This is a genomic window from Plantactinospora endophytica, assembly GCF_016862915.1.
Classification (GTDB): domain Bacteria; phylum Actinomycetota; class Actinomycetes; order Mycobacteriales; family Micromonosporaceae; genus Plantactinospora; species Plantactinospora endophytica.
Genome location: NZ_BONW01000019.1, coordinates 115,343 through 173,013 on the forward strand (window position 1 = coordinate 115,343; position 57,671 = coordinate 173,013).

At 72.0% G+C, this 57,671-nt stretch carries 45 protein-coding genes, 2 tRNA genes and 2 pseudogenes (2 of these 49 running past the window's edge); 24 read left to right on the top strand and 25 right to left on the bottom strand.

Going from position 1 to position 57,671, the window contains the following annotated elements; all coding sequences use genetic code 11:
- The 8 genes from gyrA to Pen02_RS19930 form a co-directional block, all read left to right on the top strand.
- On the top strand, window positions 1–2,777 hold the 3' portion of the coding sequence (gyrA, locus tag Pen02_RS19900; protein ID WP_203867592.1) for an intein-containing DNA gyrase subunit A. The gene continues 1,009 nt to the left of window position 1, outside the view; the window shows 2,777 of its 3,786 coding nt (coding positions 1,010–3,786); its start codon lies beyond the left edge, outside the window; the stop codon is at window positions 2,775–2,777.
- A gap of 165 nt (window positions 2,778–2,942) precedes the next feature.
- Complete coding sequence (locus Pen02_RS19905) at window positions 2,943–3,860, top strand: DUF3566 domain-containing protein (protein WP_443678484.1); 918 nt, start codon at window positions 2,943–2,945, stop codon at window positions 3,858–3,860.
- Between the two features lie 173 nt (window positions 3,861–4,033).
- Window positions 4,034–4,107: transfer RNA gene (locus Pen02_RS19910), tRNA-Ile, on the top strand.
- 43 nt (window positions 4,108–4,150) lie between these two features.
- Window positions 4,151–4,279: a DLW-39 family protein gene (locus tag Pen02_RS41885; protein ID WP_225945452.1), complete on the top strand. Its 129-nt coding sequence runs from the start codon at window positions 4,151–4,153 to the stop codon at window positions 4,277–4,279.
- Window positions 4,280–4,323: 44 nt separating this feature from the next.
- A tRNA-Ala gene (locus Pen02_RS19915) sits at window positions 4,324–4,396 on the top strand.
- Window positions 4,397–4,596: 200 nt separating this feature from the next.
- A complete protein-coding gene (locus tag Pen02_RS19920; protein WP_203867594.1) occupies window positions 4,597–5,547 on the top strand; it encodes an ATP-binding cassette domain-containing protein in 951 nt (316 codons plus the stop codon).
- Entirely contained in the window at window positions 5,544–6,284 is a 741-nt protein-coding gene (locus Pen02_RS19925) for an ABC transporter permease (protein WP_203867595.1), read from the top strand. Before Pen02_RS19920 ends, Pen02_RS19925 begins: the two co-directional genes overlap by 4 nt.
- Window positions 6,285–6,353: 69 nt before the next feature.
- On the top strand, window positions 6,354–7,190 hold the full coding sequence (locus Pen02_RS19930; protein ID WP_203867596.1) for a DUF4097 family beta strand repeat-containing protein: 837 nt from the start codon (window positions 6,354–6,356) through the stop codon (window positions 7,188–7,190).
- Window positions 7,191–7,193: 3 nt separating this feature from the next.
- Here the strand turns inward: Pen02_RS19930 and Pen02_RS19935 are convergent, their stop codons facing one another.
- The 12 genes and pseudogenes from Pen02_RS19935 to Pen02_RS19990 form a co-directional block, all read right to left on the bottom strand.
- Window positions 7,194–10,436 (bottom strand): AfsR/SARP family transcriptional regulator, encoded by a 3,243-nt coding sequence (locus Pen02_RS19935; RefSeq protein ID WP_203867597.1) that lies wholly within the window; start codon window positions 10,434–10,436, stop codon window positions 7,194–7,196.
- 49 nt (window positions 10,437–10,485) lie between these two features.
- The gene (locus Pen02_RS19940) at window positions 10,486–10,923 is read right to left on the bottom strand and encodes an Rv0361 family membrane protein (RefSeq protein ID WP_203867598.1); all 438 of its coding nucleotides are present in this window, start codon (window positions 10,921–10,923) and stop codon (window positions 10,486–10,488) included.
- A 238-nt stretch (window positions 10,924–11,161) separates the two neighbouring features.
- The gene (locus Pen02_RS19945) at window positions 11,162–11,794 is read right to left on the bottom strand and encodes a maleylpyruvate isomerase family mycothiol-dependent enzyme (protein ID WP_203867599.1); all 633 of its coding nucleotides are present in this window, start codon (window positions 11,792–11,794) and stop codon (window positions 11,162–11,164) included.
- A gap of 105 nt (window positions 11,795–11,899) precedes the next feature.
- A complete protein-coding gene (locus Pen02_RS19950) occupies window positions 11,900–13,153 on the bottom strand; it encodes an RNA polymerase sigma factor (protein WP_203867600.1) in 1,254 nt (417 codons plus the stop codon).
- 48 nt (window positions 13,154–13,201) lie between these two features.
- Window positions 13,202–13,600: a YciI family protein gene (locus Pen02_RS19955; protein ID WP_203867601.1), complete on the bottom strand. Its 399-nt coding sequence runs from the start codon at window positions 13,598–13,600 to the stop codon at window positions 13,202–13,204.
- 1,024 nt (window positions 13,601–14,624) lie between these two features.
- Window positions 14,625–15,488, bottom strand: a pseudogene (locus tag Pen02_RS43015) (serine/threonine-protein kinase); the annotation flags it as partial.
- A gap of 72 nt (window positions 15,489–15,560) precedes the next feature.
- Window positions 15,561–16,538, bottom strand: coding sequence for an aldo/keto reductase (locus tag Pen02_RS19965; protein ID WP_203867603.1), 978 nt, complete (start codon window positions 16,536–16,538; stop codon window positions 15,561–15,563).
- Window positions 16,539–16,641: 103 nt separating this feature from the next.
- A complete protein-coding gene (locus tag Pen02_RS19970; RefSeq protein ID WP_203867604.1) occupies window positions 16,642–17,574 on the bottom strand; it encodes a GlxA family transcriptional regulator in 933 nt (310 codons plus the stop codon).
- The gene (locus Pen02_RS19975) at window positions 17,571–18,233 is read right to left on the bottom strand and encodes a cysteine hydrolase family protein (protein WP_203867605.1); all 663 of its coding nucleotides are present in this window, start codon (window positions 18,231–18,233) and stop codon (window positions 17,571–17,573) included. The genes Pen02_RS19970 and Pen02_RS19975 overlap by 4 nt, the downstream gene beginning before the upstream one ends.
- Before the next feature lie 69 nt (window positions 18,234–18,302).
- On the bottom strand, window positions 18,303–19,571 hold the full coding sequence (locus tag Pen02_RS19980) for an RNA polymerase sigma factor (protein WP_239140991.1): 1,269 nt from the start codon (window positions 19,569–19,571) through the stop codon (window positions 18,303–18,305).
- Window positions 19,572–19,728: 157 nt separating this feature from the next.
- On the bottom strand, window positions 19,729–20,103 hold the full coding sequence (locus tag Pen02_RS19985) for a YciI family protein (RefSeq protein WP_203867606.1): 375 nt from the start codon (window positions 20,101–20,103) through the stop codon (window positions 19,729–19,731).
- A 206-nt stretch (window positions 20,104–20,309) separates the two neighbouring features.
- Window positions 20,310–22,223, bottom strand: a complete 1,914-nt coding sequence (locus tag Pen02_RS19990) for a PPC domain-containing protein (protein WP_203867607.1) — start codon at window positions 22,221–22,223, stop codon at window positions 20,310–20,312.
- Between the two features lie 248 nt (window positions 22,224–22,471).
- Here Pen02_RS19990 and Pen02_RS19995 point away from each other — a divergent pair, with 248 nt between their 5' ends.
- Both Pen02_RS19995 and Pen02_RS20000 read left to right on the top strand, forming a co-directional pair.
- Window positions 22,472–23,020, top strand: coding sequence for a SigE family RNA polymerase sigma factor (locus Pen02_RS19995; RefSeq protein WP_203867608.1), 549 nt, complete (start codon window positions 22,472–22,474; stop codon window positions 23,018–23,020).
- The gene (locus Pen02_RS20000) at window positions 22,992–24,209 is read left to right on the top strand and encodes a TolB-like translocation protein (protein WP_203867609.1); all 1,218 of its coding nucleotides are present in this window, start codon (window positions 22,992–22,994) and stop codon (window positions 24,207–24,209) included. Before Pen02_RS19995 ends, Pen02_RS20000 begins: the two co-directional genes overlap by 29 nt.
- Here the strand turns inward: Pen02_RS20000 and Pen02_RS20005 are convergent.
- Both Pen02_RS20005 and soxR read right to left on the bottom strand, forming a co-directional pair.
- Window positions 24,187–28,749 (bottom strand): cation-translocating P-type ATPase, encoded by a 4,563-nt coding sequence (locus Pen02_RS20005; protein ID WP_203867610.1) that lies wholly within the window; start codon window positions 28,747–28,749, stop codon window positions 24,187–24,189. The genes Pen02_RS20000 and Pen02_RS20005 overlap by 23 nt on opposite strands.
- A 501-nt stretch (window positions 28,750–29,250) precedes the next feature.
- Window positions 29,251–29,688 (bottom strand): annotated as a pseudogene (gene soxR / locus Pen02_RS20010) (redox-sensitive transcriptional activator SoxR); the annotation flags it as partial.
- 102 nt (window positions 29,689–29,790) lie between these two features.
- On the opposite strand from soxR, the gene Pen02_RS20015 reads away from it, so the two are divergent.
- Window positions 29,791–30,342, top strand: coding sequence for an exonuclease (locus Pen02_RS20015; protein WP_239140993.1), 552 nt, complete (start codon window positions 29,791–29,793; stop codon window positions 30,340–30,342).
- A 4-nt stretch (window positions 30,343–30,346) separates the two neighbouring features.
- On the opposite strand, the gene Pen02_RS20020 is transcribed toward Pen02_RS20015, so the two are convergent.
- Entirely contained in the window at window positions 30,347–31,171 is an 825-nt protein-coding gene (locus Pen02_RS20020; RefSeq protein ID WP_203867613.1) for an alpha/beta fold hydrolase, read from the bottom strand.
- Window positions 31,172–31,270: 99 nt separating this feature from the next.
- Here Pen02_RS20020 and Pen02_RS20025 point away from each other — a divergent pair, with 99 nt between their 5' ends.
- Entirely contained in the window at window positions 31,271–31,465 is a 195-nt protein-coding gene (locus Pen02_RS20025) for a hypothetical protein (RefSeq protein ID WP_203867614.1), read from the top strand.
- An 87-nt stretch (window positions 31,466–31,552) separates the two neighbouring features.
- Complete coding sequence (locus Pen02_RS20030) at window positions 31,553–32,104, top strand: YbaK/EbsC family protein (protein WP_203867755.1); 552 nt, start codon at window positions 31,553–31,555, stop codon at window positions 32,102–32,104.
- Between the two features lie 113 nt (window positions 32,105–32,217).
- On the opposite strand, the gene Pen02_RS20035 is transcribed toward Pen02_RS20030, so the two are convergent.
- Window positions 32,218–32,415 carry a hypothetical protein gene (locus tag Pen02_RS20035; RefSeq protein ID WP_203867615.1) on the bottom strand — a complete coding sequence of 66 codons (198 nt, stop codon included), beginning with the start codon at window positions 32,413–32,415 and terminating at the stop codon, window positions 32,218–32,220.
- A gap of 707 nt (window positions 32,416–33,122) precedes the next feature.
- Between Pen02_RS20035 and Pen02_RS20040 the strand changes: the two genes are divergently transcribed.
- Window positions 33,123–34,205 (top strand): helix-turn-helix domain-containing protein, encoded by a 1,083-nt coding sequence (locus tag Pen02_RS20040; RefSeq protein ID WP_203867616.1) that lies wholly within the window; start codon window positions 33,123–33,125, stop codon window positions 34,203–34,205.
- A 127-nt stretch (window positions 34,206–34,332) separates the two neighbouring features.
- Here the strand turns inward: Pen02_RS20040 and Pen02_RS20045 are convergent, their stop codons facing one another.
- Together Pen02_RS20045 and Pen02_RS20050 are read right to left on the bottom strand one after the other, a co-directional pair.
- Window positions 34,333–34,764: a SufE family protein gene (locus Pen02_RS20045; protein WP_203867617.1), complete on the bottom strand. Its 432-nt coding sequence runs from the start codon at window positions 34,762–34,764 to the stop codon at window positions 34,333–34,335.
- Between the two features lie 125 nt (window positions 34,765–34,889).
- Window positions 34,890–35,288, bottom strand: a complete 399-nt coding sequence (locus Pen02_RS20050; protein WP_372445639.1) for a CBS domain-containing protein — start codon at window positions 35,286–35,288, stop codon at window positions 34,890–34,892.
- A 189-nt stretch (window positions 35,289–35,477) separates the two neighbouring features.
- On the opposite strand from Pen02_RS20050, the gene Pen02_RS20055 reads away from it, so the two are divergent.
- Both Pen02_RS20055 and Pen02_RS20060 read left to right on the top strand, forming a co-directional pair.
- Window positions 35,478–36,101, top strand: coding sequence for a dTDP-4-dehydrorhamnose 3,5-epimerase family protein (locus tag Pen02_RS20055; RefSeq protein WP_203867619.1), 624 nt, complete (start codon window positions 35,478–35,480; stop codon window positions 36,099–36,101).
- A 41-nt stretch (window positions 36,102–36,142) separates the two neighbouring features.
- Complete coding sequence (locus Pen02_RS20060; protein WP_203867620.1) at window positions 36,143–37,984, top strand: Hsp70 family protein; 1,842 nt, start codon at window positions 36,143–36,145, stop codon at window positions 37,982–37,984.
- 13 nt (window positions 37,985–37,997) lie between these two features.
- On the opposite strand, the gene Pen02_RS20065 is transcribed toward Pen02_RS20060, so the two are convergent.
- Window positions 37,998–39,749, bottom strand: a complete 1,752-nt coding sequence (locus Pen02_RS20065; RefSeq protein ID WP_203867621.1) for a proline--tRNA ligase — start codon at window positions 39,747–39,749, stop codon at window positions 37,998–38,000.
- A 294-nt stretch (window positions 39,750–40,043) separates the two neighbouring features.
- Here Pen02_RS20065 and Pen02_RS20070 point away from each other — a divergent pair, with 294 nt between their 5' ends.
- Together Pen02_RS20070 and Pen02_RS20075 are read left to right on the top strand one after the other, a co-directional pair.
- Complete coding sequence (locus Pen02_RS20070) at window positions 40,044–40,829, top strand: SGNH/GDSL hydrolase family protein (RefSeq protein WP_203867622.1); 786 nt, start codon at window positions 40,044–40,046, stop codon at window positions 40,827–40,829.
- A gap of 313 nt (window positions 40,830–41,142) precedes the next feature.
- Window positions 41,143–44,028, top strand: a complete 2,886-nt coding sequence (locus tag Pen02_RS20075; RefSeq protein ID WP_203867623.1) for an RHS repeat domain-containing protein — start codon at window positions 41,143–41,145, stop codon at window positions 44,026–44,028.
- A 64-nt stretch (window positions 44,029–44,092) separates the two neighbouring features.
- Here Pen02_RS20075 and Pen02_RS20080 read toward each other — a convergent pair whose 3' ends face one another.
- Entirely contained in the window at window positions 44,093–44,704 is a 612-nt protein-coding gene (locus tag Pen02_RS20080; protein ID WP_203867624.1) for a pentapeptide repeat-containing protein, read from the bottom strand.
- A gap of 63 nt (window positions 44,705–44,767) precedes the next feature.
- On the opposite strand from Pen02_RS20080, the gene Pen02_RS20085 reads away from it, so the two are divergent.
- On the top strand, window positions 44,768–45,676 hold the full coding sequence (locus Pen02_RS20085) for a sulfurtransferase (protein ID WP_203867625.1): 909 nt from the start codon (window positions 44,768–44,770) through the stop codon (window positions 45,674–45,676).
- A gap of 6 nt (window positions 45,677–45,682) precedes the next feature.
- On the opposite strand, the gene Pen02_RS20090 is transcribed toward Pen02_RS20085, so the two are convergent.
- On the bottom strand, window positions 45,683–47,047 hold the full coding sequence (locus Pen02_RS20090) for a YncE family protein (protein ID WP_203867626.1): 1,365 nt from the start codon (window positions 47,045–47,047) through the stop codon (window positions 45,683–45,685).
- A gap of 636 nt (window positions 47,048–47,683) precedes the next feature.
- Here Pen02_RS20090 and Pen02_RS20095 point away from each other — a divergent pair.
- A complete protein-coding gene (locus tag Pen02_RS20095) occupies window positions 47,684–48,496 on the top strand; it encodes a helix-turn-helix domain-containing protein (protein WP_239140995.1) in 813 nt (270 codons plus the stop codon).
- Complete coding sequence (locus tag Pen02_RS20100; RefSeq protein WP_203867627.1) at window positions 48,487–48,675, top strand: DUF397 domain-containing protein; 189 nt, start codon at window positions 48,487–48,489, stop codon at window positions 48,673–48,675. Before Pen02_RS20095 ends, Pen02_RS20100 begins: the two co-directional genes overlap by 10 nt.
- A 45-nt stretch (window positions 48,676–48,720) precedes the next feature.
- On the opposite strand, the gene Pen02_RS20105 is transcribed toward Pen02_RS20100, so the two are convergent.
- The 4 genes from Pen02_RS20105 to Pen02_RS20120 form a co-directional block, all read right to left on the bottom strand.
- Window positions 48,721–49,164, bottom strand: a complete 444-nt coding sequence (locus Pen02_RS20105) for an Imm1 family immunity protein (RefSeq protein WP_203867628.1) — start codon at window positions 49,162–49,164, stop codon at window positions 48,721–48,723.
- A gap of 3 nt (window positions 49,165–49,167) precedes the next feature.
- Window positions 49,168–49,896 carry a DddA-like double-stranded DNA deaminase toxin gene (locus Pen02_RS20110; protein ID WP_203867629.1) on the bottom strand — a complete coding sequence of 243 codons (729 nt, stop codon included), beginning with the start codon at window positions 49,894–49,896 and terminating at the stop codon, window positions 49,168–49,170.
- Window positions 49,893–50,138, bottom strand: a complete 246-nt coding sequence (locus Pen02_RS20115) for a hypothetical protein (protein ID WP_203867630.1) — start codon at window positions 50,136–50,138, stop codon at window positions 49,893–49,895. The genes Pen02_RS20110 and Pen02_RS20115 overlap by 4 nt, the downstream gene beginning before the upstream one ends.
- Window positions 50,139–50,332: 194 nt before the next feature.
- Window positions 50,333–51,625, bottom strand: a complete 1,293-nt coding sequence (locus Pen02_RS20120; protein WP_203867631.1) for an MFS transporter — start codon at window positions 51,623–51,625, stop codon at window positions 50,333–50,335.
- 285 nt (window positions 51,626–51,910) lie between these two features.
- On the opposite strand from Pen02_RS20120, the gene Pen02_RS20125 reads away from it, so the two are divergent.
- The 3 genes in view from Pen02_RS20125 to Pen02_RS20135 are tightly spaced (at most 31 nt apart) and all read left to right on the top strand, a layout consistent with a single transcriptional unit that may run on beyond the window.
- Entirely contained in the window at window positions 51,911–53,062 is a 1,152-nt protein-coding gene (locus Pen02_RS20125) for a flavin-containing monooxygenase (protein WP_239140996.1), read from the top strand.
- A gap of 31 nt (window positions 53,063–53,093) precedes the next feature.
- A complete protein-coding gene (locus tag Pen02_RS20130; protein ID WP_203867632.1) occupies window positions 53,094–54,887 on the top strand; it encodes an HSP90 family protein in 1,794 nt (597 codons plus the stop codon).
- Window position 54,888: 1 nt separating this feature from the next.
- Window positions 54,889–57,671 carry the 5' portion of a hypothetical protein gene (locus tag Pen02_RS20135; RefSeq protein ID WP_203867633.1) on the top strand. 337 nt of this gene lie beyond the right edge of the window, so only the first 2,783 of its 3,120 coding nucleotides appear in the window; its start codon is at window positions 54,889–54,891; the stop codon falls past the right edge of the window.

The following is a 57,671-nucleotide window of genomic DNA, read 5'->3' on the forward strand; positions in this document are numbered from 1 at the left end:
AGCTGATCGGGGCGCGGAGCGCGGCGAAGTTCGTGCCGGAGTTCGTCTGGCAGGGGCCGGCGGCGGTCAAGCGGGCCTTCCTCCAGGCGCTCTTCGAGGGTGACGGCTCGTCGTCGCTGCTGCCCCGCAACACCATGCAGATCTCCTACTCGACCCGCAGCGAGCGGCTGGCCCGCGAGGTTCAGCAGCTGCTGCTGGAGTTCGGCGTCGTCAGCAAGCAGTGCCGGTACGACAGCGGCGAGATCAAGGTCGTGGTGACCAACCGCCGGGACGCGCGGCTCTTCGCGCAGTACGTCGGCTTCCTCGGCCGCAAGCAGGCGAAGCTGGAGTCCGAACTGGCCGCCGTGCCGGCCACTAACAGGGCGCTGTCCAGCGACCACGTGCCGTACGTCGGCGACTTCGTCCGGGAGCACGGCGCGCAGCGCTGGACCGAGCGGGACTGGCTGCGCCGGCACAACGTCGACCGGATCGAGCGCTGGGAGCGGGACCGCGCCGAGATAGTGGCGCGGATCACCGAACGCGAGGTACTGGACGTCGTCGAGCCGCTGGTCGACGGTCGGTTCTACTACGCCGAGGTCGCGGAGGTGACCGACGCGGGAGTTCAGCCGGTCTACAGCCTGCGGGTCGACACCGACGACCACTCGTTCGTCAGCGACGGCTTCGTCAGCCACAACACCGAATGCAAGCTCGACCCGCTGGCGATGGAGATGCTCCGGGACATCGACGAGGACACCGTCGACTTCCAGGACAACTACGACGGCCGGGCCAAGGAGCCGACGATCCTGCCGTCCCGGATCCCGAACCTGTTGGTGAACGGTTCCGAGGGCATCGCGGTCGGCATGGCCACCAAGATCCCGCCGCACAACCTGCGGGAGATCGCCGCCGCCGTGCAGTGGTGCCTGGAGAACCCGGACGCCGACGAGGCCACCACGCTCGACGAGCTGATCGGGATCGTCAAGGGGCCGGACTTCCCGACGCACGGGTTGATCGTGGGTACCACCCCGATCCAGGACGCGTACCGGACCGGGCGGGGCTCGATCCGGATGCGTGCGGTGGTGGACGTCGAGGAGGACAAGAAGGGTCGGACGAGTCTCGTCGTCACCGAGCTGCCGTACCAGGTCAACCCCGACAACCTGGCCGAGCGGATCGCCGAGCTGATCAAGGAGGGCAAGCTCGCCGGGATCGCCGACATCCGGGACGAGTCCTCCGGGCGTACCGGTATGCGGATCGTGCTGGTGCTCAAGCGCGACGCGGTCGCCAAGGTGGTGCTGAACAACCTCTACAAGCACACCCAGCTCCAGGAGACGTTCGGCGCCAACATGCTGGCCCTGGTCGACGGGGTGCCGCGCACGCTCAACCTGGCCCAGTTCATCCGCTACTACGTCGAGCACCAGATCGACGTGATCCGGCGGCGGACGGCGTACCGGTTGCGCAAGGCCGAGGAGCGGGCGCACATCCTGCGCGGTCTGGTCAAGGCGCTGGATGCGCTCGACGACGTCATCGCGCTGATCCGGCGATCGCCGACGGTGGAGGAGGCCCGACAGGGCCTGATCCAACTGCTCGACATCGACGAGGTGCAGGCCACCGCGATCCTGGACATGCAGCTCCGCCGGCTCGCCGCGCTGGAGCGCCAGAAGATCATCGACGAGTTGGCCAAGATCGAGCTGGAGATCGCCGACCTCAAGGACATCCTGGCCAAGCCGGAGCGGCAGCGGAAGATCGTTTCCGAGGAGCTCGGCGAGATCGTCGCCAAGTGGGGCGACGAGCGGCGGACCAAGATCGTGCCCTTCGAGGGCGAGGTCTCGATGGAGGACCTGATCGCCCGCGAGGACGTGGTCGTCACCATCACCCGCACCGGGTACGCCAAGCGGACCAAGGTCGACCTCTACCGCTCGCAGCGCCGGGGCGGCAAGGGGGTCAGTGGTGCCACGCTGCGCCAGGACGATATCGTCAGCAACTTCTTTGTCTGCTCCACGCACGACTGGATGCTCTTCTTCACCAATAAGGGGAGGGTCTACCGGGCCAAGGCGTACGAGTTGCCGGAGGCCAGTAGGGTGGCGAGAGGCCAGCACGTGGCCAATCTGCTTGCCTTCCAGCCGGACGAGCAGATCGCCCAGGTGATCGAGATCCCGGACTACCAGGTCGCGCCGTACCTGGTACTGGCCACCAAGAACGGTCTGGTGAAGAAGACGAGGTTGGAGGAGTTCGATTCCAACCGCTCCGGCGGCATCATCGCGATCAACCTCCGCGACGAGGACGAGCTGGTCGGAGCGGCGCTGGCGGGACCTGGGGACGACCTCCTGCTGGTCTCCAAGAAGGCGCAGGCGATCCGGTTCAACGCCACCGACGAGGCGCTCCGGCCGATGGGGCGGGCCACCTCGGGCGTGATCGGGATGCGGTTCACCGACGACGACGTGCTGTTGGCGATGGAGGTGGTCCGCGAGGGCATGGACCTGGATGTCCTCGTGGCGACGAACGGGGGTTACGCGAAACGTACCCCGATCGAGGAATACCCCGTGCAGGGTAGGGGAGGTAAAGGGGTGCTGACCGCGAAGATCACCGAGCGCCGCGGCGGTCTGGTCGGCGCGGTCGTCATCAGCCCGGACGACGAGCTGTTCGCCATCACCAGCAACGGCGGCGTGATCCGGACTCCCGTGAAGCCTGTACGCCGAACGCGCGACCGGAACACAATGGGTGTCAAACTGATGGACCTACCAGACGGCGTGACTATTGTGGCGATTGCTCGCAATGCCGACGAGCCTGACGAACAGGACTAGTTGATGACGGAGACACAGGCGAAGTCGGGGGCTGCGGGGACCTCGGCCAACCCGGTCGACGAGGAGGCCGCCGCCGGCGGTGCCTCGGCGACCGGCCGCGCGGCAGTCGGCCGCGCGATGGTCAGCGCCGACACGCCGTCCCCCAAGTTCACCCGGGCGCCGGGCATGCCGCCGCCACCCGACCAGCTTCCCGAGGAGCCGGCCGCCCCGTCGGCCGGGGCGGCCGAGGGCGGGAAACCGGCGTCTGCCACGACGGAAGCCGCGACAGCCGCGACGTCTCCGGCGGCGACCGCCGCAGCTTCCAGAGGCAGCGCCGGGGTGAACCGGTCCGATCAGTCGGGTACGAGCGATCCGAACGCGACGACCCGGCTGGAGCAGCCCGGTGAGGCGTTCCGTACCGAGCGGATCTCTGCCCGTACCGAGCGTCCCGGCTCCCCCGGTGTCCCCGCCGGGGCGGAGGCGACGCAGCCGATCTCCGGCGGCGCGCCGCAGGGCGGGTTCCGGCCGGGCCGGCCCGGTGGAGCGGCCCAGACCTCGGCCACCAGCCGGTTCGGGTTCGGCAGCCCCGCCGCACGTACGGCCACCGGTGCACCCGCAGCGGCCGGGGCGGCGACCCCGGGCGCGCCGGCCGGCGGCCCCGGTGCCGTCGGAGCGGCCCGGGTGACCGAGGCCGTTCGCGCCGCCCGCAGTACGGTCAGTTCCGCCGCCTCACGCGGTCCTCGCCGTGCCCGGCTGAACCTCAAGCGGATCGATCCCTGGTCCGTGATGAAGTTCTCGTTCGCGGTCTCGCTGGTGCTCTTCATCGTGGTGATCGTCGCGACCTCCGTGCTCTACCTGGCGCTCGACGCCATGGGCGTCTTCGACAGCGTGAACGGCACGTTGACCGACATGATCAGTGCGAGTGGCGGCCAGGGCGGCGACACCTTCCAGATCACCGCGAAGGGCGTCATCCTCACCTCCGGGCTGATCGGTCTGGTGAACGTGGTGCTGTTCACCGCGCTCGCCACCCTCGGTGCGTTCATCTACAACGTCTGCGCCGACCTGGTCGGCGGCGTCGAGCTGACCCTCGCCGAGCGCGACTGAGCGGTACGACAGCAGCTTCGCCGACGCCGGGGCACCCGCCGCAATGCGGTGGCCCCGGCGTCCGTCGTTCGGGTACGGTCTGCGTCGTACCTGGTCGACGGGCCGGGCTCCGAACCGCCGCCCCCGAGTTGGGATCGGCGCCGGAGGTACGGTAACCTTGCTCGTCGCAACAGGGGGCTATAGCTCAGTCGGTTAGAGCGCAGAGCTGATAACTCTGAGGTCGATGGTTCGATTCCATCTAGCCCCACTTCATACCCGTCCGACGGCTCGTCGAGCGTGAGGATACGTCAATGTTGAAGAAGATCCTGCTCGTTGTCGGCGTGGTGGGCGTCGCGGCCCTCGTCTACAAGAAGGTCAAGGAATCCAACGACGAGCGCGCCCTCTGGCACGAGGCCACCACCGCTCCCGACCTGCGGTAGTTCGGCGACCGGACCAGCATCCCCGGGACGGCATCGTCCCGCCCGGGGCCGTAGCTCAACTGGCAGAGCACTGCCTTTGCAAGGCAGGGGTTAGGGGTTCGAGTCCCCTCGGCTCCACCTAAATGCGCGTGAAGTAACGCCCTGGCAGGACGCTCGGTCCACCACCAGGGCGATCTTCGTTTCTGGACCTCGATCTCGCGTCGTTCCCCTCGTGCCGGAAACGTCGACGTCCGGCCCCATGCGGGTATCCGCTCGTGTCAGCCGTCGTGTCAGCGCCGTGTCAGGTGGGTGGCAGGCCGCGCGGCGATGGTGGGCGCATGACTGATTCAGCGATCGCGGCCTCGGGGCTGCGGAAGGCGTACAAGGACAAGGTCGTTCTCGACGGCATCGATCTCGATGTCGCCGAGGGCACGATCTTCTCCCTGCTCGGCCCGAACGGGGCCGGCAAGACCACGACGGTCAACGTGCTGACCACCCTCATGAAGGCCGACGGCGGCACCGTGCGCGTGGCCGGTCACGACGTGGCGACCGAGACCAAGGCCGTACGGGCGGCCATCGGGGTCACCGGTCAGTTCGCCGCCGTGGACGAGCTGCTGACGGGCCAGGAGAACCTGCGGTTGATGGCGGACCTCAAGCGGCTGGGCCCGGGCGAGAGCAAGCGGGTCGTCGCCGACCTGCTGGAGCGGTTCGACCTGACGGAGTCGGCGCAGAAGCTGGCCGCCACCTACTCCGGGGGGATGCGCCGGAAGCTCGATCTGGCGATGACTCTGGTCGGCAAGCCGAGGATCATCTTCCTCGACGAGCCGACGACGGGACTGGACCCGCGCAGCCGCCGGACGATGTGGGACATCATCCGCCGGCTGGTGGCCGACGACGGCGTCACCATCTTCCTGACCACGCAGTACCTGGAGGAAGCCGATCGGCTCGCCGACCGGATCGCGGTGCTCGACCAGGGCCGGCTGGTCGCCCAGGGTACGCCCGCCGAACTCAAGCGCCAGATGCCAGGCGGCCACGTCCGGCTGCGGTTCAGCGGCGACCTCGAACTCGACTCCGCGCTGCGGGTGCTGGGCGACTCCACGCGGGACGACGAGAACGACCTGGTCCTGCGGGTACCCAGCGACGGTGGGGCCAGGTCGCTCCGCACCCTGCTGGCACAACTCGACGCACATTCGATCGAGGTCGAGGAGTTCTCGGTGCACACGCCGGACCTCGACGACGTCTTTCTCTCCCTGACCGGCCGTACCAGTACGAAGGTGGATGCACGATGAGCAACGCGACGACCATGCTCGGTCGCAACTTCAAGCACACGCTCCGCAACCCGGTCGCGGTGTTCAACGCGGTCCTGTTCCCGATCGTGCTCCTGCTGATGTTCGTCTACGTGATCGGCGGCGCCTTCGACATCGCCGGCAACTACATCGACTACGCCACGCCGGGGATGATCGTGTTGACGGTCTGCTACGGGTTGAGCGCGACCGCGTTGGCCGTGAACTCCGACATGACGAAGGGGATCATCAACCGGTTCAAGGTGATGGACATCTCCCGCAGTGCCGTACTGAGCGCTCACGTCGCCGCCAGCCTGCTTCGTACGCTGATCGCCATCGCGGCCCTCGTCGGAGTGGCGTTCGCGCTGGGCTTCCGGCCGCCGGCGAGTGCGCTCGACTGGCTCGGCGCGATCGGTCTCCTCGTACTGGTCTCCTTCGCGACGAGCTGGATCACCGTCGCCCTGGGACTGGCCGCCAAGACCCCGGAATCGGCGGGGCTGGTCTCCGTACCGCTGGTCATGCTGCCCTTCCTGAGCAGCGCGATCGTTCCGGCCGAGACGATGGGGCCGGGCGTACGGCAGTTCGCGGAGTACCAGCCCTTCACGCCGATCATCGAGACCCTGCGCGGGCTGCTGACCGGTACGCCCACCGGGAGCAGCGCGATCGTCGCCGTCCTCTGGTGCGTCGGGATCGCCCTGGTCGGCTACGTGTGGTCACTCTCCACCTTCAAGAAGCGCGCCTGACCGACCGGCGCGATCACCCCGTCCGACAGACCAGGCACGAAGCAGCACGAAGCAGAGGGAGACGCCGTCATGCCTACATTCGCCACGCCGGGGCCCGTCGCCGCCACCGTGGAGGTCGCTGGTGCCCGGGTACGGGTCAGCGCGAGCGACCGGACCGACACGGTGGTACTGGTCGAACCGATCGACGGAACGAGCCGCAAGGACGTCAGGGTGGCCGAGCGGACCAAGGTCGACCTCGCCGACGGTCGACTGTCGGTCAGGACGACCGCCTCCGGTGACCGGAAGGGTTCGGTCGCCATCACGATCGACCTGCCCACCGGCTCCGGTCTGGCCGCCTACCTGGCGCACTCGGACGTACGGGCCGACGGGTTTCTCGGCCGGTGCGAACTGCACATGGCGTCGGGCCAGGTACAGCTCGATCACATCGACACACTGCGGGCGGACGTCGCGTCCGGCGAGGTCGCGATCGGGCACATCGCCGGGCGTGCCGACATCGACGGCGGGGCGTTCGCGATCCGGATCGGCGAGGTCGAGGGCCCGGTCGGGCTGTCGAACTCGGGCGGGCGGGCCTGGATCGGCCACGCTGCGGCCGACGTCGAACTTAGCAGCGCGACCTGCGACTTCGACATCGATCGCGCCGACGGCAGCGTCGCCGCCAAGAGCGCCAGCGGTGCCATCCGGATCGGCCGGATGACGGACGGTCGGGCGACGCTGACGAACGGCTCGGGAAACATCGAGGTCGGGATCGGCGCGGGCGCCGCCGCTTCCATCGACGTCAACAGCGAGCGGGGGTCGGTCCGCGACTCCGTCTCGTCGCACGGAAGCCCCGACCCGGCGGACAGCACGGTCTCGGTCCACGCGCGTACCCGGCACGGCGACATCGTCATCCGGCGCGCGGCAGGTTGAGCCTCAGAGGGCGAGCGTGACCTCGACCAGCGTTGCCGCGCTTGCCGGCGTACCCTCCAGCGTCACCTCGGCGAACCGTGTTTCGCCGAGGTGACGCCGCGTTTCCCGCTCGATCCGTACCGCTTCCGGGTGGGTGCGATCCGGCAGTCCGCGTACGCCGACGCTGGCCGCGAGCAGCCGGGCCGCCTGCTCGTACCGGTCCTGCCGGAGTGCGAGGTCGGCGAACCCGACGAGGATCTGGGCGATCATGGGAGCGTGTCCCGCCTCGGACGCCGCCTGCCAGGCCGCCACCCGGTGGGACCGCGCCTCACGCAGATCGTCGGCCAGATAGCCGAGCACGTCGTGGATGCCCGCGCGCATGTGTGCCTGCTCCGCGTCGTCGCCCAGCAGAGCGGTCGCGATGCCGAGTTGGTGCCGTGCCGCCGAGGCGTCACCGACCCGACGCGCGAGTTCCGCCTTGGCGAGCGCCAGCTCGACGAGCGCGTGCGGCCAGGTGACCCCTTCGGCGTACCGTTCGGCGTCGGCGAGGGCGGCAGCGCTGGCGTCGTCGTCGCCGTTCATCCGGTACAGCAGGGCCTGTTGGGTCCGTAGTCGGATGACGTCCTCGACGGCACCGACCTCGGTGACCACCGTGACCGCCTGCTCGTAGTAGTCGCACGCGGCGGCGAAGTCACCGCGCAGGGCGAGTTGGCCCGCCAACTCGGACAGGGCGATGGAGATGCCGAATCGCTCGCCGAGCGTCCGGAACTCGGCGAGCGAGCCCTCCAGGTCGGCCTCCGCCTCCGGACCGCCCTGGCCGAGCATGATCCGCATCTTGCCCACCTGGAACCTGGCCAGGGCATGTACCCAGGGATCTTCGCTGTCCAGCAACGACTCGAACGCGGACACTGCGGCGCCCGGCTCCCGCAGCATCCGTTCGAGCGGGTCGACCAGGCGCAGCACCGGGTTGCGGTGCCGACTCTGCTGACCGAACCGGTACGCCTTGCGGATCCATTCCGCGCCGAGGTGTTCGTCGGCCCGCCCGGAGGTGACGAAGAGCACCACCATCCCGTACGTCATCGCCCGTACGTCGTCGGTCACCTCGCCGGGGACGTCGGTGGCCGCGATCAGCAGGTCGACGCCTTCGGCCCGGCGCCCGCCCAGCCACCAGTACCAGGCGGCGGTCCCCGCGAGCCGCATCGCCGCCTGCGCGTCAGCGGCCGCGATCGCCCCCCGCATCGCGGCACTGATGTTGTCGTGTTCGGCGTCGAGCGTGGCGAGCCAGGTCAGTTGCTCGGCGCGGCGCAGGTGCGGCTCGGCGCTCTCGGTCAGCTCGGTGAAGTAGCGCAGGTGCGCCCGTCGGGCCCGGTCCGATTCCCCCGCCTCGGCGAGCCGGTCTGCGGCGTACTCCCGGATCGTGCTGATCATCCGATAGCGCGGCACGGCCCCGCCCTCGCTGACCACCAGCGACTTCTCCACCAACGAGGTGAGCAGCTCCAGCACCTGATCCTGCTCGACGCCGTCGTCATCCTGCCGGACGTCGCCGTCCTTTTGGACTTCGTGGTCCTGCTGGACTTCGTGAGCCTGCCCGACCTCGCCATCTTGCTGGATGTCGTCGTCGGCGCAGACCCGCTCGGCCGCCTCCAGGCTCGCCCCGCCAGCGAAGACCGACAGCCGGCGCAGGACGGTCCGCTCGGCACCGCTGAGCAGCTCCCAGCTCCAGTCGACCACCGCGCGCAGCGTTCTGTGCCGGGGCAGCGCGGTACGGCTTCCGCTGGTCAGCAGGCGGAACCGGTCGTCGAGCCGGTTCGCGAGCTGGTCGATCGTCATGGTGCGCAACCTGGCGGCGGCCAGTTCGATCGCCAGCGGCATCCCGTCCAGCGCCCGGCAGACCCGGACCATGGTCGACAGGGTGTGCGCGTCGACGCCGAGGTCCCTGCGCACCGCGCCGGCCCGGTCCCGCAGCAGGCGCACGGCCGGCGCGGACGCGATGTCGGCAAGTCCGGCGTCGGTCAGGCCGGCGTCGGTGGGTACGGCCAGCGGCTCGACCAGCCACAGCGCCTCGCCGGTGATGCCGAGCGGTTCCCGGCTCGTCGCCAGGATCCGCAACCGTCGGCACTCCCCGAGTACCCGGTCGGCGAACCTCGCCGCCGCCTCGATCACATGCTCGCAGTTGTCCAGGATCAGCAGCGCCTCCCGCTCGCGGACGGCGGCGATGAACCCGTCCACCGGATCCGCGCTCGGAGCCGCCCCGAGCAGGGCGTCCCGGAGCCCGAGACCGGCGAGCGCCGCCTGGGCGACGTCACCCTCGGCGCCGACGGCGGCGAGTTCCACCAACCAGACCCCGTCCGGCAGGTCACCGACCAGTGTCCGGGCGGTCTCCGTGGCCAGCCTGGTCTTGCCCGAACCGCCCGGCCCGATCAAGGTGGTCAGGCGATGCTCCGCGACGAGTTCCCGGACGGCGGCGACCTCGGCGTCCCGGCCGACGAAACTGGTGAGCTCGGCACGTACGTTGGTCTTCCGGTTCTCCTCCCGCCGGCCCAGTTCGCCGCGCAGCAACGCGACGTGTAGGGCCGACAACTCCGGCGACGGGTCGACGCCCAGCGTCTCGGCAAGCGCCTCTCTCGTACGTTCGTAGCTGAGCAGGGCCTCGGCGTCGCGGCCGGCCGCCACCAGGGCCCGGATCAGCGCGGCGACCAGCGGTTCCCGCAGCGGATGCGCGGCCACCACGTCGGTCAGCTCCCCGACCACCTCCGCACCGTGGCCGAGCCTGACCTCCGCCTCGAAGCGCTCCTCCATCGCCGACAGGCGCAGCCCCTCCAGCCGCGTCACCGCCGCGTCGAACGCCTCACTGTCCGTCAACCCGACATCCTGCATGGCCGTACCGCGCCACAGGTCGAGGGCTTCGCGGAGCAGCCGGACCCGTGGTGGGCCCTCCTCCTGCCGAGCCCGGCCGACGAGGCGTTCGAACCGGAGGGCGTCGACGGCGTCGGGGTCCACCGTCAGCCGGTAGCCGCCGATCTGTCCCTCCAGCACACCTGCCGGCAGCGCCTTACGCAGCCGGGAAGCCAGACGTTGCAGGGCATTCGTGGCATCGGCGGGCGAATTCTCGCCCCAGATCCAGTCGACGAGCGTCGCCTTCGAGACGACGCGGCCCGGTTCGAGTGCCAGGGCGATCAACAGTGCGCGCAACCGGGCGCCCGGCACGTCGGCCAGGGTGCCGTCGTCCGCACGAACCTCCAACGACCCGAGCATCCCGACCTGCACCAGCCGATTCTTCCACGGTGCCCGGCCCTGCCGGACGGGCGACCCGGAGTCAGAGCAGCGGCGGGGCGCAGACCTTCCAGGCGCCGTCCTGCTTCTTGAGGTGCAGGGTCACCTCGGTACGCCGATGGTCCGGGTAGGTGATCTCGGCGGTGACCGAGCGTTGGGTGGGTGCCTCGGCGGGTCGGGTGATGCTGATGGCGGTGATCCGGAACCCGTTCGGCGTGCTGCCGTCGCTGACGGGCTTCCACGCAGACCGCGACCGGTCGCGGCGGTCGGACTCGCAGAGCAGGTCGTACGCCGTTCCGGTGTCGTCCTCGACTACCGCGGTCAGGTACGACTGGCTGGCGGCGCGCATGCCGGACTCGTCCTCCGAGTCCTTGAAATACAGGTAGGCACCGCTGATCGGCACGCCGCAACAGAGCAGGGCGGCGACGACGAAGAGTGGGATCACGAAGCCACGGGTGGAACCGCCCGCCGTATCGGCCATGACCCGAGGGTAGGAACCGTTCGCCAGCGCCCTTGGCAGGCGTGACGCCGAGGGCAGGGATCGTTCGTTAGCGCCCCTGCCAGGGTGACCCCGAGGACAGGAACCGTTCGCCGCCGCCCCGCCGCCCCGCCGCCCCGCCGCCCCGCCGCCCCGCCGCCCTGCTGGCCCGATGGCCCGTCGGGCGGAGCGTTTGGCGGGCGGGCAGGCAGGGCGGAGAGACGACGATCTACATCGCGGCCTACATCGTTGCGGCGATGCGTTCGGCACCTCGACCGGAGAGCGTGGCGAGGCCGGCGGCTCGGCCGGTGGCCAGCATGAGCAGGTCGGCGACCGGGCCGCGTACCTCGTCGGGGCCGTCACCGGCCGCCCAGTCCAGGTCGGTGGCGACCAGACGGGTGCCCCGGAAACGCTTGCGGGCACCGTAGAAGGAGCTGTGTCGGGCGTACTCCAGTGCGGCGAGGGCGGGCTCCGGCGGCATCTCGCGTACCCGGCCGAGCGGCCGGGCGATGTCCTGGCCGTGTACCAGCGCGTCGACGAGCGGATCCAGCGGGCCGGAACCGGGGGACCGCCGCCGGGAGTCGGCACTTCCCCTGAGCTGGGCGACCAGTTCGGCCGGCCCGAACCGGGCGGCCCGGTCCCGCGCCATCCTGGCCTCCATCCGATCGAAGCTGCCACCCGAGCGGACCACCCCGACGAGGAGGTCGCGGACCCCGGTACGGGTGGCGAGCGTCAGGTGCGCCACCACCTCGTGCACCGTCCAGGCGGGACAGAGCGAGGTCGCCTGCCACTCGTGCGGGTCGAGTCCGTCGAGGAAGTCGGCGAGGCCGAGCCGCTCCGCGTGCGTCCACTCGAAGATCTGTTCCGGGGCCATCCGGGACTTCCTTCCTCGGGGGTACGGTCTCGCAGAGGTCGGAGCCGTCCGCCCCGGCTCGACGTGCCGTCACGAGATTCCACCACCGGCTGCTCTGGCCGGGAACTACTCGCCGTCCGGGATCAGCCGGGCCGCCCGCTCCTGTAGGTACCGCTGTTCGGGCAGGCTGGTGGTCAGCCGGGCGGCGGTCAGATAGCGGGTACGGGCGCCGTCGTGGTCGCCAGCCATCTCCAGCAGGTGCGCCCGGACCGCGTGCAGGCGGTGGTGCCGGGACAGCCGCTCGTCGGCGTCCAGCGGTTCGAGCAGGGCCAGCCCGGCCTGCGGGCCTCCGGCCATCGCCGCGGCGACGGCGTGGTTGAGCGTCACCATCGGATTCGGCGCCAGGTGTTCGAGGAGTCGGTAGAGCCCGAGGATCTGCCGCCAGTCGGTCTGCTCGGCCCGGTCCGCCTCCGCGTGTACGGCGGCGATCGCGGCCTGTACCTGGTACGGCCCGATCGGAGCGCGGGCCAGCGTACGGGTGATCAGCGCGATCCCTTCGTCCAGGTATGCCCGGTGCCACCTGCTCCGGTCCTGCTCGGCCAGCGGGATCAGGCCGCCGTCCGGGCGGGTACGGGCCGGGCGGCGGGCGTCGGTGAGCAGCATCAACGCGAGCAGCCCGGCGACCTCGCCGTCGTCGGGCAGTGTCCGGGCGACGGTCCGGGTCAGCCGGATCCCCTCGGCGGCCAGGTCGGCGCGGTGTACGTCCGGACCGGCCGTGGCGGTGTAACCCTCGTTGAAAATCAGATAGAGCACGTGCAGCACGGCCCGGAACCGCTCCGCCCGCTCGTCCTCCGGAGGCGGGTGGAACCGGCCACCGGCCGCCCTGATCCGCTGCTTGGCGCGGCTGATCCGCTGCGCCATGGTCGCCTCGGGCACCAGGAACGCCCGGGCGATCTCGGCGGTGGTCAGCCCGCCGACCGCCCGCAGCGTCAGTGCGATCTGGGACGGCGGACTGAGGCTCGGATGGCAGCAGAGCACCAGCAGGGTCAGCGTGTCGTCCGAGCCCCGCAGGTCCTCGGCGTCGGCGGCGGGCGCGAGCAGTTCGTCGGGTACGGCCCGGGTCGCGACGGCCGCCTCCCGGCGTCGCCGGGCCGCCTCGCTGCGCAGTTCGTCGGTGATCCGCCGGGAGGCGACCCGGATCAGCCAGCCCAGCGGGCTGTCCGGTGTCCCGTCGCGGGGCCACTGCGTCGCGGCGGCCAGCAGCGCCTCCTGTACGGCGTCCTCGGCGGCCTCGAAGTTGCCGTAGTGCCGGACGAGCGCGGCGAGGACCCGTGGCGCCGACCGGCGCAGCAGGTCCTCGACGCGGTGCTCAGGGTGCACGGCGGCGTCTCTTCCGCACCGCCGGTGGCCCGTGCCGGCGTCCGGTGTTCACATCTCCTGGCCGGAGTGCTGCATGAGCGCGCGTACCTCCACGGCGCCGCCGAGCCCGGCGTCGGGGAACCGTGCCGCGATCTCCGTCGCCCGTTCGAGGCTCTCGCAGTCGACGAGGAAGTAGCCGGCGAACTGCTCCTTGGACTCGACGAAGGGACCGTCGGTGACCGCCGGTACGCCGTCGCGTACCCGGACCGTCCGGGTCTGCGCCGGATCCGGCAGCGCCTCGCCGCCCACCAGTTCGCCGGACTCCACGATCTCCGCCATCAGCGTCTCGAACTGCCGGGACAGCTCGGCCCGCTGCTCGGACGACATCGCCCGGGCGGCGGCCGTGCGCAGGAACGTCGGATGTCCCCAATTCTCCGGGTTGCTGTGGATCAGCAGCAGGTACTTCATCGTCGGCTCCTCGTCTCTCCGGTGGGTCCAGCCACCCGGGGTCACCCGCGCGGCGCGAGGTCCCGCGCCTGCGGTTTCGGCCACCGGGCATCGGTACGGCCCGACGTGGAGATCGGCCCGGCCCGGTCGCGTTCACTCCGGAGGTCGGAGCGGAGCGTACGGTTTCGACGGTGGAACCGGGTTAGTCGCAGTGTTCGAAAGAGCTGTTGTAGCTGACTCCGCCGGCCGAGCCGCCCCACCTGACGCAGACGCCGGCCGCGCGGGCGCGTACCGGTCCGGCGTAGTACTCGAACGAGCCGCTGTCGGTGTGCCGGCTGCCGCCCTGCACCTCCAGGTACGCCGAGACCTGACTCGCCTTTCCGACCGAACTGGTCTTGAGGGCGACCGTGCAGTTGTTGCCGTTGCCGGCGTTGTAGAGCAGGTACACCCGGGCCAGTTGGGTGCCGTTCGGGCTGGTCAGGGTGGCCGAGTCGATCACCGAGTACCCGCTGCCGCAGACCTTGCCCGGCGTGTGCGGATTCTTTTCGGCAGGCCCTGCGGGCGGCGGCGTGGTGGGATCGGGGCTCGACTCGCCACCGCCGGGCACGGTCGGCTGCGTCTGTGTCGAGCGGCCCGGCGCGCTGCCCGGGCTCGCCGACCGGTTCGGGCCGGCGGTCGCGCTCGCCTGGGCGGCCGGCTCGGTCGCCTCGGCGTCCTCCCCGGGTTCCGCGCTGGCAGACGTTCCGACCCGGACCCGGTTCGACGGGTCCGCCGTCGTCTCATCCGGTCCGGAGCGGAGGGCCAGCAGCGCGACGAGGCCGACGACCGCGACGACGACGGTGGCCGCCACCCCGGCGAGCACGGCGGTACGACGTCCGGCGCGGCCGGCGGCCGGCGGCTGCGGACCGCCGAGGCCGGGCAGCGTCGACTGCGGTGGCAGCGGGACGGTCGACTGCTGCGGCAGCGGACCGCTCGACCACTGGGGCGCCGGACCGGTTGACGGCAGCGCACCGCCCGACGGCAGCGGAAGGGTCGACGGCAGCGGGCCGGTGGGGAGTGGCACGGTCGTGGTCGACGAGATGGCGTCGGCGGTGGCCCGGACGGCGTCGGCGAACGCCGCCGCGCTCGGGTACCGGTCGGCCGGCTCCTTGGCCAGCGCCCGACCGACCAGCATCGCCACCGGAACCGGTACGTCCGCCGGCAGTGCGGGCGGCGCCTCCTCAAGATGCCGGGTCACGATGTGCAGCGGATTGCCCCCGGTGAACGGCGGCCGACCGGTCAGGCAGGCGTACGCGACCGCGCCCAGCGCGTAGACGTCGGTCGCCGCCGACACGGGCCGGCCGGCGATCTGTTCCGGGGCCATGTAGTGCGCGGAGCCGAGCACGATGTTGGTACCGGTGATGCTGGTCATGTTGGTCGACCGGGCCACCCCGAAGTCGACGAGTACGACGGAACCGTCCGGTTGGACCAGCAGGTTGCTCGGCTTGACGTCCCGGTGCACGATGCTGGCCCGGTGCGCGACGTGCAGCGCCTGTGCGGCCTGGGCAAGTACGGAGAGGGTCTCGGCGACGTCGAGCCGACCGGCCGCCTTGATCCGCTTCGACAGCGACATGCCGTCGATGAACTCCATCACCAGGTAGTCCACCCGGCGGCCGTCGACCACCGCGTCCTCGCCGTAGTCGTAGACGCCGACGATGCCGGGGTGCCGGAGTGCGGCCATCAGCCGGGCCTCGGTGCGGAACCGGGTGATGAACTCGGTGTCCGAGACCAGGGCCGGGAGCAGCACCTTCACCGCGACCCGGCGCTTCAGCAGGGTGTCGGTGCCGGACCAGACGTCTCCCATACCGCCGGTCGCAACGCGGTCGCCGAGCAGGTAGCGGTCGTTGAGCACGACTCCCGGAGACAGCATTCGATCACCGTACCCGCGCCGGACGGCCCGGTCGGCGGCGGTGCGACCGCCGGCCGGCCGTCGGCGGAACGGTCAGAAGCCTTCCGAGGCGTGCGGTACGTAGTGCTCGCCGAGCCGGCGCAGCTCGTCCTCGCCGAGCGTCAGCTCGACGGCGGCGACGGCGTCGGTGATGTGCTCCGGCTTCGTCGCCCCGACGATCGGGGCGGTCACCGCCGGTTGGTGCAGCAGCCAGGCGAGCGCGACCTGGGCCCGGGGAACGCCGAGTTCGCCGGCCACCTCGGCGACCGCGCCGACGACCCGCCGGTCGGCCTCCTCTGCCTGCTTGTAGAGGGTGCCGCCGAACATGTCGGTTTCGCTGCGGGCGGTGCTGACGTCCCAGTCCCGGGTCAGCCGGCCCCGGGCCAGCGGGCTCCAGGGGAGTACCCCGACGCCCTGGTCGAGGCAGAACGGGAGCATCTCCCGCTCCTCCTCCCGCATGATCAGGTTGTACTGGTCCTGCATGGACACGAACCGCGTCCAGCCGTTCAGATCGGCGGTGTACTGCGCCTGCACGAACTGCCAGGTCCACATCGAGGAGGCGCCGATGTACCGGACCTTGCCGGCGCGTACCAGGTCGTGCAGGGCCTCCATGGTCTCCTCGATCGGCACGTCCGGGTCGTACCGGTGGATCTGGTAGAGGTCGATGTAGTCGGTGCCGAGCCGGCGCAGGCTCTCGTCGGCCTGGGTGAGGATCGCCGCCCGGGACAGCCCGCCGCCCTTCGGTCCCGGACCCATCCGGCCGTGCACCTTGGTGGCGATGACCACCTCGTCACGCCGGGCGAACTCGCCGAGCAGCCGGCCGGTGATCTCCTCGCTGGTGCCGAGGGAGTAGACGTTGGCCGTGTCGAAGGTGGTGATGCCGGCCTCGACCGCCTGCCGGATGAACGGCCGTGCCTCGTCGAGGCCGACCGACCAGGCGTGGGTGCCGCGCTGCGGGTCGCCGAAGCTCATGCATCCGAGGACGATGCTCGACACTTCCAGTCCCGAGCCGCCCAGCCGTACGTACCGCATCAGTACTCCTCGCCTCGTCCGTCGTCGTGCGCGTGCCGCACCGGCGAGCCGTCGGTCACCGGCCCCAGGCAACGTACCGGCGGGCGGGGTGGCCGGGAAACCGCTAATCCTGCACTGTGGTCGGGTCGGCGGCCCGGTGTCGGAGCCGGCGCAGCATCCGGGCGTCGGTGAAGCCGACGGCCCGGGCGGCGGCCTCGACGGTGGCGCCGTGCCCGATCAGGTGTTCGGCGCGTTCGACCCGGAGCAGTTGCTGGTAGCGCAGCGGCGTCACGCCGACCGTCCGGACGAAGACCCGGGTCAGGGTCCGTTCGCTGACCCCGGCGGTGGCGGCCAGGTCGGCCAGCGCCAGCCGCTCGCCGAACCGGGCGTCGATGACGTCCTGCACCCGGTGCACCACGTCGCTGATGTGGCCCCGGTGCCGCAGCATCACGCTGGCCTGCTGCTCGTCGCCGTTGCGCCGGGCGTAGACCACCATCTCCCGGGCCACCCGGGCGGCGAACCCGGGCCCGTGCCGCCCGGCCAGCAGGTGCAGGGCCAGGTCGATTCCGCTGGCGATGCCGGCCGAGGTGACCACCCGGTCGTCCAGCACGTAGAGCACGTCCCGGACCACGACGGCCCGGGGATTGCGCCGGGCCAGCTCGTCGGCGAGGTCGTGGTGGGTGGTGCACCGGCGGCCGTCCAACAGTCCGGCCCCGGCCAGCGCGAACGCGCCGGCACAGACGCTGGCCACCGTGCCGCCCCGGCGGTGGTGCGCGGCCAGCCGATCCAGGGTCGCGGCGGTGAAGCCGGCGTACCCGGACCGCTGGTCGGCGGGGCGCCAGCCGGGTACCACGATCAGGTCGTCCCGGCCCAGCTCGGGCCAGTCGGTCCGGGCCCGCAGCGGTACGCCCTGGGTGGTGTCGACCTCTTCCCGCTCGCCGACGTAGTGCAGCGTGTAGCCACCGCCGAGGTCGGCGGCGGTGGAGAACGCCTGCGCCGGCCCGGCCAGGTCGAGCAGGTGCAGCCGGGCGGCGAGCAGGAAGACGACGTCGGTCACCCGGCGACCGGCCCCTGGAGCACCGGGCCACGGCCGCCGGTCAGTTCTGCGGAACCGCCGGTCAGCTCGGTCAGCTCGGCGGTCAGTTCGGCGACCGTACGGATGGTGGCGAACCGGCCGGCCAGGGCGTACTCGGTGCGCGTGACGATCTCGTCGACGCCGAGCGTGCGTGGGTCGGCGAGGATCTCGTGCAGTGGCCGGCCGGGCGGGGCGTCGGGATGCTCGATCGGGTTGGTGGCCGTCGCGTCGGTCACGAACGTCACCCGGTAACCGAGATCGGCGCCGAGCCGGGCGGTGGTCTCCACGCACTGCTCGGTACGGATCCCGCAGACCGCCAGCTCCCGTACGCCCGCCTCGGTCAGCAGTTGCTGGAGGTTGGTGGTGGTGAAGGCGTTGTGCGAGGTCTTGTGCAGCACCGGCTCGCCCGCTGCCGGCTCCAGCCCGTCGATCAGCCGGACGAAGCCGAGCGCCGGGTCGAAGACCGTGCCGGTGCCGGGCTCGGTGTGCAGTACCCAGACCACCAGGTGGCCGCCGGCCCGGAACGCTTCGGTCAGCCGTCGCACCCGGTCGACGAGGTCCGGGTTCGAGGTGGCCGCCCAGATCGGCCGCTGACGGAACGACTCCTGTACGTCGATGACGACGAGTGCGCGCGATGACATGCTTCCGATCCTGTCCGGTCCGGCTCCACGGCGGCAGACACCATCATGCCCGACTCCGGAACGATCCGGTCACCGAGCCGGGTCACCTGCCGGCTCTCCGAGCTGCTCCGCGCAGGCGGCGGCCCGTTCGCGCAGCAGGGTCTGTTCGCGCGAGTTGCGGGTCAGCGAGGCGGCCCGGACGAACTCGGCCGCTGCCTCGGCTTGTCGGCCGAGTTTCTCCAGCAGGTCGCCCCGGACACTCGGCAGCAGGTGGTACCCGGCGAGCGCCGGTTCGTCGCGCAGCGCGTCGACCAGGGCCAGCCCGGCCGCCGGCCCGTACGCCATGCCGAGCGCGACGGCCCGGTTCAGCTCCACCACCGGGGATCCGGTGAGCGCCGCCAGCCGTTCGTAGAGGGCGGCCATCCCGACCCAGTCGGTCTGCTCCGGGGTACGCGCCCGGACGTGGCAGGCGGCGATGGCGGCCTGCACCGCGTACGGGCCGGGTGGGCGGTCGGTGGACCAGGCCCGGTCCAGGGCGGCCAGGCCACGCCGGACGAAGAGCTGGTTCCAGCGGCTCCGGTCCTGGTCGAGCAGGCGGATCGGGGTGCCGTCCGGGCCGGTGCGGGCGGCCGACCGGGACTCCTGGATCTCCATCAGCGCGACCAGTCCGTGCACCTCGGGCTCGTCCGGGGTCAGCCCGGCCAGTACCCGGCCGAGCCGGAGCGCCTCGGTGCACAGCTCCGGTCGTAACCAGTCGTCGCCCTCGGTGGCCGAGTAGCCCTCGTTGAAGATCAGGTAGATGACTTCGAGTACCGAGTCGAGCCGGGCCTCGCGCTCGGCGCCCTCGGGCACCTCGAACGGGACCTTCGCGTCACTGAGGGTCCGCTTCGCCCGGACGATCCGCTTCGCCACGGTCGGCTCGGGGACCAGGAAGCCCCGGGCGATCTCGCCGGTGGAGAGCCCGCCGACCAACCGGAGGGTCAGCGCGACCCGCGCCTCGGTCGACAGCACCGGATGGCAGGCCACGAAGATCAGCCGGAGGACGTCGTCCTCGATGTGGTCCTCGGCGGCGGCGTCGATGGCGGCGGTGCCGTCGGCGGCCTCGGTCTCCAGGTCGCGGCCGAGCTGGGCCAGCTTGCGGTCGTACCGTTCGCGGCGGCGCACCAGGTCGACCAGCCGGCGCTTCGCGACGGTCGTCAGCCAGGCGCCGGGGTTGTCCGGCACCCCGGTCGACGGCCACTGCTCCAGCGCGGCGACCAGCGCGTCCTGGGCAAGTTCCTCGGCCAGGCCGACGTCCCGGACCAGCCGGCCGAGCCCGGCGACCAGCCGCGCGGACTCGATCCGCCAGACGGCTTCCACGGCACGCTGCGTCTCGGTGGCCGGCACAGCTACCCATCTAACACCCGAACCGGCCGCCGGCTCGACCACGACCGGGCCGGGCGGGCCGGCGGCACCAGGTCCGCCGGCCCGCCCGGCCCACCGCCGCCCCGCCCGCCCGATCGGGTACGCCCGCAGGTCAGCCCAGGTCGGCGACCTCCCGTACCTCGACCACCGCCTCCTGGTCACCGGTGACGGCGTACTCCACCGGGCAGCGTTTCGCCCACTCGATCGCCTCCTCCCGGGAGCCCACCTGGATCAGGTAGAAGCCGGCGACCAACTCCTTCGCCTCGGCGAACGGGCCGTCGAGCACCGTGCGCCGGCCCTTGGCGTAGACGACCCGGGCACCGGTCGCGCTCGGGTACAGCCCCTCGGCGGCGAGCAGCACGCCGGCCCTGGTCAGCTCCTCGCCGTACCGGTGCATCGCGGCCATCACGTCCTCGGGCTTCGGCGCGTCCGGGGCCGGCGGCGTGTCCAGGGACGGGTCGCCCTTGAGCAGCAGCATGAAACGCATCGTCGAACTCCTTCGCAGTCCTGGCGTGGTGCCTGTCCACCAACACGTCGAAGAGCGGACGCCCGGGAGGACACCGGCCGTGCACAATTTTCCCGGCCCGCTTCCGGCCCGTACGCCGGACCGGTGACCTGCCGAAACGCCGGAAGCCCCCACCGGTCGGTTGACCGGCGAGGGCTTCCGCGAACAGCGGACGCGCTAGCGGGTGGTCATCGGGTGACCGTGAAGGCGATCCGGCTGAGGGTGTCCTCGGTACCGGTGAAGCCCTCGCCCGGGTTGAAGTCGTCCTCGCCGAAGTCGACGTCGGGGTCGTCGGCGGTGCCGCCGACGCCGTCCGGGCCGACCGCGAACATCAGCGGGAAGTTGCCGCCCTGGTCCATGATGTTCGCCTGCTCGTTGAACTGGTCGACGTGCCAGTTGCCGAAGAAGTGCCCGGCCTCGTGCGCGGTCACGTTGCCCACCGCCCGGCTGACGAAGTCGACCCGGTTGCTGGCCCCGGTGATGTACGTGTTCAGCGACGCGTCGTCACCGGCCGGGTCGCTCAGCACGTCGAGCAGCACCAGAGCCGAGTCCTGGGTGCCGAAGTTGCCCGGGTCGATGTACTGGGCGATGCCGATCGTCGGGATCCCCGACTCCTGGATGCTGCCGCCGATGATGATCCGGCTGACGTTCGCCTGCCCGAACGGGTCCGCGTGGTCCCGGCTGTTCAGGATCCGGATGTCGAAGCGCGGGTTGAGGCCGCTCTCGATCATGTCGTGCCGCAGGTTCTCCCGGACTGCGGCGATGATCCCGTCGATCACGGCGTCCTCGTCGTCGGCGGAGAGCCCCCAGCGGCCGAGGAAGGCGCGCATCGGGCTCAGGGTGCGTACGCCCGGTCCGCCGAAGATGGCGGTGTTGATCCGGGCACCGTCGAAGTCGAGGAAGAGCGTCTGCCGTGGCTGCTGCCCCGGCCGGTACGCCTCGACCGTGATGTCGTACATGCCGCTGCCGAGGCTGACCCCGACGTAGTGCCAGCCCGCCTTGTCGGCCACGTGCTCGGTGACCGCGTTGCCGCCGCCCGGCAACGGGCTGTTCGGCGGGTAGAGGCTGGAGCCGTCCTGGTCGGACCCGTGCACCTCGCGGCGGTCCGGGTCGTACACGGTGATCTCGGCGGCCGACCCCTCGACCGTGGCACCGAGCACGTCACCGGGCTTCAGGCGTACGGCGAAGAAGTCGGTGTCCTGCTCGGCCATCCCGATGGTCACCCCGTACGGCCCCTCGCTGGCGGTGCCGTCACCACTGCCCGAGTCGAACGGGTCCACCGGAATCGACGGGAACCCGACCACCGCGACGTAGTACGTGCCGTCGGCGGTGAACTGGTGCACCAACAGGCTGTCCAGCCCCTCCGGGCTGTCGTCGTTGAGCGCGATCAGTTCGCCCTCGGCGTCGTAGAGCAGCACGACCGAGTCGAGTTCGTCGCTCGGGGTGTCGATGTCCACCGTCAGGGTACGACCGGCGATGCCGGTGACCTGGTAGAAGTCGAAGTCGCCGCTGCCGTCCCCGGCGCTGCCGTGCGGGCCGTCGCCGACCGTTCCGGTGGTGCTGACCGCCTGCTCGGCGGTGCCGACACCGGTTTCCCGGGCCAGCGGGATGGCGCCGTCGTCCTCGGTGTTCGGCGTCAGTTCCGCCGCGTCCACCTGCTCCGGCGACAGGCTGCCGAGCACCCGCAGCTTCGGGTTCTCCTTGGCGCCCGTACCGAAGCCGGTGATCCGCTGTGCGGTGGCCGGGGTGTCGTTACCACCCCGGATGCCGGCCGGCTCCTCCTCGTCGGCCAGCACCGGCGCGGCGGCTGCCGCCCGCTGCTGGGCCTTCAGTCCGGCCCGCTCGTCCCCCTGCCTGGCCAACCAGTTCTTCCACCCGACGTAGTCCGCCTTCGCGGGGTCGGGCAGCATCGCGAGGAACGGGTTCGGCCCGGCCGGCCGCTTCGCGGCGCCGGGCTTCGTCAGGACGAACGGTGTGGCCGGCAGCGCGCTGGCACCGCCGCTGCCGCGCTCGTCCGTCCCCGGCCGGGCCTGCGCGGTGGTCGGTGTCAGCACTGCGGCCACCAGTGTCCCGGCGGCCAGGATGGCGATAGGTCGACGCATAAATCCCCCTCCGTCGTGCCATGTCCGGTGGCCCCCGCCACCGATGGCTATCGTGACGCTACTGATCTCCAAGGGAAATTAATAGAAGCAGCGAGATATATGACTGCCCCGTGTCCGCCTCCGCGCAGGTCACCGGGCAGGTCGCCGCCGACGGCCCCCGATGTAGGTCGGGTGTGTCAGGTACCGGTTCCAACCGATCGCCGCCCGCCGGCATGTAACCGGCAGAGCGAGTTGTCACGGGAGGGATCGTGGAGGACGACGTTGGCTTCCGGGAGTTCGTCGAGGCGCGGTTGGTCCGACTGTCCCGAGTGGCCTACCTGCTGACCGGGCGGCACCACGACGCCGAGGACCTGTTGCAGGCCGCGCTGGTCAAGGTTGCCGCCCGGTGGCGGCGCGTGGCCGCGACCGGCGACCCCGAGGCGTACGTCCGGCGGGTCATGTACAACGAGCGGATCCTGAGCTGGCGCAGGTGGCGACGGCAGGTGGTGCAGCCCGCCGAAGGCGTACCCGAGATGGGGCCGACCGCCGACGGTGCCGACGGCGTCGTCTCGCGGATCCTGCTGGAGCGGGCCCTGGCCCGGCTCACCTGGCGGCAGCGGGCGGTGCTGGTGCTGCGGTTCTTCGAGGATCTGTCGGTCGCCGAGACAGCGGCCGTGCTGGGCTGCTCGATCGGCACCGTGAAGAGCCAGACGAGCCATGCCCTCGGCCGGCTGCGGACGCTCGCACCCGAACTCGCCGAACTGATGACGGAACCGATGGAGGTGGCACGTGAGCGGGTTGAGGGAAATGCTCGGTGAGGTCGCCGAGCAGGCGAAGGTGTACGACGTGACCGGGCGAGCCGTCCGGGTCGCCCGGCGCCGCCGCCAGGTCGTCCGGTTCGCCCCGGTGGCCGCGGCGATGGCCGTGGTCGCCTTCGGGGCGGTCGCGGTCGTCGGACTCCGTCCCGATCCGCCGGTCGGTTCGACGGCGGCGCCGGTACCGGTCGTCGACTGGCTGCCGGGCCGGCTCGACCTGCCGGTCTCCGGGCCGGACCCGCTGCCGGCGGCCGGGGCGACCGGCCGGGGCGTACTCGTCTACGCGGACACCAGGCCGGGTGCCGCGCCGCCGGTGCTGCTCACCGAGAACGGCCGGCAGTACCGGCTGGCCGAGCCGGTCACCTCGGCGCAGGGCTTCTCGCACACCCGGCCGACCCTCTCCCCGGACGGCCGCTGGCTGGGCGAGCAGCGCGACGGCCGGTACGTCGTCCGGGACCTGACCGGCGACGTCCGGCACGAGTTCGCCGACGGTACGTCCCCGGTCGCCTGGTCGCCGCAGAGCCGGTGGCTGCTGCTCACCGACAACTTCGACGAGGACGCTCCGCCGGTCCGGCTCGACGTCCGCTCCGGACAGCGGCTGCCGGTGCCCGGCGTCGACCGCGAGCTGTGGCAGGCGGTGGCGGTACTGCCCAGCGGGGAAGCGGTGCTGTCCCGGATCCCGTCCGAGCCGGTCCGCCGGACCGATGTCGAGATCCGCCTGGTCGACCCGGCGAGCGACGCCGCACCCACGCCGATCCGGGTGGACCTGCGGCCGTACCTGCGGCTGACGGAGAGCGTCGGTACGGAGATGCCACGACTCTCCCCGGACGGGCGGGCGCTGCTGTTCGACGTGGTCCACGTGCTGGATCCGAGCCGGGGCATGCCGGGGCTGGACCATGGTGGCGACCTGTTCGAGGTCGACCTGACCGGCGGCGAGGTGCGACGGGTTCCCCTGCCGTACTCCGACCGGCCCGGACCGCCGCTCCCCAGCCCGAGCCCGATGGCCGCCCGGAACTGGTGGACCGAGCCGCTCGGCTACCTGCCGGAGGGGGTGCTGCTGCGGCTGCGTACCGCCGACGGTCGGGGTGACGCGCTCCAGGTGATCGATCCGGCGACCGGCGCGGTGGGCACGGTCACCGAACTGCCGGGCCGGGGTCCGGCGGTGGAATTCATCTGGCCCCGGGGCTCCTGACCGGCGCACTCCCGGCCGGTGAGATACCACCGGACGAACCGGCTCCGGCGGACTCGTCCGACCCGGTGGCGCCGTCCGAGCGGGCGGCGCCGTCCGGGCCGGCGGCGTCGGCGGCGGGTGGGGCGATCAGCCGGTCCACGACGGTGTTGGTGAGGGTGGCGCTGAGCGCGCTGCCGGCGGCGATGCCCCAGCCGATCGGCCCGAGCGGGGTACAGCCGAAGAACTGGCTCAGCCCGGGCGTCTGGATCACCCCGGCGAGTACCGCCACCGAGGCGGCGGTCGAGGCCAACACGCTCGGGCTCGCGCCGCCGTCGAGCAGGGTCTGGCCGAGCTGCGTGCCGACGAGTGCGGCGAGTGCGACCGTGCCGGCCCGGCGCCGGGTACCGGTGTAGCGGGCGAGCGTCCAGCCGGTGGTCGCACCGAGGGTCGTGGTACCGGCCCGCAGCGCGATCTCCCGGGTGAGGGTGGCGCCGAGGGAGGTCTCCGGCCCCTCGGTGAGCAGGTCGTCCATCCGATCCTGCCTCGGCGCCCGGACCGCGATCGCCATCGCCGGAGCCAGGTCGGTGAGCAGGTTGACCAGCAGCATCTGCCGGCCGTTCAGCGCGGACCGGCCGGTCAACGAGGCGGTGAGCACGCTGAACGCGATCTCGCCGAGGTTGCCGCCGACCAGGATGCTCAACGCGTGCCGTACCGAGGACCACATCGCCCGCCCCTCGACCAGGGTCGCGATGATCGTTTCGAGCCGGTCGTCGGTGACCACCAGGTCGGCGGCGGCCCGGGCGGCCGGGGTACCCCGCTGGCCGAGCGCGATGCCGACGTCGGCGAGCCGGATCGCGGGCGCGTCGTTGGCGCCGTCCCCGGTCATCGCCACGGTACGGCCGCACTTCTGCAACGCCCGGATGATCCGTACCTTGTGCGTCGGCGTACACCGGGCCACCACGTCGGTCCGGGCCAGCCGCTCGGCGAGCGCGTCGTCGTCGAGCCGGTCGAGTTCGGTGGCGGTGACCACCCGCTGGTCGGTGCCGTCGGTACTGATGATCGCGGCGATCGCCTCCGCCGTGGCCGGATGGTCCCCGGTGATCATGATGGTGTGCACGCCCGCCTGCCGGATCCGCCGCACCGCCGGGGCGGCGCTCTCGCGTACCCCGTCGGAGAGGGCGAGGAAGCCGACGAAGGTCAGGTCGCGGACGTCGTCCTCGGTGACCGTCTCGCCCGGCAGTTCGCGTTCGGCCACCGCCAGTACCCGCTGTCCGGCGCCGGCGTGCCGGTCCAGCGTCTCCCGCAGGGCTGCCCGGCCGGCCTCGTCCAGGGGCCGGTCACCGTGCCGGCTGCACCGGGGCAGGATGGTCTCCGGTGCGCCCTTCACGCTGAGCAGGTGACTGCCCCGGTACTGGCCGACCGTGGCGTGGTAACCCCGGGACGGCTCGAACGGCAGCGCGTGCTCCTGGTGCCAGGCGTGGGTCCGGCTACCGGTGCCGACCCCGGCCCGTCGGGCGCCGGTCAGCACCGCCCGGTCGGTCTGCTGGCTGACCTCCTCCGGCCGGTCGGCCGCCGGGGTGGCCCGGAGCGCCGCCGCGAGTACCGCCCGCAGTGACTTGTCGAGCGCGTCGAGGTCGGCGTACCGGTCGCCGTCGCCGATCCCGGCCAGCATCAGCTCGCCCTCGGTCAGCGTGCCGGTCTTGTCGAAGCAGAGCACGTCGACCCGGCCGAGCGCCTCGATGGTGCGCGGGTTGCGTACCAGCGCGCCGTGCTCGGCCAGCCGGCGGGCCGCCGCCAACTGCGCGGCGCTGACCAGGAACGGCAACCCCTCCGGTACGGAGGCGACCGCCAGGTTGGCGGCGGTGCCGGCCGACTGGACCAGCGGTACCCCTCGGAGCAGCCCGGCCCCGGCGACCGCCACCGCCGAACTGGCGGCGAGCGGGATGGACATCCTGGTCAGCCGGCCGAGCCGGGCCTCGACCCCGCTGGTCGGTGCGGCCTCGCCGGCCAGCGCCATGCCCCGGCCGACCTCGGTGTCCGCCCCGGTCGCCACCACCACGGCGAGCCCGCGCCCGGCGGCGACGGTGGTCCCCTCGTAGACCATCGACCGGCGGTCCGCGACGACGGCGGCCACCACCGGCTGGCTGGTCTTCGACACCGGCAGCGACTCCCCGGTCAACGACGACTCGTCGGTCTCCAGCCCGACCGCCTCGACCACCCGGCAGTCCGCCGGTACGGCGTCGCCCGGATCGAGCGCCACGATGTCGCCGGGTACGAGTTCGTCGGCGGCGACCACCCGTTCGGTGCCGTCCCGCCGGACCCGGGCCGTCACCGCCGACCGGGACAGCAGTTCGGCCAGCGACCGTTCGGTGGATACCCGGTGCACGGCACCGATCAGCGCGGTCAGCCCGATCACGCCGCCGACCAGCGCGGCGTCCGCCACCGAGCCGACGGCGGCGGAGAGCCCGGCACCGCCGGCCAGTACCGGGGTGAGCGGGTTCGCCAGCTCCTCGACGAACGCCCTGGGCAGGTCGAGACCGTCGGTCAGGCCGGCCGGGGCGCTCCGGCCGCGCCGGCCGATCTCCTCGGTGGAGAGGCCCGCCTCGGCGGTGTCGAGCCGCTCCAGCACGGTCCGCACCGGCATCAGGTGCCACGGGGTCGGCGGGGCGGCGGCCGAGGCACGTCGGTGAGGCAGCCTTCCGGCCCGCCAGACGCCGTTCCCGATGGCGAGTCCGGCTGCGGCGTTGACCGCCGCCATGGCCCGGGCCGGCAGGTGGGCCGGGGCGGCGGTGAACGCCGCGAGCGCGCCGAGCCCGCTGCCGCCGGCGGCGAGCGCGATGCTGTGCCGGGCCACCGTACGGGCCAGCCCGGCGCCGTCGACCACCAGCGCCGCCACCCCCAGGTCGGAGCCGACCAGCAGATGGGCGCCCCACGGCGGCGGCTCCTCGGCGTGCCAGACCCCGAGCCCGCAGTCGGCGGCGGCCAGCGCGCGCGGATCGCTGGAGACCAGCGCCACCATCGCCCCCTCGGACTGCAAGGACCGGATCGACCCGGCCAGGTCCGGCCCGCCGGACAGGTGACCGTCCGCGAAGTCGTGCTCGCCGCCGGCACCGTCGTCGGCAACCAGCAGACGCAGCCCGGCCCGGCGGGCCGCCGCAGGAAGCGCGTCGATGCCCGGGGCGGGTTCGGCGGCCACCCGTACCACCGCCGCGAGCCGGCCGCCGTCGGAGGTCAGGCCGAGCAGCCTGCCGCCGTCCGGGCGGAGCCGCTCGATCTCCTCGGCGCCCGCCCCGTCGGGGAGCCGCAGCGCGTCGAGCGGACCGAGGGTCCAGCCGTCGGCCTCGCGTACCCGGTCGGGGTGCTCCGGGTCGAACAGGCCGAACGCCCGCCCCGCGACCTCCTCGGCGTCGGCCTCGGGCAGGGGTACCAGGTCGGTGAGTACGCCCCGCGCGGAGCGCAGCGCGGCGGCGTCGAGCACGAGTACGTCGAGACGTTCCAGTTCCCGCAGCACGGTGCGGTCCATCGCGATCACACCCCGGCGGGCGAGCAGCCAGCCGAGCCGGGCGGCGAACGCCTCGCGGCCGGCGACGGCTGCGCTCGGGATGCTGGACAGTGCCAACGCGGCGGCCCGTTTCCGGCCGGCCAACGAGAGTGCGGCGGCTCCGGCGACGGTGCCGGACTCCAGCACCCGGGCCAGGTACCGCTCGACCGGGCCGTCCGGCTTGGCCTGCGGTCGCTCGTCCGGCGGTGGCGGCGCCGAGGCCCGTTCCGGGGAGCCGGCGAGCAGCGGCTCGGCCTGTTCCCAGGCGGCCAACTGGGCCCGGGCCTCGCCCCACTGCAACACCCGCTGGGCGCCGTCGAGCAGGATCCCGGCCCAGCCACCGGCCACCCCCTGGGCCAGTACGGTGGCCAGCGGCAGCCAGGAGTGCGCCCGGTGGTCGCTGCCCAGTCCCCGCCCGGCCAGCGCGTGCAGCCTCGGATGCAGGTCCACCGCGCGGAGCAGGCCGGCGAGTTCGCCCGGCGCCCTCGTGAACGGCAGGATCCGGACGGCCGCCGAGAGGCCGAGCCCGAACGCGTCGGTGGCGATCCGGGTCATCGCACTGCGGGTGCGCGGACCCTCCTCGGGCGGGTGCGGTTCCTCGCAGTCCGGGGGCGGCTCCCAGCCGTCGGCGTGCTCCACGGCGCTGATCGCCGCGATCAGCTCCCGTAGTCGTGGTTCGGGCGGGCCGACCGCCACCACCACCCGGCCGGAGGGTGCGTTGACCCGGGCCCAGACGACGCCGGAGACCTCCTGGAGGGCCCGCTCGACCTGGGCGGCGAGTCGTTCGCCGCCGGGTTGGGCGACGCCGTGCACCTCGATGTGGTGCCGACCGGGCCGGGACCACACGGCGCGGCGTTTCAACCCGGCGGCCCGGGCCGCGCGGGTCACCATCGACTCGGCGTTGGCGGCGACCCCGGCGACGAGCTGCGGCACGCTGCGCGGCGAGAGGGCTTCGGGCAGGGCGGGCAGGTGGACACGGCGCAGGTCCACGCCGGGCAGCCGCAACCCGCGAGAGGTCATCGAGCGGAGCCGCCGACTGGCCGGCCGCTCCGCCCTCGGGCGGGGCGGCTGTCGCTGGCCGCACTCGGGTACCGCATGCTTGCCCTCCCAGAGCCGTGGATCGGCCCTGCGTTCCCAGGCGACGCACCGTTATGCCCGCCTCCGCCCGAAACTTCCGCCCGCGCCGACCCGGTCCGGCCGCCTCGCCGTGCCGGTCCTGGCGCCTCGTCGTGCCGTCCGACCGTCGACAGCGCCCGGCTCGCCTCGTCGTGCCGGCTCGCCGCCCGGCCATCGCCAGCACCCGCGTGCCTCGTCCTGCCGTCCGGCTGTCGATGGCGTCCGCGTGCCTCGTCGTGCCGTCCGGCGGTCGACAGCGCTCGCCGGAGCGGGTCAGGTCCGGACGGCCAGGGCGGGACCGGCGTACTTCTCCGGGCTGCGGTCGGCGGGTCCGTCGCACGGCCCGCACCCGACCGGGTCGTCGACCGGCTCCTCGGGCGCCGGTGCCGGACCGGTGAGACCGGCGAGCAGGTGACGTGGCCCGGGCCCGGTGCTGGCGAGTACGTCGTCGGGGTTGGAGAGCGCACACCGGTCCAGTGACAGACAGCCGCAGCCGATGCAGTCGGAGAGGTCGTCGCGGAGCCGTTGCAGCGCGACGATCCGCTCGTCGAGCTGGCCACGCCAGTTCGCCGAGAGCCGGGCCCAGTCGGCCCGGGTGGGCGTGCGCTGCTGGGGCAGGCTGGCCAGCGCCTCCCTGATCTGGGCCAGGGGTACGCCGACCCGCTGGGCGAACCGGATGAAGGCGACCCGGCGCAGCACGTCGCGGCCGTACCGACGCTGGTTGCCGGAGGTCCGGGTGCTGGTGATCAGCCCCTTGGTCTCGTAGAAGTGCAGGGCTGACACGGCCACGCCACTGCGCTCGGCGAGTTGTCCGACGGTGAGGGTGTGTGCGGGTTCGGTCACCGGTCGAGGTTATCCCGGCTACCTCAACTAATGTTCAGGTGTGTGTGACGTACCCGGCGAATTTCGATGGACCGGGACGGCTCGCCGTCGGAAGCTGTTCAGGTGGCTGATCTTCCGGAGTTGTACGTCGCGGTCGACGTCGAAGCGGACGGGCCGATCCCCGGTCCGTACAGCATGATCTCGTTGGGCATGGCCGTGGCCGGCCGGCCCGAGCTGGGCTTCTACACCGAGCTGCGGCCGATCTCCGACGACTTCGTGCCCCAGGCGCTCGCGGTCTCCGGACTGGACCGGGACCGGCTGCTCCGGGAGGCACCGCCGGCCGAGGAGGCGATGGCGGCGGCGGCGAGCTGGGTGAACGGGCTGCGCCGGCAGGGCCGGCCCGTCTTCCTGGCCGCACCGGCGGTCTGGGACGGGATGTTCGTGCACTGGTACTTCGTCCGGTTCACCGGCCGGAGCCCGTTCGGCGCCACCGGTTCCGGGGTGGACCTGCGCAGTTACTGGATGGGCCGGACCGGCGGCGAGTGGTCCGGTACGCACAAGGGGAAGATCAAGCACGCACTCGGCCTGACCGACATTCCGCACACCCACCACGCCGGCGAGGACGCGGCGGAGTTGGCCCAGGTCTTCGACGCGGTACGCCGCCAGCCGCGCTAGCGGGTCAGCCGGTCGCGGCCCGGTCGGTGACCCGGTCGACGAAGGAGACGAGGACGGGGTTCACCACCTCCGGGTACTCGGCCATCGGATAGTGCCCGGAGTCCGGCACCAGCAGCAGGTCGGCCCGGAGCCGCTCGGCCGCGTACCGGCCCTCGGCGGGCGGGTCGGGGAAGTCGGCGTCCCGCTCACCCATCACCACCAGGGCAGGTACCCGCAGTTCGGGGATGCGCCGGGCCGAGACCCGGTCCCGCAGTACCGCCTCGGTGGTCCGGACGAACGACCGCCAGTGGTCGGCCCGGCGCAGGCTCCGTCGGATCCGGGAGCGGTGTTCGGCCAGGTCCGCCGGGGGCCGGCCGGGATAGAACCGGCGGTAGTACGAGTCCCAGAGCGCCGGCCCCCACGGCCGGCGCAGCATCAGCCGGTACGCCAGCCGCTGCATGCGGCCGAAGTCCGGATCGCGGACGAACGGGCCGACCAGGACCAGCCCGGAGATCGCGCTCGGCTCCGCCACGGCGGCCAGGATCGCCGCCCCGGTGCCGAGCGAGTGCCCGACCACCACGGCCGGGCCGCCGCCGAGCCGGTCGACCAGGGCCAGCAGGTCGGTGGCGGCGCCGGACTCGTCGTACCGGTCGAAGCCGTCGCTGCTGTCGCCGTGCCCACGCAGGTCCATGGTGGCGACCCGGTAGCCGGCGTCGCGCAGTGCCGGGACGGTGAACCGGAAGACCGACCGGACGTCGCCCATCCCGGGTACGCAGACCACCAACGGTCCCTCGCCGCGCACGTCGTAGCCGATCCGGCCCTGCCCCCGGTCGAGATAGCTAGTCTCCATAGCATCAAAGCTAACATCAATAGCAGACCTCGGCACCCGAGTGGGCGACGGGCGGACGGAACGCGAAAAATTTCCTGGTCGAGGGCCTAGCTCGAACGCATGATCTACATGGCTCTGGCCGCGGTTATGTACGTCGGCGGCTTCGTCTTCCTCTACGGCGTGGTGCGGTTCGCCGTCCGGCACGCCATCGAGGACATCGACGCGCGGCGGGAGCGGGCGGCCCAGGCGCCGGAGCTGGACCGGCTCCGGGAGCGCACCCTCGTGCCGGACAACGCCTTCCTCGCCGGAAGCTGACCTCCCGCCGCCGGCACCTTCTGTGGGCGTGATCGGGTGTGGGCGGCGTAGCGGGGCGGGGTGGGCGGTGCGAGGATCACGGGCGTGATGGGAACCCTGAAGACGGAGCCGGCCCGGGCCCGCCAGGATCTGCTCGCCGCGCCGGTGACCGAGGCCCTGCACCGCTGGCCCGCCGACGCCCCGGTCGGCGTCGACGACATCCTGGTCGCGCCGATCGACGCCACCCTCGCCGACACCGCCGCGTTCTGCGAGGCGTACGACGTCGGGCTGGACGTGTCGGCGAACTGCGTGGTGGTGGCCGGCAAGCGGGAGGGTACGGTCCGGTACGCGGCCTGCGTCGTACTGGCCACCACCCGGGCCGACGTGAACGGCGTGGTACGCCGGCACCTCGACGTACGCAAGGCGAGCTTCGCCCCGATGGCCGAGGCCGTCGAGTTGACCGGCATGGAGTACGGCGGTATCACCCCGATCGGGCTGCCCGGATCGTGGCCGATCCTGGTGGACGCCCGGGTGGTCGGCACGCCGTACGTGATCGTCGGGTCCGGTGTCCGGCACAGCAAGATCGCCCTGCCCGGCGCCGCCCTCGGACTGCTGCCGAACGCCGAGGTGGTCGAGGGACTGGCCCGCGAAGTCGGCTGACGGTCGACCGTGGAAACACCATTCGCCGCCCGACGGGCCGGCCGAGCTAACCTCGGTGGCCGGTCACGAGGACACGCACGGTAAAGCTCCCGTCGTCGCCCGGCCGCCAGGAGTTACCGCTGGTGGGACGGCGGGTCGCCGGCCCGGTCGGGTGAGCGTTCCGGCCAGCAGACCGGGCAGCCGCAGAGGACGACCCGGACCTGGCCGGTACCGGAGACCAGGCGTACCTGCCCGGGACAGTGGTGCGGTGGGTCGGTCACCGGGGGGCGCAGGGCGAGCGCGCAGGGCAGGCACAGCGTCTTCTCGCTCATCCGGGTCACTCCCCTTCGCCCCCGTCGACCGGTTCCGCGCCGGTCGCCCCCTCCGCCGGGGTGGCGTAGCTGTCGATGTCTACCACACCGATCGACGGATGTGCGGGTACGAATGAGTCGTTCACCATTTCTAAATATGCCCGTGCAGTCGCCAGCGCCCGGCAGCCCGGCAATTTGCAGATAGGGCACCGACCGTCGGCGCGGGGCCAATGTTCGATCATGATGAGTCGGGCGGAGAGCGCCATCCGGTTGCGTATTCGACGCGCGGCGGGACCGGTCATGGCGGATCGCCGCGGCTCCGGCACCCGGACGGGGTCCGCACCGGCCCCTCCCCGCGCACGAGATGCCTCCTGAGCTGGCCGGGAGGTGCGGCGACCGCCGGCACGGCCGCCGCACCCGATGGGGCGTCGCCCGCTTCCCAGGGGGAAGACAGCGGGTACGCGCCCCGGCCCCGCGCGGACCGATCACGAGCCGACCTGGAGGCCGATGAGGTCGAGCCGTGTCATACCCGCGGGCCGTGGAACTGCTGTCCCGGCACCGATCCCGAGGTCACCCCAGGCTTACGTTCCTGGCCTGGAAGCGGTAGAACATTGATCGGTGCCACATCGAACAGAAGCGATCCACATCCCCACATTCCCGTAACGAGAGAACTACCGATAGTAGGCGCGGTTTTCAGGTGTTTTCCGGAGCGCACAGGCGGTAGACGGATGGATCACGTCGGCGCAAGGCTGAGAGTGGCGCGTACGGACGCTCAGGTCACCCTGACCCAGATGGCGGCCCGCACCAACTACAGCAAAAGTCATCTGTGCAATGTCGAGCTCGGCAAGCGACCGGCCACCCCGGATCTGGTCCTGGCGTACGAGCGGGTGTTGGGAGACAGCGTGAACCGCAGAGGTGCCCTCGCGCTCGCCGCGACCGTCGTCGTCTCCTCCGCCGTCGCCGAGCTGGTCCAGCACGGGTTCGCCGCCGCCATCGCGCCACGCCGGAACGTCAACGAGTGGGTCGGCCGGGCCGAGGCGTACGGGCAGGACTACATGTCGCTCGGCGCCGCCGAGGTACAGGCCCGGCTCGCCGCCGACCTGGTGGTGCTGCAACAGGAGCTGGACAGCCCGCACCTGTGGGGCGTCGCCGCCCGGCTGATGACGGTGCACGGCAAGACCCTGCCCGGCAACGACGGTGGCCGGGGCGCCATCCGGTCGTACGAGATGGCCGCCATCGCGGCGGACCGCTCCGGCGACCTGGAGACCCGGGTCTGGGTACGCGGCCGGGCCGCCCTGGCGCTGGCGTACGAGGGGGCGCACCTGCCGGTGGCCGCCCGTTTCGCCGAGCAGGCCGTCGCGCTCTCCGACCGGCCGACCCTGGGCCGGCTGAACGCGCTCACCGCGCAGGCCCACGTGGCCGCCTGCCGGGGCGACACCGCGACCGGTCTGTCGAGGTTGGACGATGCCCGCCGGGTCTTCGACCGGGCCGGCAGTTCCGAGCAGATCTCCGACTTCGCGGTGCCGCAGTGGCGGTTCCACACCTTCGAGTCGATGTTGCTGTCCCGGCTCGGCCTTCCCGGAGCGGTGGCCGCGCAGGACGCGGCGGACCGGACCCGGCCGCACACCCTGCCCCGGTTCGCCACCCACATCGAGCTGCACCGTGGCCTGATGATGGCCTCCGCCGGAGACGCGGCCGGCGGTCTCGGCCACGCCCGCCGGGCCCTGGACCGGTTGCCGTCCGAGCGGCACAGCCTGTCGCTGCGGCTGATGCTGGCCGAGGTGGAGCGGGTGGCGGGAGCCGTACTCTGACCGCCCGCGAGTTCGCGGGTCGGCGGGAGTGGCGGCGGCCAGCCCCTGCGTGAATGAGCATAACGATGCTTGTCGATACTGTTGCACGTGAAACGTTGCCGGGCCTCGGGTTCCGGCCCTGCGGGCGTCAGTCGAGCTGGTCCCGGACCTGCCGCTTGAGCCGGGCCAGGATGGCGTTGCCGCCGCGTACCCGCAACGGGCTGATCGCCTGGGCCAGCCCCATCCGCTGGTAGAGGTCGTCCGGCACCGAGAGCACCTCGTCGGCGCTCGCCCCGGCCAGCCCCTCGGCCAGGATCCCGGCGAAGGCCCGGGTGGTGGGCGCCTCCGGCGGGCAGTCGAACCAGGTCGTCACGGTCCGGTCGGCGGCCACCTCGGCGCGGAGGAAGAACGCCGTCTGACACTCCGGCACCTGCTCCATCCCGGCGTGCCCGGTCAGCTCCGCCGGCAGCGGCGGAACGGCGTCGGAGTACTCCAGCAGCATTTCGAGGACCACGTCCCGGGGGGCGGCGGCGAACTCCGCCACGATCTCGGCGAGCTTCGGTGGCATCGACTGCGGCATGGAGCCCAGGCTACCGAGCCGGCCGAGGGGCAGGGCGGACGGTCGCGGCCGGGGGTGGCGGAGGTGGCGGAGGTCGCACTCGGGTGCCCCGAGTCGCTTCCGAATGCTCGTGCTCGGCTCCGACCTCACCGGCCGGGGCTGGCCTCGCTGATCTCACCGAGCGCCGACGACGGGTCCAGGCGTACCGCCAGGTCACCCAGGGAGACGATGCCGACCAGTTGGCGGTCGGTGTCGCAGACCAGGATCCGGCGTACCGCCCGGTCCCGCATCAGGGTCGCCGCCTCGGTCGCGGTGGAACTCTGGTCGATCATGACGATGTCCCGGGAGGTCACCGAGCCGAGCGTGGTCTGTCGGGCGTCCCGCCCCTCGGCGACGGCCCGGACCACGATGTCGCGGTCGGTCACCATGCCGAACAGGCTCGACCCGTCGGTCACCACCACGTCGCCGATGTCGGCGTCCCGCATCGCGCGGGCGGCCTCGTCCAGGGTGGTGGAGACCGGAAGGTAGACGATCTTCCTGGTCATGACGTCGCGGACTCTGACCTCGGCCACGATGTGCCTCCGAACCCCGGGTTTGCCGATACCATTTGCTACCCCCTGGCCGGCACGCTAACACCATGTCAGGTTTCCGATCGGCCACTCTGGGTTGTTGGACGGTATGGTGCGATTGGCCCCGATAAGCCGGAGAGATCCGAGCGACTCTGTGAGGTGCGAGTGAAGGCCACCGAGCTGTCCATTTCCGGCGCCTGGGAGTTCCTCCCGCAGCAGTTCTCCGACGACCGGGGCAGGCTGCTCGTCTGGTACGACGCGGAGGTCTTCGCCGACGCGCTCGGCTTCGAGCTGCCGGTCGCGCAGGCCAACCAGAGCGTGTCCCGGCGGGGCGTCATCCGGGGCGTGCACTGGACCGACGTACCCACCGGCCAGGCCAAGTACGTCTACTGCCCGCAGGGCGCCGTACTCGACCTGGTGGTGGACCTGCGGGTCGGCTCGCCGACCTTCGGCCAGCACGAGGTGACCCGGCTGGACACCATCGACAACCGCGCCGTCTATCTGGCCGAGGGGCTGGGCCACGCCTTCGTCGCGCTGGAGGAGGGCAGCATCGTCAGCTACCTCTGCTCCACCCGGTACGCCCCGGCCCGGGAGCGGATCGTGCACGTCCGGGACGAGGAACTGGCCCTGGCCTGGCCGGCCGACATCGAGCCGATCGTCTCCGAGCGGGACTCCCGGGCACCCACCCTGGCCGAACTGCGCACCGCCGGCCTGCTGCCCCGGTACGACGAGTGCCAGCGGTTCTACCGGGCACAGCGGACCAGACGCGCGGGCCCGGGACCGGGCTGAACCTGATCCGGGCTACCGCCCCGGCGCTACCGTGGGCGCCGATGGAGACGACGCGGATCAGCATCGATTTCGGTACGTCGAACACGGTCGCGATGCTGTCGATCCCCGGCCGGGAGCCGCGACCGCTGCTGTTCGACGGATCGCCCCTGCTGCCGTCCGCCGTCTACGCGGCCGTGGACGGCCGGCTGGCCGTCGGCCGGGACGCCTGGCACGCCGGAACGGGCAACCCGGCCGGACTGGAGCCGTTCCCGAAGCGGCACATCGACGAGGACAGCCTGCTGCTGGACGGCCGGGAGTTGACGCTGGAGACGGTCGTCGCGGCGATGCTCCGGCACGTCTCGGCCGAGGCGGACAGCGTGACCGGTGCCCACGTCGACACCGCCGTGCTGACCTGTCCCGCGTCCTGGGCCACGGCCCGGCGGAGCCGGCTGGCGGCGGCGGGTCGGTCCGTGTTCGGCACCGTGCACCTGGTCGCCGAACCGGTCGCGGCGGCGTACCACTACCTCTCCCGGTTTCCGCTCACCGGCCCCGGGCACGTCCTCGTGTACGACCTCGGGGCCGGCACCTTCGACGCCTCGGCGGTACGCCGTACACCCGAGGGCGTCGAACTGCTCGCCTCCACCGGGCTTGACGACGCCGGTGGGCTGGACATCGACGCGGCCATCGTCGAGCACCTCGGCGAGACCCTCGCGGCCCGCGACCCGGACCTCTGGCGCCGGCTGGGCCAGCCGACCGGGCGGGCCGACCAGCGGGCCCGCCGTCAGCTCTGGGAGAACGTACGCACCGCCAAGGAGGTGCTGTCGCGTACCGCCACGACGGTGGTGCACGTTCCGCTCTTCGACGACGAACTGCCGCTCGGCCGGGAACGGCTCGACGCGCTCGCCCGGCCGGTGCTGGAGCGTACCGTCGCGGTATGCCGGGACCTGTCGGCCGGCGTCGGCGCGGACGGGCCGCTGCTCGCGGTCTTCCTGGTCGGCGGTGCGAGCCGGATGCCGCTGGTACAGACCCTGCTGCACCAGACGCTCGGGGTGGTACCGACCGGAATCGAACAGCCGGAACTCGCCGTCGCCGAGGGTGCGCTCGCCGTCGCCGAAGGCGTGCTGACGGGTAGGCCGACCGATGGGCCAACGGCCGGGCCGAGCGATGGGCCAACGGCCGGGCCGAGCGGTGGGCCGGACGCCGACGGCCGGGCGCCTGTCGACCGGCCCGCGCTCGACCGGCAGCCGCCGGCCCGCAGCCCGGCCCGGCCGTTGGCGCGGCTCCTCGACCGGCACCGCCGCTGGGTCGGTGCCGCCGCCGTGGCGGTGGTCGTCGCGGCCACCGCGTTCTGGCTGACCGGCCGGGAGTCGCCGCCACCGGATCGCGTCGACCGGAAGACGAACGGGGTGACGCCGGTGGTGAGCGGTGCTCCGACGCCGACGCCGACGCCTTCTCCGACTCCGACTCCGACCCCGAAGCCGGCCGTGGACCCCTGCCTGGTCGGCGTCTGGGTGTCGACCAGCTACTCGATCACCAACTACATCGACCAGTTCCCGGCGACCTTCCGCAGCTCGGGCGGCACGGTGAAGACCATCCGGCCGGACGGCAACTTCGTGCACAACTACGACCGGAGCGCCGCGCGGACCGCCCGGGTCGACGGGGACCGGTGGCAGCAGGCCGTCACCGGCACCATCTCCGGACGTATCCGTACCGTCGACCGGACGATCGTCTACTCCGCGCTGAAGGCGAGCGGGACGAGCCGGTTCACCCAGAACGGCCGCAGCCGGGGCAGCGACCCGCTGGACGCCGCCCCGGATCCGTCCACGTACATCTGCGACGGGGACACCTGGACCGAGTACACCGAGGACTACCAGATCGAGTACACCCGCCGACCGGCCCGTTGACCGGCAGCCGGCGCTACGGCCGGGGTGCCGTGCCGAGCCGGTCGAGCAGGTCGGGTACCGGCAGTTCGGTGCGCTCACCGGTGGCGCGGTCGCGCAGTTCGACGTACCCGTCGGTCCAGCGGCGGCCGACCACGACGGCGCGCGGGATGCCGATCAGCTCGGCGTCGGCGAACTTCACCCCGGCCGAGACGTGCGTCCGGTCGTCGACCAGCACCCGCAGCCCGCGCCCGGCGAGCTGCCCGCCGAGTTCCAGCGCCGCCTCCGCCTGCGGCCCCTTGCCGGCCGCCACCAGGTGTACGTCGCACGGCGCCACCGCCGCCGGCCAGACCAGTCCCCGCTCGTCGTGGTGCTGTTCGGCGATCGCCGCCACCGCCCGGGACACGCCGATGCCGTAGCAGCCCATGGTCAGCCGGACCGGCTTGCCGTCCCGGCCGAGCACGTCGACCCGGAACGCGTCGGTGTAGCGCCGGCCGAGCTGGAACACGTGCCCGATCTCGATGCCCCGGCGGATCGTCAGCACCCCCGGCCGGCAGGCCGGACACCGGTCACCGGCCCGCACCTCGGCCGCCTCGATCGTCCCGTCCGGGGTGAAGTCCCGGCCACAGACCACGTCGGTCGCGTGCCGGCCCGGCTCGTTGGCGCCGGTCAGCCAGGCGGTGCCGGGCGCCACCCGGGGATCGACCAGATAGCGGATGCCGAGCTTGGCCAGCAGTTGCGGGCCGATGTAGCCGCGTACCAGCTCGGGTCGGTCGGCGAAGCCGTCGAACATCGTCACGGTCGCCGGGCTCAGCACCGCCGCGAGCCGCTTCAGGTCGACCTCGCGGTCCCCTGGGATGCCGAGAACCAGCAGCTCCGGCTCGTCCGACCCGGGCCGGCGCAGCTCGACGACGACGTTCTTCAGGGTGTCGCCGGCCGTCCAGTCGGTTCGGCCGGCGAGCCGGCGGGCCTTGGCGAGCGCGACCAGGGACTCGATGGTCGGCGTCTCCGGGGTGTCGTGCACCTGGGTCGCCGGACGGGCGTGCGGGTCGCCGGCCGGTGCCGGCGGGGTGGTCACCGCCTCGGTGTTGGCGGCGTAGTCGCAGGCGGTACAGCCGACGAAGCTGTCCTCGCCGACCGGGGTCGCGGCGAGGAACTCCTCCGAGGCCGACCCGCCCATCGCGCCGGACGTCGCCGCGACGATGGTGTACTCCAGCCCGAGCCGGTCGAAGATCCGCTGGTACGCCGCCCGGTGCCGGTCGTACGCCGCCGCCAGCCCGGCCCGGTCCAGGTCGAACGAGTAGGAGTCCTTCATCAGGAACTCCCGCCCGCGCAGCAGCCCGGCCCTGGGCCGCGCCTCGTCCCGGTACTTCGTCTGCACCTGGAAGATCGAGACCGGGAAGTCCCGGTACGAGGTGAAGGTGTCCCGGACCAGCAGCGCGGCCATCTCCTCGTGGGTGGGACCGAGCAGGTAGTCGGCGCCCCGCCGATCCTTCAGGGTGAAGATGTCGTCGCCGTACTCGGTCCACCGGCCCGTCGTCTCGTACGGCTCCCGGGGCAGCAGGGCCGGGAAGAGCACCTCCTGGCCGCCGATCGCCACCATCTCCTCCCGGACCACCTCCGTGACCCGGTCCAGTACCAGCCGGCCCAGCGGGAGCCAGGTGTAGCCGCCCGGGGCGGCGCGACGGACGTAGCCGGCCCGGACCAGCAGCCGATGGCTCGGCACCTCCGCGTCGGCCGGGTCCTCGCGCAGCGTACGCAGAAACAGCGTGGACATCCGTAGCAGCATCCGGGCAGCCTAGACCCGGCACCGGAGCGGAGCAGCCGAATTGTCGGGTCCGGCGGGCGGGGGTGTCGCATCGACGGGCGGCACGGTCCCGACCTGCGGCCCGATCGGTACGGTCCCGGTCGGCACGGTCGCGGCCTGCGATGCCGGGCGGCACGGGTACCGGTCTGCGGTCCCGGTCACCTTCGGCCGACGGGCGTGTCCGGGCCGGGGTCCGGCTGACAGACTGGCCCCGGCCGGTGGGAGTCCGCCGTCGGCCGGTGGTGGAACTGGGGAGTAGTGCAGGGGAGGCGCGACATGCGCTGGCGCAACTTCGTGGCGGTGGGCGACAGCTTCACCGAGGGACTCGACGACCCGTACCCGGACGGCAGCTTCCGGGGCTGGGCCGACCTGGTGGCCGCGACGCTGGCCGCCGAGGCCGGACCCGACTTCGGGTACGCCAACCTGGCCATCCGGGGCCGGCTCTTCGGCAACGTCGTGGCCGAGCAGGTACCGGCCGCCCTCCGGATGCGTCCCGACCTGGTCAGCTTCGCGGCCGGCGGCAACGACGTACTGCGCCGCAACTTCGACCCGGCCGCCCTGGTCGAACGGTTCGACCAGGTGGTCGCCGAACTCCGGGCCAGCGGTGCGGACGTGCTGCTGTTCCGGTTCGCCGACGTGATGTCCCGGCTGCCCGGCCAGCGGCTCGTCGCCCCCCGGGTGGCACTGCTCAACCGGGCGGTCGGCGAGACGGCGGAGCGGCACGGGGCGAAGCTGGTCGACCTCTTCGCCGACGACGTCTTTCTCAACCCGGCGCTGTGGAGCCCCGACCGGTTGCACCTGTCGGCGGCCGGGCACCGTCGGGTCGCCGCCCGGGTGCTGGCCGCCCTCGACGTCGTACCCGACGAGGGGTGGCTGGTGGTGCCGCCCCGGCCCGCCCCGACGCCCTGGCTGGCGGCCCGGGGCGCGGACCTGCGGTGGGTCGGGCAGCACTTCGCGCCCTGGATCAAGCGCCGGCTCACTGGCCGCTCGTCCGGCGACACGATCACCGCCAAGCGCCCCGCGCTGGCACCGATGGAGGAGCAGTTTCCGTTTACCGGATGACCGCCCGCCGCCGGTCGAAACGGCTGCCGTGATCGGTGATCCGTCCATTAGAGAGTGATAGCGAGGGCTGTCGCGTCTGACGTCCACTAGGGACTGGTTGTGCCCGTATCTTCCCAGGTCGGGCGGCTGATTCGGATATGCCCGGCCCGGCAAAATCGCTTAGCACAGTTGTATCAGCGCCGATACGATCATCGTCCCTCCCGCACCTCGGCGGGACGATTCTGTGGAGGTGAGGAAGGGTATGCGTTCGAGGTCCAGCCCGGACGACAGACGAAGAACCCGCAGCCGGCTCGTCGCTGGAACCCTTGCGGTCGTGCTCGGTGCCGGCCTGGTCGCGGTTACCGGGCAACCGGCCGCGGCGACCGTTGTCCGCTGGGACGAGCGGACCAGTTGGGCGTACACCGATGCCCACCGGCCCAGCAAGATCTATGTGGACGGCTCCGACAACGCCCCGGTCGGGTCCTGGCTTGACGAGCGGGGACGCAAGCACACCAGCCGTGCCTACTTCACCTTCGACATCTCCCGCTATCGGAATGCCGTCATCGACTCCGCCGTGCTGACCACGGAGGAAGCGTCGGTGGCCGACTGTGCGCAGCGCCCGACCCTCGAGCTGTGGCGAACCGAAGAGATCACCGGCCGGTCGAGCTGGAAGAACCCGCCGCGCGAGCTGGCTAAGCTCGACACCTTCGTCCGCCCCGGTCAACTCCCCTGCCCGTGGCCACATATCAACTGGGACGTCGCCGACGGGTTGCAGCAGGCCATCGTGGATGGGCGTTCCACGCTGACCTTGGCGCTACGACTGCCCGCCGAGTTGGAGGGCGACCCCGCGCAGGCCTACCACTATCGCAACGACGTCGGGATGAGCATCACGTTCAACCGTCCGCCCGACCGGCCGACCAACCTTGCCATCAGCTGGCGCGGACCCTGCGTAACCGCGGAACCGTATCCCTGGTTGCCCCAGGGGCCAGTCCGGCTTTCGGCCGAGGTCACGGATCCGGACGAGGAAGAACAGGGCAACACCGACCGGCTCGGCGCGACGTTCGCGGTCTGGCCCGTCGATGACCCGACGGCCCGGGTCGAACGGACGAGCAGCACCGGCGACGGTTCGGTGTGGGCGGAGTTTCCGGCCGATCAGTTCGGGCACGACCGGACGTACGCGTGGGCGGTTCGTGGTTCCGACGGCGCCCTCAACGGCGACTGGAGCCAGACCTGCTATTTCCGGAAGGATCTTGAGGGGCCGGCCCGAGCCCCGACGGTGGCCTCGACCGACTACCCGAACGACGGCGCATCCCACGACGGCACCGGCATTCCTGGCAACTTCACCCTGGGCGCGAACGGCGTGCCGGAGGTGCAGGGCTTTTACTACGGGCTGGAGACCGCGACGACCTACGTCGCGGCGGACGCTCCGGGCGGCACCGCCACGATCAGCGTCACTCCGCAGAACAGCGGCCGGAACCGGCTGCTCGTGCGCAGCGTCGACCAGGCCGGCAACACCTCCGCGGCGACCAGCTACGAGTTCGGGGTCCGCGATGTGCGGCCGAGGCTGACGGGATATTTCCGCGAGATCGGCGAACCCACGCCGTTCAGGTTCGAGAGCCGGATGCCCGGGGTGGTGGAGTACCGCTACCACCTCGACGGAGATCCGGTGCAGACCGCACCGGCCGGCCCGGACGGCACCGCCGAGGTCCTGATCACCGCATCCTGGGGTGGCCACCGCACGCTGACGGTCACCAGCCGGACCACCGGTGGTCTGGAGGCCAGCGCCGAACAGACCTTCTGGCTGGACAGCGCGCCGACCATTGCCAGCGAGGTCTACCCGGAAAACGGGTTCGGGGGTGGTCAGGGCGTGGCGGGTGCCTTCACGTTCACCCCTCGGATGCCCGACGTGGTGCGGTACCGGTACTACATCAACGGGCAGTCGGGCACCGTCGACGCCGGGGCCGACGGCACGGCGACACTGACCTGGGCCCCGGACGAGCCGGGATGGTACGAGCTGCGGGTGGCGAGCGTCAGCGCCAACGGCCGCGAGTCGCAGGAGCGGTCCCACTTCTTCACGGTGCGGGATCTGGTGCCGACCGTCTGGGGCGACCCGTACTGGTCCGGCGACTATCCGAACGGCGGTCCCGGCCAGCCTGGCCGCTTCGGGTTCAACTCCGAGGCACCCGACGTGACCGCGTACATCTACCGGTTCAACGACGAGCCGGAACAGACGGTTCCGGCCCCCGAGCCGTACACCCCGGTCATCGTGGAGTACACCCCGGAGTACGGCGGCAGGTACACGCTCACCGCACGCAGTCGGGCCAGTGACGGCACTCTCTCGCCCGAGCGGGTCTTCACCTTCCTGGTCAACAGTGCACCCCTGGTGCACTCCGGCACCTATCCGAGCGACACGAACAGCGGCCTGCCCGGCGTACCAGGTGCTTTCACCTTCACCTCGCAGTCGCGCGGAGTCGTCAGCTACTACTACCGGTTCGACGACGAGGCGGAGGGCAGGACGGTGGACGCCGCGGTCGACGGCACCGCCTCGATCACCTGGACCCCGAGCCGGCCCGGCTGGAGGAGGTTGACGGTGGTGGGCCGGACTGCGGACGGCACCCCCACCGATGCACGTGAATACTCCTTCTCCGTCCGGGATCCGAAGCCGAGGATCGAGTCGCTCTTCTACTGGGAGTCCGACCCCCGGGGCGGCATCGGTGAGCCGGGGTTGTTCCGGTTCAGCACCGACATCGGCGACACGGTCGAATATCACTACCGGCTCAACGGCGGTGCCGAGCAGGTGGTGCCGGTCAGCGACGGCAGCACGGCTGAGGTCTCCATCACCCCGGACCGGGGTGGCCAGAACGTGCTGTCGATGCGGGCACGGACGGAGAGCGGCGAATGGTCGCCGACCGTCGAGGTCCGCTTCATGGTCAGCACCGCTCCGGCGATCGCCTCGGAGACCTATCCCGGCAACACCTACAGCGGAGGCCCGGGCGTGCCCGGGGTGTTCGTCTTCACCTCCCGGGTGCCGGAAATCAGTCAGTACGTCTACCGGTTCGACGGCGGACCCGAGGTAAGCGTCGACGCTGGTGCCGACGGCGCCGCATCGGTGACGCTGTCCCCGCCGTCCGGCGGCTGGTACATGATTTCGGTGTATGGCAGGACGGCGGCCGGAACGGTCACGGACGTCGGCTACCACGTATTCGGCGTACTCGACTGAGCTTCGCGCGGTGGCCCGCCACTCGAACGGGTGACGGGCCACCGTTTCAGCCGGCCCGGAAGCCTCAGCCGACCTGGAAGCCGAGGGCCTGGGCGAGCACGATCGTCTGGGTGGCGTCGACGATCGCGCCGGAACGCTCGACCGTGGTCGGGTCGAGCGTGCTGAGGTCGCTGCCGCGCAGGTCGGTACGGACGAACCTGGCCGCGCGCAGTTGCGCACCGGACAGGTCGACGTTGGTCACGATCGCGTCGGTGCAGTTCGCGCCGGTCAGGTCCGCCTCGCGCATCCGTACCCCCTGCACGGTGACGCCACGTAGGTCGGCGCCGGAGAGACTGACGAACGACCAGTCCCCGCCGAGTACGGTCAGCGGCCGGACCGCCGAGTCGGTGAACGTACTGCCGACCAGCTTGCAGCCGGTGAACTCCGCCTCGAAGAAGTTGCAGCGGGTGAAGGTGCAGCGCAGGTACGCCGCGTCGACGTGCCGGGAGGCGTTGAACCGGACGTTGCCGAAGACGCAGTTGGTGAAGCTGACCCGTTCCAGCGTCGCCTCGGTCAGGTCGACGTCGAAGAACTCGCAGTCGACGTACTCCTGCTCGACGAACTCGTCGCCGTACCAGTCCTCGCGTCGGAAGGTCCGACCCTCGTGTCGTACGCCTGTCCGGGCCGGCTCGGTCATGTGACGACGCTAACCGAGGAGAGCCGGCCTCCTCCAGCAGGCGCCCGGCGTACGGTGGGGATCATGCCGATGCCGAGCGATCCCGCACCGAGCCTCCAGGGCTACGCCGACCCGCAGCGTCTGGTCACCACGGAGTGGCTGGCCGAGCACCTGGGTCAGCAGGGCCTGGTGGTGATCGAGTCGGACGAGGACGTGCTGCTCTACGAGACCGGGCACATCCCGGGCGCGGTCAAGGTCGACTGGCACCTGGAGCTGAACGACCAGGTGACCCGGGACTACCTCGACGCCGGGTCGTTCGCGAAACTCTGTGCGGCGAAGGGGATCGGCCGGAACGACACGATCGTCTTCTACGGCGACAACTTCAACTGGTGGGCGGCGTACGCGCTCTGGGTCTTCACCCTCTTCGGCCACCGCGACGTGCGGCTGCTCGACGGCGGCCGGCAGAAGTGGGTCGCCGAGGGTCGGGAACTCACCCGGGAGAAGACCGAGCGGCCGGCGGCGGACTATCCGACGCCGCAGCGGGACGACGCGCCGATCCGGGCGTACCGGGACCAGGTGCTGGCGCACATCGCGGCGGCCCGGCCGCTGGTCGACGTCCGCTCCCCGAAGGAGTACACCGGCGAGCTGACGCACATGCCGGAGTACCCGCAGGAGGGCGCGTTGCGCGGCGGGCACATCCCGGGCGCGTTGAGCAAGCCGTGGAAGTCGGCGGCGAACGACGACGGCACGTTCAAGGGCCCGGACGAGCTGCGGGCGATCTACGCCGACCAGCTCGGGTTGTCGCCGGACGACGACGTGATCGCGTACTGCCGGATCGGCGAGCGCTCCAGCCACACCTGGTTCGTACTGCGGCACCTGCTCGGCTACCCGCGCGTGCGCAACTACGACGGCTCGTGGACCGAGTGGGGCAACCTGGTCCGGGCGCCCGTGGTCAAGGGCGACCAGCCGGGCGGTCTCGCCCCGCCGTCCTGAGCTGGTCTAGCCGGCGGCGACGACCCGACGCAGGGACACCAACCCGGGTACGTCGATACGGTTCCGTACCGTCCCGGTGCCGGGGTCGACCCGGAGTACGGCGTCGGGCTGGCCGACGTACAGCCGGGTGCGGTCGGGCGGGGCGGCGAGGCCGCGTACCTCGGCCGGGGTGGACCAACGTGGATCCGTGCCCCCGCCTGCGGTGACCGCCATCCCGACCACCTCGCGTCCGGCCCCGACCAGCAGCATCCCGGCGCCGTCGAAGCTCGCGGCGGCCGGTGCCGTGGCGTTCGACCCGGCACTGCCGCCCGGCACGTCGAACCGGAAGGTGTTCATCACGGTCAGCCCCTCGGGGTCGATCATGGCCAGTGTGCCGGTGCCGGTGTCCGCCACGTAAAGCCGGCTGCCGTCCGGGCTCAACGCGATCGTGTGCCCGCTGGCCGGCCGCTCGCCGAACGGCGCCGGCAGGTCGACGCAGAACGCCCAGCGTTCGGTCAGGTCGAGGGTGTGTACGAAGGCGTGCACGTGCGGGGCGTCGTCGCGGGCCCCGTCCGGATTCGCCGTCGCGGCGATCCGGTCCCGGGTGTGCACGTGGTCCGGCTGGTGCGTGTAGAGCGTGAACAGCCGGTTGCGGTGCGGGTGGTACACGGCCTGCCGACCCTCGCCGCGCATCTCCTCCTCGGCACCCGCCGGCACCACCGCCTTGACCCGGGTCAGCAGCGGTTCCACCCGACCGGAGGCGAGGTCGACCACCCGCACCCGGTATCGGTCCGGTGCGGTCGGCGGCAGGTAGTCGAGGACGAAGAGTGCCTGGTTGGTCGTGTCGAACGCCTCCGGTTCGAGGTTGCCGGGCAACTCCAGCCGGCGACGCTGACCTGCCCCGTCGGCGACGACGATCGTGGTCCGCTCCCGTGGCCCCGGCCGGTACGGCGTGTGCCCCGGGCCGGCGTCGTCGGCGAGCGCCACCAGGCCACCGTCGGCCGAGGTGGTCCGGACGGTGAGCGCACCGGTCAGCGTTCCGGCGCTGACCGCCGCGCCGTCCGGCAGTTGGTGACTGGTCACCCGGGTACCCCCGTCCGGGCGCTCGACCCGGACCAGCCGGCGCCCGTCGCCGCTGATCACCGCCGGGGCGGGCTGGATCAGCATCCGCCCGGACGCCGCCTCGACCACCGCCAGCTTGCCATCGGCCAACTCCACCACCAGCGCCTCACCCGCAGCCAGCCTGCGGCGGGCGGCCTCCTGGTCGGCCCGGTCGCCGTCCCTGTCCCCGTTGCTGTCCCCGTCCCCGGATCGGAACTGGCAGCCGGTGCTGGCCGCGACCGCCCCGATCCCGGCGGTCCCGGCCAGCAGCGCGCCGGTCAGCCGCAACACGTCACGCCTCGTCGTCATCATGCCCGGTAGAGGCATGACGCCCGCCGCCGGTTCCACCCCACCGCCCCCTCCACCCCGCCTCGCTGGGGTGGTTTCCAAGATTCTTGGTGACTTGGGGTTAGCAGCTCGCCTCAACTCTCCAAGAATCTTGGTGGTCCGGGGTTGTGGGGTGGTTTTCAGCTAGCTGTGCGGGGGAGCCAGTCGATGATCCGGGCGGCGAGTTGGCGGGGGTCGGTGGTGGGCAGGTCGGCCGGTGGCGGCCCGGGCCGGCGCGGTGTCGCGAGGGAACGCGGGCAGCGCCAGCGGCGCCCGCAGGAACAGAAGATCCAGAGGAAGTACCAGGCGCGGTAATGCCGAATGGGTAGGCGATGGCGTCTGGACATGATCATCCTTTCTTCCCGTTCTTCCGCTGGGAATTGGATGCGGGGTCGTTCCGGTACCGGACGGAACGACCCCGCTCGGTTTCGCCCGTCCTATTCCGACCCCGAGCGGTCCCGCTGCCTTCCACTCTGGACGGCTATCCCCTAAATTCGTTAGACGTCGATTACCGTTGCGATTAACCGGCACTTCGGCGATCCGTCCTGGGCTGCATTGAGTAGCACTGAATAGTTGATCTATTGTTTGAGGAGGACTGAGATGTTGACGGCGCTTCAGCAATCCATGATCGCGTTTATCGCCGATGAGATCCGGCGGGCCCGGGTGGTCGCCAACCAGACCCAGGACGCCTTCGGCCGGGTCGCCAACTTCTCCGCGTCGCACGTGAGCGCGGTGGAGAACGGCACTCGCGCGCTGACCCGGGAGTTTGTCCAGGGCGCCGACCGTGCGTTGGCGACGGGCGGGCTCTTCGAGCGGATGCTGATCAAGCTCAGCCTGGACAGCGAGCCGAGCTGGCTTCGGGAGTGGATCGAGATCGAGCGGAAGGCCGAAACCCTCCGCTGGTACGAGTACGCCCTCATCCCGGGCCTCCTACAGACCGAGGCGTACGCCCGAGCGATCTTCACCAGCATGGGTGTGCTGAGCGCAGAGGAGATCACGACTCGGGTCACCGCCCGGATGGAGCGGCAGGCATTGCTCAGCTCTGAGAAGCCGCCGCAACTGATCGCCGTGCTGGACGAAGGGCTGCTGCACCGGCCGGTCGGCGGCCCGACAGTGATGCGCGAGCAGTTGTTGCACCTGGCGAAGGTGGTAGCCGAGATGCCGCACGTCCGGTTGCAGGTCGTGGCCAACTCGGTCGGCGCCTATGCCGGGCTGGCCGGATCATTCGTCGTCGCCACCCTGCCCGGCGGTGAAAATGCCGCCTTCCTCGACAACCATCTGAAGGGGGTGGTGGTGCAGGAGCCGGCGGACGTAGTGTCGATGGGCAAGGCGTGGGAGTCTGTCCACAGTGAGGCGCTGCCGCATCAGCAGTCCTCCAAGTTGATATTGGAAGTGGCGGAGAGATGGATCTGACCGGAGCGGTCTGGCGCAAGAGCACCCGCAGCAACGGAGCCAGCGGCAACTGCGTGGAGGTGGCGGACAACCTGCCGGAGGTCGTCGGGGTGCGGGACAGTAAGGACCCGCACGGGCCCGCGCTCACCTTCGCGCCGCAGGCGTGGCGGTCGTTCGTCCGGGGCGTCGCCACCCGCTGACCCACCCGTACCGACCATGCCGCCGCCGACGAGCGGCGCGGAGTGTTACGCGAGGTCGGACGGCGGCATCCGTTGCCACGAGACGCAGGTGGGACGCTGCCCGCCGGTGACCAGGAACTCCTGAGCGGCCTGCCGAACCAGGTCTAGTGGGATCTCTGAGTCGTGCGGAAAATCCCGCTCGCTCTCCATGTAGTAGTAGAAGACCTGGTCGTGCCTGCTCGGGCCGCCCAGGGTGTACCAGCTCGCGCCGTCGCCGGTGAACCAGAGGCCGCCGACGGCGTCCTCCAGGTTGACGGCCACCGCGAACTCGTGGTCAGGGAAGCCGTTCGGTCGATCGGGGCGGGCCGAGGAATACATTGTGCAGACGCTGTTGTCGAAGGGCTGCGTCAACAGGTCGTCGATCAGCCGGTCCATCTCGCCAGGAGTCCGGACCACGACCGGGCCGTCGCCGTGCTCGTGTAGGTAGTACGCGGTCACTTTGCCCGTCATCCCCTACTCACCTCCCCGGTAGGTCTTGTGCCGATAGGTCGTCTCCGGATCGGGCCAGTAGACGGTCAACGTCGCGCGTGGTGGCAGGAATCGACTCAGCAGGCTGTCGCAGCCGAGCCGTCCTTTGCAGGGTGCTCGGTTGAGCAGGATCGTCGCCGAGCCCATCTTTTCCTCGCGCATCCGCATGGCAAACCGCAACTCCACGTCGCCGGCTGTCTGTAACTCAACGAGCCCGAGCCGACGGGCGTGCTGGTTCACCTGTGCCGAATAGTGGTCGTGCTCGCCGCTCACCAACTCCTCGACCCGATTCCCGCGCACGTAGTTGCCCCGGGTCTTGGTGTAGGTGCCACCTCGGGTACGCGGCGGTGCGGCCGGTGGCAGGTAGGGGACAGGGTCGAAGTCCGGAGGGCCGGCCTGCGAATGCGACGAACCGCTCGCGCTGCTGTGATCCGGTTGCGCGGCCGGCGGCTGTGCGGGTGCACCGTCGATCCGGCTCGCGTACGTCTCGATGCCCTCGCCCGCTGCTCGTAGTCGCTGGATCGCCTCGTCGACCAGCCTGCGGGCCAGGCGCATCTCGGTCAGTGCGTCGAGTGGCTCCTGTCTCGCCGACCCTCTCGTGGTCCGGTGCCAGCGGAGGTAGCTGGTCTGGATCTCCTGCCGGAGGCCGAGCAGGGCCTTGACAGGTAGCGTGGCCAGCGCGCGACGTAGTTCGCTCGTGATCGCCCCGATCACAGCGACTCCGCGAACCGGCGACCGACCGACGTGGAGCGGTGCAGTCGTTGAACCGCCTCGACGAGTGCGGCCACCGCCGCGTCCACCTCGCGGATCGCGTCGCGGGCACTGTCGTGATCGGTGCCGTGCAGGACGGTCGCCAACCGTTGGCTGGTCGCCTGCAATTCGGTTGCCGTTCGGGCGAGCGCGGATGTGGGCAACCGATCGAGGATGTCCTCGCATTCGTTGCGAAGCGTCGCCATAGATCATCCTCACGGAAGGGTCCGGCCCGATTGGTGCCGGAGTTGCCAACTGCGCGGGTTGAGCTGTGGTGAACGTTCTGAGGTACCAGTCAGGAAACTCTATCGAGACGGCTGGATGCGGTGGACGATTTGCCGTGACTCTGCATATGCCGCGAAATCGATGTCGGAAGTCCGTGGCAGTTGTGGAAGTGGAGCTAACGGGTTGCCCGGCTCGCAAGAGAGGGCCACGAGGCGACAGTGGCCAGGGCGAAGATGGCGGTGGCGGCGTACAGCACCGAGGGTAGGCCGGTGGTGGAGCCGAGCAGGCCGGCGCCGACCGCGCCGACCGGGGCGGCGGCCAGTCCGACCGTACGTTGGGCGCTGCCGACCCGGCCGAGCAGTTCGGCGGGGACGTTCCGCTGCCCGTACGCCGACCACAGCGCGTTCCAGACCGCAGTGCCGGCGGAGAAAACGGCGAGGGCGACGGCACCCGGGACCGGATGCCTGGCCACCGCCAGTCCGGCGACCGCCAGGGTCTCGGCGACCAGTACCCAACGCAGTCCGGGCAGCGTGCCGAGTCGCGTGGCGATCCGGCCGGCGCAGAGTCCACCGACCAGCGCGCCGAGCACCGCCGCCGACATGAACAGGCCGTAGCCGGCGGCGGGTACCGCCAGCACCTCCAGCGCGTAGAGCACGATGATCGCGATCAGGCCGCTGGTGGCCAGGTTGGTGACCATGCTCAGCACGGTGATCAGGCGCAGCGTCCGGTCCCGCCAGATCCAGCCCAGCCCGACACCGATCGCCCGCCCGACGCGGCGCGGTCGGTCACCCGCCGCCTGACGGTCGGCAGGTTTACCAGCAGTGGTGGAGAACGGAGCCGGGGCGGAGGGACGAGCGAGGCTCCGGTGAGCTTGGACAGCCTCCGGTGGAAGCCGGGTCGCCGGTTTCAGGGTCAGTGCGAGCAGCGCGGCGACGGCGAACGTCGCCGCGTCGACGGCGAACGGCAGGGCCGCCGCCAGCACGAAGAGCACCCCGGCCAGTGGGGCGCCGACGAACCCGCCGGCCACCGCCGCACCTGCCTGGAGGCGGCCGTTCGCCACCGCCAGCCGCTCGGCGGGCACGATGCCGGGCAGTACCGCGAAGGCCGCCGCGTCGAACACGACACCGAGGCTGGCGAGCAGGAACGCGCAGCCGACGAGCGCGACGATCCCGGTGTCGCCGGTGGCGACCAGCAGTGCGAAACCGGCGACCAGGACGGCGCGCAGCCCGTCCACCGTGGCCATGGTCCGCCGCCGGTCCCACCGGTCGGCGTAGACGCCGCCGACCAGGCCGAACAGCAGCGGCGGGAGCTGCCCGGCGACCACCACCGCCGCGACGGCACGCGGGTCCCGGCTCAGTGCCGCGGCGAGCAGGGCCAGCGCGGGGGTACGCAGCGCGTCACCGAGCCGGGAGATCACGACTGCGGTCCACAGTGACCAGAAGCGGCCGTACGCCGGTGGGTGGCTCATCGGCGTACCGTGCTGGCTCGACCAGGCTGAGAGTCAAGCCGTACGACCCGAGCCGTCCGCGCGTCGAACAAACCAGCCGAGCGGAGTCGTACATACACAGCCGAGCAGAACGGCGTGCGACGCCGCCCCGACACCCGATACGGTGGCGCCGCCGGAGTCGACGGCAGGCCGGTCCGGCACGGGCCGGGATCCGACAACCCCAGGCTGCGGGTCCCCGCCGCCCCGGGGCGGCGAGAGACGCGAGGTTGGCCAGTGGGTGTCGTTCGACCGCGTCGCACTGGACCGGTGTACGTGATCGGCGCCGGCCCCGGCGGGCTCGCCGTGGCGGCGGTACTGGGCCGGCGCGGAGTGCCGGCCACGGTCCTCGAACGCGGAGACGCGGTCGGGACGAGTTGGCGTTCCCACTACGACCGGTTGCGCCTGCACACGATCCGCCGGTGGTCGGGCCAGCCCGGCCTGGCCATCCCACGCAGTAGCGGCCGTTGGGTCGCGCGGGACGACCTCGTCCGCTATCTGGAGCAGTACGCGGCCCACCACGACCTCGACCTGCGCACCGGTACCGAGGTGTGTCGGGTCGACCTCGGGCAGGACACCGACCCGGCCGGTACGCGGTGGACGCTGAGTACCGTCGGTGGCGACGAACTGCCGGCCGGAACGGTCGTCATCGCCACCGGTTACAACCACACCCCGTACGTCCCGCCGTGGCAGGGCCGGGAGACGTTCACCGGCGAGCTGCTGCACGCGAAGGACTACCGCAACCCGACCCCGTACGCCGGCCGCGACGTGCTGGTCGTCGGGACCGGCAACACCGGGGCGGAGATCGCGGTCGACCTCGTCGAGGGTGGCGCCGGTCGGGTCCGTCTCGCGGTCCGGACGCCACCGCACATCGTCCGGCGGGACGTGGCGGGCTGGCCGAGTCAGGGCAGCGGGATCCTGCTGCGTCGCCTGCCACCGGCCATTGTGGACAAACTCTCCGCACGGGTGGCCTCGCGTACGGTGCCCGACCTTGGCGAGTACGGCCTGCCACGGCCGCAGATCGGCCTCTACACGCGCCTGCTGCGCGACCGCACGGCGCCGGTCCAGGATGCCGGCCTCATCGACGCGGTGCTGTCCCGCCGGGTCGAACCCGTGGCCGCGGTCGCGGGCTTCGACGGTGCCGAGGTGCGGTTGGCCGACGGGTCGGTGGTCACGCCCGAGGTCGTCATCGCCGCGACCGGTTACCGCCGGGGCCTGGAGAAGATGGTCGGCCACCTGGACGTCCTCGACGAGCGGGGGGTGCCGAGGGTCCACGGCGGCGTGGCGTCCGCGCCGGGCCTTTTCTTCGCGGGTTACCGGATCTCTCTCGGCGGGTCGCTCCGCGAGGCCGGCATCGAAGCCCGCCGGATCGCTCGGGCGGTGCGGAGGAATGCCAAGCGTAGCCCCGACCCGGTACGGTGAGCGCCGGCACCGGACCGGGGAGTGACAGGACGTGGACCGCACCTTCCAGGTCGACCTCCGTGGCGTGGTCGACCTGCTCAGCCACCATCTCTACGGCAGTCCCCGGGTCTACGTCCGGGAGCTGTTGCAGAACGCGGTGGACGCCATCACCGCGCGCCGGGCCACCGACCCGGGCGCCCCGGCCGTGGTCCGGATCGAGCCGCCCGAGCTGACCGGGGACGGCAGCCTGCGCGTGTACGACACCGGGATCGGCCTGACCGAGGCCCAGGTGCACGAGTTGCTCGCCACCATCGGCCGCAGTTCCAAGCGGGACGAGCTGGGCTTCGCCCGGCACGAGTTCCTCGGCCAGTTCGGCATCGGCCTGCTCTCCTGCTTCCTGGTCGCCGACGAGGTGCGGGTCTGCACCCGGCACGGCGACGAGCCGACCGTGCTCTGGACCGGCTTCGCCGACGGCCGCTACCGGGTCGAGCCGGCCGCCGCCGACGCGCAGCGCGTCGAGCCGGGCACCACTGTCACGCTGGTTCCGCGCCGGGACGCCGACCAGTGGCTGACCCGCCCGACGGTGACCGAGCTGGCCCGGCTCTTCGGGTCGCTGCTGCCGATCCGGGTGCTGGTCGGCGAGGTCGAGACGACCACCGGGCCGCCGCCGTGGTCGGTCCCCGCCGGGACGTCACCGTCCGCCCGCCGGGACAACCTCGTCCGGTACGCCCGCGAGGTGCTCGGCTTCACCCCGTTCGACGTCGTACCGCTGTCGGTGCCGGAGGCGGGGCTGACCGGTGCGGCGTTCGTGCTGCCGACCCCGGTCAACCCGGCGGGCCGGGCCGGTCACCGGGTCTACCTGAAGCGGATGCTGCTCACCGAGGGCGCCGAGGGACTGTTGCCGGACTGGGCGTTCTTCGCCCGCTGCGTCGTCGACTCCACCGAGCTGCGCCCGACCGCCAGCCGGGAGGCGCTCTACGAGGACAGCCTGCTGGAGGCGACCCGGGAGGCGCTCGGCGACCAGCTCCGGGGCTGGCTGGTCCGGCTGGCCGGCAGCGCGCCGCGCCGGCTCGCCGAGTTCCTCCAGGTGCACCACCTCGGGGTGAAGGCGCTGGCCCTGCACGACGACGAGATGCTTCGGCTGGTCGAGCGCTGGTGGCCGATGGAGACCAACACCGGGCAGACCACGCTGGCCGAGTTCCGGGAGCGGCACGGCCTCGTCCGCTACGCGGCCAGCATCGACGAGTTCCGCCAGCTCGCCGGGGTGGCGGCGGCGCAGGACCTGGCGGTGGTCAACGCCGGTTACACGTACGACACCGAGATCATCGAGCGGTTGCCGACGGTGGACCGGTCGGTGCTGGTCGAGCGGCTGGAGCCGAGCGACCTGACCACCCGGTTCGACACCCTCGATCCGGGTGTGGAGCTGGCGTTGCGGCCGTTCGTGGTGGCCGCCCAGCGGGCCCTGGACCGGCTCGGCTGCGAGGTGGTGCTCCGGGCGTACGCCCCGGCGTCGCTTCCGGCGCTCTATCTGGTGAGCCGGTCGGCGGCCTTCGAGGAGCAGCTCCGGTCGACCCGGGAGCGGGCCGACGAGACCTGGGCCGGAGTACTCGACGCGTTGGCCGCCTCGGGTCCGCCCGAGCGCCCGCAACTGGTGCTCAACCATCGGAATCCGCTGGTCCGCCGGGTCAGCGCGCTCGGCGACCCGGCACTGGTCGGGCTCGCCGTCGAGGCCCTGTACGGCCAGGCGCTGCTGCTCGGCTACCACCCGATCCGGCCCGCCGACGCCGCCCTGCTGAACAGCTCGTTCCTCGGCCTGCTCGGTCGGGCCGTACCAGGACAGGAGTGACATGAGCGGTGCGCACGAGGATCTCTGGCGGGCACTCGACCGGGTCGCCGAGATGCCGTACGGCAGCGGTCAGGTCGCCGCCGCCGAGCAGTTGCTCCGGCAGGCCGACGCCAGTGGGGACGAGCAGCTCGCGTTCGCGACCCGGATGCTCGCCACCGCCGCCTACTACTACGGCGGCGAGCCGGCCCGGTCGTTCGTCACCTTCTCCTGGTGCCTGGCCGAGTTCGACCGCAACCCGAGGCCGTTCCACCAGCGGCACCTGCACAACCTGCTCTGGTACTTCAAGCACATGGTCAGCGGCCTGCTCGAATTTCCGGAGATCCCGCTGGACCGGACCAGGGCCGTGCTCGACGACATGGAGCGGCGGTACCGGGACGGCGGGCACAGCCTCCAGGCGGTATACAAATACCGGCACCAGGTGGCCGTACACGTCGGTGCGGCCGAGGAGGCCGCCGAGTGGTACCGCCGGTGGACCACCACGCCCCGGGACCAGTTCTCCGACTGCGCCGGATGCGACCCGACGGACCAGATCGAATATCTCGCCTCGCTGGGCCGGTACGAGGAGGCGGTGGCGTTGGCCGAGCCGGTGCTCGCCGGCCGGTTGGGCTGTGTCGAGCAGCCCCAGTGCGTGCTGACCGCGCTGCTCCTGCCGTACCTGCACACCGGCCGGCGGGAGCAGGCGCGGGACGCGCACCTGCGGGCGTACCGCCAGCACCGCACCAACATCGCGAACATGCCGGCCGTCGGTGACCATCTGGTGTTCTGCGCGCTGACCGGCAACGAGGCGCGCGGGCTGGAGCTGCTCGAACGGCACCTGGGCTGGTTGGACGAGGCACCGTCACCGGCCGACGCGATGGTCTTCTCGGCCAGTGCCGCGCTGCTGCTGTGCCGGCTGGCCGAGGAGGGTCACGGCGAGCTGACCGTACGGCGGCGTGCGTTCGGGGACCGGCCGGCGCAGGAGGTACCGGTGCTGGCGTTGGCGGACGAGCTGACCGGTACGGCCCGAGAGCTGGCCGAGCGGTTCGACGCCCGCAACGGCTCGGCAGCGCAGTCGAGTTTCGTGGCGGAGCTGCTCGCTCAGCGGCCGATCGGCGAGTACCTGCCGCTGTCCGCAACCGCACGCCGCCGCCCGTCCCCGGCCGCCACCGCCGGCCCGTCCGCGCCCCGAACCGCAGCGACGCGGGCTGCGGCGACACCGGGTGCGCCGACCTCGGCGCAGACGAGGACGACCGAGCCGGGACCGACCGGCCCGACGGAGTCCGGATCGGCTGGTTCGACCGAGCCGGGACCGGCCAGCCCCGGGTCGGGATCGCCCGGATCGCAGTCGGGATCGACCGGCTCGACGGTGTCGGGCGGGTCGAGGATCGGTGGGCACGGTAGTGACCTGCCGGGGAGCGGGTTCGACGTGCCGGCGGACGCGACGCCGGAGCAGGTGCTCGACCTGGCCGAGTCGGCCTGGCGTACCGAGCGCGACGACGACCTGTTCGCGGCGCTGGCGGTCTTCGACGAACGCTTCGCCGGGCAGGAGCAGGAGCCGACCGCCGTCGCCCGGCGGGCCGAGTTCCGGGCCGTCGAGCAGCAGGTGGCCGGCGACCTCGCTGCGGCGGTGGCGGCGAACCGGGAGGCGCTGGCGCTGCACCGGCAGGTCCCGGACCCGCTCCGCGCACAGGTGGTGGCCGGCCGGCTGGGCGTACTGCTGGTGATGTCCGGCGAGCCGGGCGAGGGACTGCCGCTGGTGGAGGAGTCCGCCGGCTACCTGACCGCACACGGTGAGCCGTGGCATCGGGCCGCCGCACAGGACAGGCTGGCCATCGCCCTGGCCGAGCAGGGGCGGGGCGACGAGGCACTGCTGGCGGTGGACCGGGCGGCGACCGAGGCGTCCGGCGCCGACGACCCGTACCTGGTGGCCCGGGTCGCGCTGACCAGGGTGCGGGTACTGGAGCTGCTGGACCGGCCCGCCGAGGTCGGCGCGGCGGCACTGCGGGCCCGGGACCTCTACGACGCACTCGGGCTGCCCGAGCACCGGGCGGTCGCCAGCCTCGGGTACGCCAACTCGGTCGACGACCCGGAGCGGGCGGTGACGGCGTACGACGAGGCGGTGCGGCTCGCCACCGACAAGCTGGCGCTGCCGGCCCGGACCGGTCGGGCGCGGGCCCTGGTCGCCGCCGGCCGCCCCGCCGAGGCGGTCGACGACCTGGTGGAGGCGGTCGCGCTCTGTGTCGAGCGCGGCATCGTGGACGGCGCCGCCTACCTGCGTTGGGAGCTGGCCGACGCCTACCGGCGGGCGGATCGGGCGGTGGAGGCGGCCGAGGCGGCGGAGGAGGCGGTCGGCGAGCTGGACCGGCTCGGCCGGCAGGCCGACGCGGACCAGTGCCGGCACCTGCTCGCCATGGTCTACCGGTCGCTCGGCGAGGACGGTCCGGCCCTGGCCCTGCTGGACGAGCTTGCCGACAACCTCGACGGGCCGGACAACCTGCCCGCCCGGGCCGGCGTACTGGAGGAGGCCGGCGACCTGCTCTACGCCCAGGACCGGGACAATCTCGCGGCGCAACGGTTCGCCGCCGCCGCGACCGCGTTCCAGCTCGCCGGGCTGCCCCTCGACGAGTTGCGGGTCCGGCGCCGGCAGGTCTCCGCCCAGCACTGGGCGGGTGATCCGGCGGCGGCGCTGGCCGCGCTGGACGTCGCCGACCGGGTGGCGTCGGCCCTGCCCGGCGGGTCCGCTGCGCCGGTCGCGGATGATTCCGAGGATTCCGAGGTCGAGGCGGCGGTGCGCTGGGAGCGGGC

What these genes read in the sequence shown, in the direction of transcription:
- Pen02_RS20070 (WP_203867622.1), top strand. Translation starts at nt 40,044, where the DNA reads ATGCGCTGGCGCAACTTCGTGGCGGTGGGCGACAGCTTCACCGAGGGA.
- Pen02_RS20095 (WP_239140995.1), top strand. Translation starts at nt 47,684, where the DNA reads ATGTTGACGGCGCTTCAGCAATCCATGATCGCGTTTATCGCCGATGAG.
- Pen02_RS20085 (WP_203867625.1), top strand. Translation starts at nt 44,768, where the DNA reads ATGCCGATGCCGAGCGATCCCGCACCGAGCCTCCAGGGCTACGCCGAC.
- Pen02_RS20020 (WP_203867613.1), bottom strand. Translation starts at nt 31,171, where the DNA reads ATGGAGACTAGCTATCTCGACCGGGGGCAGGGCCGGATCGGCTACGAC.
- Pen02_RS20005 (WP_203867610.1), bottom strand. Translation starts at nt 28,749, where the DNA reads ATGACCTCTCGCGGGTTGCGGCTGCCCGGCGTGGACCTGCGCCGTGTC.
- Pen02_RS19945 (WP_203867599.1), bottom strand. Translation starts at nt 11,794, where the DNA reads ATGGCCCCGGAACAGATCTTCGAGTGGACGCACGCGGAGCGGCTCGGC.
- Pen02_RS19985 (WP_203867606.1), bottom strand. Translation starts at nt 20,103, where the DNA reads ATGCGTTTCATGCTGCTGCTCAAGGGCGACCCGTCCCTGGACACGCCG.
- Pen02_RS20045 (WP_203867617.1), bottom strand. Translation starts at nt 34,764, where the DNA reads ATGCCGCAGTCGATGCCACCGAAGCTCGCCGAGATCGTGGCGGAGTTC.
- Pen02_RS20050 (WP_372445639.1), bottom strand. Translation starts at nt 35,288, where the DNA reads ATGACCAGGAAGATCGTCTACCTTCCGGTCTCCACCACCCTGGACGAG.
- Pen02_RS20030 (WP_203867755.1), top strand. Translation starts at nt 31,553, where the DNA reads ATGGGAACCCTGAAGACGGAGCCGGCCCGGGCCCGCCAGGATCTGCTC.
- Pen02_RS41885 (WP_225945452.1), top strand. Translation starts at nt 4,151, where the DNA reads ATGTTGAAGAAGATCCTGCTCGTTGTCGGCGTGGTGGGCGTCGCGGCC.
- Pen02_RS20065 (WP_203867621.1), bottom strand. Translation starts at nt 39,749, where the DNA reads ATGCTGCTACGGATGTCCACGCTGTTTCTGCGTACGCTGCGCGAGGAC.
- Pen02_RS19965 (WP_203867603.1), bottom strand. Translation starts at nt 16,538, where the DNA reads ATGCGGTACGTACGGCTGGGCGGCTCGGGACTGGAAGTGTCGAGCATC.
- Pen02_RS19975 (WP_203867605.1), bottom strand. Translation starts at nt 18,233, where the DNA reads ATGTCATCGCGCGCACTCGTCGTCATCGACGTACAGGAGTCGTTCCGT.
- Pen02_RS20100 (WP_203867627.1), top strand. Translation starts at nt 48,487, where the DNA reads ATGGATCTGACCGGAGCGGTCTGGCGCAAGAGCACCCGCAGCAACGGA.
- Pen02_RS20105 (WP_203867628.1), bottom strand. Translation starts at nt 49,164, where the DNA reads ATGACGGGCAAAGTGACCGCGTACTACCTACACGAGCACGGCGACGGC.
- Pen02_RS20040 (WP_203867616.1), top strand. Translation starts at nt 33,123, where the DNA reads ATGGATCACGTCGGCGCAAGGCTGAGAGTGGCGCGTACGGACGCTCAG.
- Pen02_RS19955 (WP_203867601.1), bottom strand. Translation starts at nt 13,600, where the DNA reads ATGAAGTACCTGCTGCTGATCCACAGCAACCCGGAGAATTGGGGACAT.
- Pen02_RS19920 (WP_203867594.1), top strand. Translation starts at nt 4,597, where the DNA reads ATGACTGATTCAGCGATCGCGGCCTCGGGGCTGCGGAAGGCGTACAAG.
- Pen02_RS20060 (WP_203867620.1), top strand. Translation starts at nt 36,143, where the DNA reads ATGGAGACGACGCGGATCAGCATCGATTTCGGTACGTCGAACACGGTC.
- Pen02_RS20080 (WP_203867624.1), bottom strand. Translation starts at nt 44,704, where the DNA reads ATGACCGAGCCGGCCCGGACAGGCGTACGACACGAGGGTCGGACCTTC.
- Pen02_RS19905 (WP_443678484.1), top strand. Translation starts at nt 2,943, where the DNA reads ATGCCGCCGCCACCCGACCAGCTTCCCGAGGAGCCGGCCGCCCCGTCG.
- Pen02_RS19990 (WP_203867607.1), bottom strand. Translation starts at nt 22,223, where the DNA reads ATGCGTCGACCTATCGCCATCCTGGCCGCCGGGACACTGGTGGCCGCA.
- Pen02_RS20115 (WP_203867630.1), bottom strand. Translation starts at nt 50,138, where the DNA reads ATGGCGACGCTTCGCAACGAATGCGAGGACATCCTCGATCGGTTGCCC.
- Pen02_RS20025 (WP_203867614.1), top strand. Translation starts at nt 31,271, where the DNA reads ATGATCTACATGGCTCTGGCCGCGGTTATGTACGTCGGCGGCTTCGTC.
- Pen02_RS20120 (WP_203867631.1), bottom strand. Translation starts at nt 51,625, where the DNA reads ATGAGCCACCCACCGGCGTACGGCCGCTTCTGGTCACTGTGGACCGCA.
- Pen02_RS19930 (WP_203867596.1), top strand. Translation starts at nt 6,354, where the DNA reads ATGCCTACATTCGCCACGCCGGGGCCCGTCGCCGCCACCGTGGAGGTC.
- Pen02_RS20035 (WP_203867615.1), bottom strand. Translation starts at nt 32,415, where the DNA reads ATGAGCGAGAAGACGCTGTGCCTGCCCTGCGCGCTCGCCCTGCGCCCC.
- Pen02_RS19940 (WP_203867598.1), bottom strand. Translation starts at nt 10,923, where the DNA reads ATGGCCGATACGGCGGGCGGTTCCACCCGTGGCTTCGTGATCCCACTC.
- Pen02_RS19925 (WP_203867595.1), top strand. Translation starts at nt 5,544, where the DNA reads ATGAGCAACGCGACGACCATGCTCGGTCGCAACTTCAAGCACACGCTC.